At 73.2% G+C, this 54,872-nt stretch carries 52 protein-coding genes and 1 pseudogene (1 of these 53 running past the window's edge); 23 read left to right on the forward strand and 30 right to left on the reverse strand.

What is annotated here, in order from left to right:
* Positions 1–313: 313 nt before the first annotated feature.
* Both ACZ4XD_RS21595 and ACZ4XD_RS21600 read right to left on the reverse strand, forming a co-directional pair.
* Positions 314–3,850, reverse strand: a complete 3,537-nt coding sequence (locus tag ACZ4XD_RS21595) for an ATP-dependent helicase (protein ID WP_468044355.1) — start codon at positions 3,848–3,850, stop codon at positions 314–316.
* A gap of 225 nt (positions 3,851–4,075) precedes the next feature.
* Positions 4,076–4,468 carry an MGMT family protein gene (locus ACZ4XD_RS21600; RefSeq protein ID WP_468044357.1) on the reverse strand — a complete coding sequence of 131 codons (393 nt, stop codon included), beginning with the start codon at positions 4,466–4,468 and terminating at the stop codon, positions 4,076–4,078.
* Between the two features lie 188 nt (positions 4,469–4,656).
* Between ACZ4XD_RS21600 and ACZ4XD_RS21605 the strand changes: the two genes are divergently transcribed.
* Positions 4,657–7,677 carry a lysylphosphatidylglycerol synthase transmembrane domain-containing protein gene (locus ACZ4XD_RS21605; protein ID WP_468044359.1) on the forward strand — a complete coding sequence of 1,007 codons (3,021 nt, stop codon included), beginning with the start codon at positions 4,657–4,659 and terminating at the stop codon, positions 7,675–7,677.
* A 100-nt stretch (positions 7,678–7,777) separates the two neighbouring features.
* On the opposite strand, the gene moeZ is transcribed toward ACZ4XD_RS21605, so the two are convergent.
* The 7 genes from moeZ to ACZ4XD_RS21640 form a co-directional block, all read right to left on the reverse strand.
* A complete protein-coding gene (gene moeZ, locus ACZ4XD_RS21610) occupies positions 7,778–8,956 on the reverse strand; it encodes an adenylyltransferase/sulfurtransferase MoeZ (RefSeq protein ID WP_042148345.1) in 1,179 nt (392 codons plus the stop codon).
* A gap of 391 nt (positions 8,957–9,347) precedes the next feature.
* Positions 9,348–10,307 carry an NAD-dependent epimerase/dehydratase family protein gene (locus ACZ4XD_RS21615; RefSeq protein ID WP_042148342.1) on the reverse strand — a complete coding sequence of 320 codons (960 nt, stop codon included), beginning with the start codon at positions 10,305–10,307 and terminating at the stop codon, positions 9,348–9,350.
* A gap of 253 nt (positions 10,308–10,560) precedes the next feature.
* On the reverse strand, positions 10,561–11,793 hold the full coding sequence (locus tag ACZ4XD_RS21620) for a hypothetical protein (RefSeq protein WP_468044362.1): 1,233 nt from the start codon (positions 11,791–11,793) through the stop codon (positions 10,561–10,563).
* On the reverse strand, positions 11,790–12,014 hold the full coding sequence (locus ACZ4XD_RS21625; protein ID WP_468044364.1) for a hypothetical protein: 225 nt from the start codon (positions 12,012–12,014) through the stop codon (positions 11,790–11,792). Before ACZ4XD_RS21625 ends, ACZ4XD_RS21620 begins: the two co-directional genes overlap by 4 nt.
* The gene (locus ACZ4XD_RS21630; RefSeq protein ID WP_468044366.1) at positions 12,008–13,930 is read right to left on the reverse strand and encodes a DUF3492 domain-containing protein; all 1,923 of its coding nucleotides are present in this window, start codon (positions 13,928–13,930) and stop codon (positions 12,008–12,010) included. The genes ACZ4XD_RS21625 and ACZ4XD_RS21630 overlap by 7 nt, the downstream gene beginning before the upstream one ends.
* Before the next feature lie 211 nt (positions 13,931–14,141).
* Positions 14,142–15,446: a DUF3152 domain-containing protein gene (locus tag ACZ4XD_RS21635; protein WP_468044472.1), complete on the reverse strand. Its 1,305-nt coding sequence runs from the start codon at positions 15,444–15,446 to the stop codon at positions 14,142–14,144.
* Between the two features lie 152 nt (positions 15,447–15,598).
* Positions 15,599–16,621 (reverse strand): alpha/beta fold hydrolase, encoded by a 1,023-nt coding sequence (locus ACZ4XD_RS21640; protein ID WP_468044368.1) that lies wholly within the window; start codon positions 16,619–16,621, stop codon positions 15,599–15,601.
* 170 nt (positions 16,622–16,791) lie between these two features.
* On the opposite strand from ACZ4XD_RS21640, the gene ACZ4XD_RS21645 reads away from it, so the two are divergent.
* The 4 genes from ACZ4XD_RS21645 to ACZ4XD_RS21660 all read left to right on the forward strand — a co-directional run bounded on the left by ACZ4XD_RS21645 (position 16,792) and on the right by ACZ4XD_RS21660 (position 18,895).
* On the forward strand, positions 16,792–17,010 hold the full coding sequence (locus tag ACZ4XD_RS21645; RefSeq protein WP_042148325.1) for a hypothetical protein: 219 nt from the start codon (positions 16,792–16,794) through the stop codon (positions 17,008–17,010).
* Between the two features lie 148 nt (positions 17,011–17,158).
* On the forward strand, positions 17,159–17,800 hold the full coding sequence (locus ACZ4XD_RS21650) for a TetR/AcrR family transcriptional regulator (RefSeq protein ID WP_042148322.1): 642 nt from the start codon (positions 17,159–17,161) through the stop codon (positions 17,798–17,800).
* Positions 17,801–17,974: 174 nt separating this feature from the next.
* Positions 17,975–18,202: a DUF3107 domain-containing protein gene (locus ACZ4XD_RS21655; RefSeq protein ID WP_018089430.1), complete on the forward strand. Its 228-nt coding sequence runs from the start codon at positions 17,975–17,977 to the stop codon at positions 18,200–18,202.
* A gap of 402 nt (positions 18,203–18,604) precedes the next feature.
* Complete coding sequence (locus ACZ4XD_RS21660) at positions 18,605–18,895, forward strand: hypothetical protein (protein ID WP_468044371.1); 291 nt, start codon at positions 18,605–18,607, stop codon at positions 18,893–18,895.
* 24 nt (positions 18,896–18,919) lie between these two features.
* Here ACZ4XD_RS21660 and ACZ4XD_RS21665 read toward each other — a convergent pair whose 3' ends face one another.
* Positions 18,920–19,657 (reverse strand): ferritin-like fold-containing protein, encoded by a 738-nt coding sequence (locus tag ACZ4XD_RS21665; protein ID WP_042148315.1) that lies wholly within the window; start codon positions 19,655–19,657, stop codon positions 18,920–18,922.
* A 311-nt stretch (positions 19,658–19,968) separates the two neighbouring features.
* Here ACZ4XD_RS21665 and ACZ4XD_RS21670 point away from each other — a divergent pair, with 311 nt between their 5' ends.
* The 3 genes from ACZ4XD_RS21670 to ACZ4XD_RS21680 all read left to right on the forward strand — a co-directional run bounded on the left by ACZ4XD_RS21670 (position 19,969) and on the right by ACZ4XD_RS21680 (position 24,010).
* Positions 19,969–22,419, forward strand: coding sequence for a DEAD/DEAH box helicase (locus ACZ4XD_RS21670; RefSeq protein WP_468044373.1), 2,451 nt, complete (start codon positions 19,969–19,971; stop codon positions 22,417–22,419).
* Between the two features lie 98 nt (positions 22,420–22,517).
* Positions 22,518–23,384: an alpha/beta fold hydrolase gene (locus ACZ4XD_RS21675; RefSeq protein WP_468044375.1), complete on the forward strand. Its 867-nt coding sequence runs from the start codon at positions 22,518–22,520 to the stop codon at positions 23,382–23,384.
* Positions 23,385–23,530: 146 nt separating this feature from the next.
* A complete protein-coding gene (locus ACZ4XD_RS21680; protein WP_468044377.1) occupies positions 23,531–24,010 on the forward strand; it encodes an SRPBCC family protein in 480 nt (159 codons plus the stop codon).
* Positions 24,011–24,060: 50 nt separating this feature from the next.
* Here ACZ4XD_RS21680 and ACZ4XD_RS21685 read toward each other — a convergent pair whose 3' ends face one another.
* The gene (locus tag ACZ4XD_RS21685; RefSeq protein ID WP_468044379.1) at positions 24,061–24,987 is read right to left on the reverse strand and encodes an NYN domain-containing protein; all 927 of its coding nucleotides are present in this window, start codon (positions 24,985–24,987) and stop codon (positions 24,061–24,063) included.
* Positions 24,988–25,191: 204 nt separating this feature from the next.
* On the opposite strand from ACZ4XD_RS21685, the gene ACZ4XD_RS21690 reads away from it, so the two are divergent.
* Positions 25,192–25,344 carry a hypothetical protein gene (locus ACZ4XD_RS21690; protein ID WP_085925097.1) on the forward strand — a complete coding sequence of 51 codons (153 nt, stop codon included), beginning with the start codon at positions 25,192–25,194 and terminating at the stop codon, positions 25,342–25,344.
* A gap of 126 nt (positions 25,345–25,470) precedes the next feature.
* Here the strand turns inward: ACZ4XD_RS21690 and ACZ4XD_RS21695 are convergent, their stop codons facing one another.
* The 3 genes from ACZ4XD_RS21695 to ACZ4XD_RS21705 form a co-directional block, all read right to left on the reverse strand.
* Entirely contained in the window at positions 25,471–26,079 is a 609-nt protein-coding gene (locus tag ACZ4XD_RS21695) for a MarC family protein (RefSeq protein ID WP_468044381.1), read from the reverse strand.
* Positions 26,080–26,265: 186 nt separating this feature from the next.
* The gene (locus tag ACZ4XD_RS21700; RefSeq protein WP_468044383.1) at positions 26,266–27,120 is read right to left on the reverse strand and encodes a PHP domain-containing protein; all 855 of its coding nucleotides are present in this window, start codon (positions 27,118–27,120) and stop codon (positions 26,266–26,268) included.
* 234 nt (positions 27,121–27,354) lie between these two features.
* Complete coding sequence (locus tag ACZ4XD_RS21705) at positions 27,355–27,993, reverse strand: DUF6758 family protein (RefSeq protein ID WP_235468533.1); 639 nt, start codon at positions 27,991–27,993, stop codon at positions 27,355–27,357.
* 252 nt (positions 27,994–28,245) lie between these two features.
* Here ACZ4XD_RS21705 and ACZ4XD_RS21710 point away from each other — a divergent pair.
* Both ACZ4XD_RS21710 and ACZ4XD_RS21715 read left to right on the forward strand, forming a co-directional pair.
* Positions 28,246–28,443: pseudogene (locus tag ACZ4XD_RS21710) on the forward strand (MFS transporter); the annotation flags it as partial.
* On the forward strand, positions 28,421–28,591 hold the full coding sequence (locus ACZ4XD_RS21715) for a hypothetical protein (protein ID WP_468044385.1): 171 nt from the start codon (positions 28,421–28,423) through the stop codon (positions 28,589–28,591). The pseudogene ACZ4XD_RS21710 and the gene ACZ4XD_RS21715, both read left to right, overlap by 23 nt.
* Positions 28,592–28,699: 108 nt before the next feature.
* Here ACZ4XD_RS21715 and ACZ4XD_RS21720 read toward each other — a convergent pair whose 3' ends face one another.
* Positions 28,700–29,284: a suppressor of fused domain protein gene (locus ACZ4XD_RS21720; RefSeq protein ID WP_468044387.1), complete on the reverse strand. Its 585-nt coding sequence runs from the start codon at positions 29,282–29,284 to the stop codon at positions 28,700–28,702.
* A 502-nt stretch (positions 29,285–29,786) separates the two neighbouring features.
* Between ACZ4XD_RS21720 and ACZ4XD_RS21725 the strand changes: the two genes are divergently transcribed.
* Positions 29,787–30,896, forward strand: a complete 1,110-nt coding sequence (locus tag ACZ4XD_RS21725) for a magnesium and cobalt transport protein CorA (protein WP_468044389.1) — start codon at positions 29,787–29,789, stop codon at positions 30,894–30,896.
* Positions 30,897–30,998: 102 nt separating this feature from the next.
* A complete protein-coding gene (locus ACZ4XD_RS21730) occupies positions 30,999–31,538 on the forward strand; it encodes a hypothetical protein (RefSeq protein ID WP_468044391.1) in 540 nt (179 codons plus the stop codon).
* Between the two features lie 105 nt (positions 31,539–31,643).
* On the opposite strand, the gene ACZ4XD_RS21735 is transcribed toward ACZ4XD_RS21730, so the two are convergent.
* The gene (locus tag ACZ4XD_RS21735; RefSeq protein ID WP_468044393.1) at positions 31,644–32,432 is read right to left on the reverse strand and encodes a hypothetical protein; all 789 of its coding nucleotides are present in this window, start codon (positions 32,430–32,432) and stop codon (positions 31,644–31,646) included.
* Positions 32,433–32,627: 195 nt separating this feature from the next.
* Between ACZ4XD_RS21735 and ACZ4XD_RS21740 the strand changes: the two genes are divergently transcribed.
* From ACZ4XD_RS21740 to ACZ4XD_RS21750, 3 genes are read left to right on the forward strand one after another with little or no spacing between them, the layout of a single operon-like run.
* Complete coding sequence (locus ACZ4XD_RS21740) at positions 32,628–33,935, forward strand: magnesium transporter MgtE N-terminal domain-containing protein (protein WP_327224703.1); 1,308 nt, start codon at positions 32,628–32,630, stop codon at positions 33,933–33,935.
* Complete coding sequence (locus ACZ4XD_RS21745) at positions 33,925–34,506, forward strand: DUF1003 domain-containing protein (protein WP_468044395.1); 582 nt, start codon at positions 33,925–33,927, stop codon at positions 34,504–34,506. The genes ACZ4XD_RS21740 and ACZ4XD_RS21745 overlap by 11 nt, the downstream gene beginning before the upstream one ends.
* A gap of 42 nt (positions 34,507–34,548) precedes the next feature.
* The gene (locus ACZ4XD_RS21750) at positions 34,549–35,709 is read left to right on the forward strand and encodes an Mrp/NBP35 family ATP-binding protein (RefSeq protein WP_042148270.1); all 1,161 of its coding nucleotides are present in this window, start codon (positions 34,549–34,551) and stop codon (positions 35,707–35,709) included.
* Positions 35,710–35,856: 147 nt separating this feature from the next.
* Here ACZ4XD_RS21750 and ACZ4XD_RS21755 read toward each other — a convergent pair whose 3' ends face one another.
* The 5 genes from ACZ4XD_RS21755 to sigE all read right to left on the reverse strand — a co-directional run bounded on the left by ACZ4XD_RS21755 (position 35,857) and on the right by sigE (position 41,597).
* On the reverse strand, positions 35,857–36,501 hold the full coding sequence (locus ACZ4XD_RS21755) for a hypothetical protein (RefSeq protein WP_468044397.1): 645 nt from the start codon (positions 36,499–36,501) through the stop codon (positions 35,857–35,859).
* A 119-nt stretch (positions 36,502–36,620) separates the two neighbouring features.
* The gene (locus tag ACZ4XD_RS21760) at positions 36,621–37,100 is read right to left on the reverse strand and encodes a sec-independent translocase (RefSeq protein ID WP_042148263.1); all 480 of its coding nucleotides are present in this window, start codon (positions 37,098–37,100) and stop codon (positions 36,621–36,623) included.
* A gap of 116 nt (positions 37,101–37,216) precedes the next feature.
* Positions 37,217–38,974: a S1C family serine protease gene (locus ACZ4XD_RS21765; RefSeq protein WP_468044474.1), complete on the reverse strand. Its 1,758-nt coding sequence runs from the start codon at positions 38,972–38,974 to the stop codon at positions 37,217–37,219.
* Between the two features lie 977 nt (positions 38,975–39,951).
* Positions 39,952–40,908: an anti-sigma factor family protein gene (locus ACZ4XD_RS21770; RefSeq protein WP_468044399.1), complete on the reverse strand. Its 957-nt coding sequence runs from the start codon at positions 40,906–40,908 to the stop codon at positions 39,952–39,954.
* The gene (gene sigE / locus ACZ4XD_RS21775; protein ID WP_042149877.1) at positions 40,905–41,597 is read right to left on the reverse strand and encodes an RNA polymerase sigma factor SigE; all 693 of its coding nucleotides are present in this window, start codon (positions 41,595–41,597) and stop codon (positions 40,905–40,907) included. The genes ACZ4XD_RS21770 and sigE overlap by 4 nt, the downstream gene beginning before the upstream one ends.
* Positions 41,598–41,882: 285 nt before the next feature.
* Between sigE and ACZ4XD_RS21780 the strand changes: the two genes are divergently transcribed.
* Positions 41,883–42,566, forward strand: a complete 684-nt coding sequence (locus ACZ4XD_RS21780; RefSeq protein WP_468044402.1) for an O-methyltransferase — start codon at positions 41,883–41,885, stop codon at positions 42,564–42,566.
* A gap of 134 nt (positions 42,567–42,700) precedes the next feature.
* Here the strand turns inward: ACZ4XD_RS21780 and ACZ4XD_RS21785 are convergent, their stop codons facing one another.
* Complete coding sequence (locus ACZ4XD_RS21785) at positions 42,701–42,868, reverse strand: DUF3117 domain-containing protein (protein WP_006603288.1); 168 nt, start codon at positions 42,866–42,868, stop codon at positions 42,701–42,703.
* Between the two features lie 323 nt (positions 42,869–43,191).
* Here ACZ4XD_RS21785 and chcB point away from each other — a divergent pair, with 323 nt between their 5' ends.
* Positions 43,192–43,992: a 2-cyclohexenylcarbonyl CoA isomerase gene (chcB, locus tag ACZ4XD_RS21790; RefSeq protein WP_468044404.1), complete on the forward strand. Its 801-nt coding sequence runs from the start codon at positions 43,192–43,194 to the stop codon at positions 43,990–43,992.
* A 43-nt stretch (positions 43,993–44,035) separates the two neighbouring features.
* On the opposite strand, the gene ACZ4XD_RS21795 is transcribed toward chcB, so the two are convergent.
* Together ACZ4XD_RS21795 and ACZ4XD_RS21800 are read right to left on the reverse strand one after the other, a co-directional pair.
* Positions 44,036–44,641, reverse strand: coding sequence for a DNA-3-methyladenine glycosylase I (locus ACZ4XD_RS21795; RefSeq protein WP_042148248.1), 606 nt, complete (start codon positions 44,639–44,641; stop codon positions 44,036–44,038).
* Entirely contained in the window at positions 44,638–45,075 is a 438-nt protein-coding gene (locus tag ACZ4XD_RS21800; protein WP_468044407.1) for a DivIVA domain-containing protein, read from the reverse strand. Before ACZ4XD_RS21800 ends, ACZ4XD_RS21795 begins: the two co-directional genes overlap by 4 nt.
* A gap of 92 nt (positions 45,076–45,167) precedes the next feature.
* Here ACZ4XD_RS21800 and folP point away from each other — a divergent pair, with 92 nt between their 5' ends.
* The gene (folP, locus tag ACZ4XD_RS21805) at positions 45,168–46,028 is read left to right on the forward strand and encodes a dihydropteroate synthase (RefSeq protein WP_468044409.1); all 861 of its coding nucleotides are present in this window, start codon (positions 45,168–45,170) and stop codon (positions 46,026–46,028) included.
* Between the two features lie 12 nt (positions 46,029–46,040).
* Here the strand turns inward: folP and ACZ4XD_RS21810 are convergent, their stop codons facing one another.
* Positions 46,041–46,790, reverse strand: a complete 750-nt coding sequence (locus ACZ4XD_RS21810; RefSeq protein ID WP_042148240.1) for an LOG family protein — start codon at positions 46,788–46,790, stop codon at positions 46,041–46,043.
* 112 nt (positions 46,791–46,902) lie between these two features.
* The gene (gene dapE / locus ACZ4XD_RS21815) at positions 46,903–47,994 is read right to left on the reverse strand and encodes a succinyl-diaminopimelate desuccinylase (protein ID WP_468044412.1); all 1,092 of its coding nucleotides are present in this window, start codon (positions 47,992–47,994) and stop codon (positions 46,903–46,905) included.
* A gap of 40 nt (positions 47,995–48,034) precedes the next feature.
* Here dapE and ACZ4XD_RS21820 point away from each other — a divergent pair, with 40 nt between their 5' ends.
* The gene (locus ACZ4XD_RS21820) at positions 48,035–48,958 is read left to right on the forward strand and encodes a VldE C-terminal domain-containing protein (protein ID WP_468044414.1); all 924 of its coding nucleotides are present in this window, start codon (positions 48,035–48,037) and stop codon (positions 48,956–48,958) included.
* A gap of 302 nt (positions 48,959–49,260) precedes the next feature.
* Complete coding sequence (locus tag ACZ4XD_RS21825; protein WP_468044416.1) at positions 49,261–49,719, forward strand: ATP-binding protein; 459 nt, start codon at positions 49,261–49,263, stop codon at positions 49,717–49,719.
* A 78-nt stretch (positions 49,720–49,797) separates the two neighbouring features.
* Here ACZ4XD_RS21825 and dapC read toward each other — a convergent pair whose 3' ends face one another.
* Positions 49,798–50,931: a succinyldiaminopimelate transaminase gene (gene dapC / locus ACZ4XD_RS21830; RefSeq protein ID WP_468044418.1), complete on the reverse strand. Its 1,134-nt coding sequence runs from the start codon at positions 50,929–50,931 to the stop codon at positions 49,798–49,800.
* Between the two features lie 178 nt (positions 50,932–51,109).
* Entirely contained in the window at positions 51,110–51,430 is a 321-nt protein-coding gene (fdxA, locus tag ACZ4XD_RS21835; protein WP_018089397.1) for a ferredoxin, read from the reverse strand.
* A gap of 140 nt (positions 51,431–51,570) precedes the next feature.
* On the opposite strand from fdxA, the gene ACZ4XD_RS21840 reads away from it, so the two are divergent.
* The gene (locus ACZ4XD_RS21840; protein WP_468044420.1) at positions 51,571–52,644 is read left to right on the forward strand and encodes a GNAT family N-acetyltransferase; all 1,074 of its coding nucleotides are present in this window, start codon (positions 51,571–51,573) and stop codon (positions 52,642–52,644) included.
* A gap of 14 nt (positions 52,645–52,658) precedes the next feature.
* Entirely contained in the window at positions 52,659–53,519 is an 861-nt protein-coding gene (locus ACZ4XD_RS21845; RefSeq protein WP_468044422.1) for a transglutaminase family protein, read from the forward strand.
* On the opposite strand, the gene ACZ4XD_RS21850 is transcribed toward ACZ4XD_RS21845, so the two are convergent.
* Together ACZ4XD_RS21850 and ACZ4XD_RS21855 are read right to left on the reverse strand one after the other, a co-directional pair.
* Positions 53,486–54,613, reverse strand: a complete 1,128-nt coding sequence (locus ACZ4XD_RS21850) for a PP2C family protein-serine/threonine phosphatase (protein WP_468044424.1) — start codon at positions 54,611–54,613, stop codon at positions 53,486–53,488. The genes ACZ4XD_RS21845 and ACZ4XD_RS21850 overlap by 34 nt on opposite strands.
* Before the next feature lie 85 nt (positions 54,614–54,698).
* On the reverse strand, positions 54,699–54,872 hold the 3' portion of the coding sequence (locus ACZ4XD_RS21855) for a response regulator transcription factor (RefSeq protein ID WP_468044426.1). It continues 432 nt past the right edge of the window; only the last 174 of its 606 coding nucleotides appear in the window; its start codon lies beyond the right edge, outside the window; the stop codon is at positions 54,699–54,701.

Here is a 54,872-nt window from a genome sequence, read left to right on the forward strand (position 1 = left end):
GTGGGGGGACGGGAGCGACCCCGAGGGTCAGTGGTGGGGCCCTTCTTCTCTCCCCCCCCCACCCCCCCCCCCCTCCGGCCCGTCCCCTCCCGTGGGGGGAGAGGTGAAGGCCGGCGGGGGTGCGGGTAAACGATCACGTGCACCCCCACCCAGGTTCTTCCACCCACACACGGGAGGGGCCGCGCCGCAGGACGAAGTCCGGAGGAGCGGCACCGCACCCGACAACACCACGCCCGCCGCAGGCGCAACGGCGACAAACCCCCACGGCGGGAAAGCCGACAACGTGGGAGGGCCACCCAAGCGCAGCGGAAGGTCACTCAACGACGTGCCGGCCCTCCGGCTGGGCGCTGCACGAGGCACGGAAGGTGCAGTGGGTGCAGTGGGTGCCGGTGGTGGGCGTGAACCGCTCCTCCAGCACCCGGCCGGCGGCGGTGGCCAGGAGCTCCCCGATCCATTCGCCGTCCGGGGGCGGCTGCGCCTGGACGGCGGGCATCGCGTCGCCGCCTTCCTTCTGGGGGGCGCCCAGCCGCAGATGGACCAGTTCGGCGCCGCCCGGTTCGGGGGTGCGGCCGTCGAAGACCTCGTCGACGGCGCCTTCGCGCACCGCGAGCTGGTAGACGGCGAGCTGGGGGTGGCGGGCGACCTCGGGGCCGGTCGGCTTCTGTTTGCCGGTCTTGAAGTCGACGACATAGGCCCGGCCCTGCGCGTCCTGGGAGACGTGGTCCATGCTGCCGCGGATACGGACCTCGTGGGCGCCGGCCCGGAGGGTGAGGTCGAAGCCGTGCTCGGTGGCGACGGTGTCCCGGCCGCGGGTCTCGCGTTCCATGACGTGCCAGCGCAGAAAGCGTTCCAGGGCGGCCCGCGCCTGGTCCTTTTCCTGGCGTGACTTCCAGGGGGCGTCGAAGGCGAGGGCGTCCCATACGGAGTCCAGGCGCGCCATGAGGACGGTCAGATCGGCGGGGGTGCGGCCGGAGGCGACCTCGTCGGCGAGCACATGGACGACGTTGCCGAAGCCCTGGGCGGCGGTGGCGGGGGTGTCCGCCTTGACCTCGCGGCCCAGGAACCACTGGAGGGAACAGGTGTTGGCGAGCTGGTCGAGGGCGCTGCCGGAGAGGACCACGGGGCGGTCGCGGTCGCGCAGCGGGACGCTGCTGTGGGTGGGCTCGTGCAGGCCCCACCAGTTGTCCGGGTGGGCGGCCGGCACCAGGGGGTGGTGGTCGTCGTCGTGCAGCGCCGCCAGTTTGGCCAGCCGCTGGGCGGCGGCCTCGCGCAGCGCGGGGGTGGCGGCGGGGTCGACGGTGGTGGCGCGCAGTTCGGCGACCAGTGCGGCCACCGAGAGGGGGCGGCGGGGGCGGCCGGTGACGTCCTGGGGGGTGACGCCCAGCTCGGTCAGGAAACGGGACGGCTGGTCGCCGTCGTCGGCCGCGGCCTTCACGGCGGTGACGACCAGGCGGTCACGGGCGCGGGTGGTGGCCACGTAGAACAGCCGGCGTTCCTCGGCGAGCAGGGCGCCCGGGGTGAGCGGTTCGGCCAGGCCGTCGCGGCCGATCCGGTCGGCTTCCAGGAGCGAGCCGCGGCGGCGCAGGTCGGGCCAGAGACCTTCCTGGACGCCGGCGACGACGACGAGCCGCCATTCCAGGCCCTTGGCGCGGTGGGCGGTCATCAGCCGGACGGCGTCGGGGCGGACCGCGCGGCGGGTGAGGGTGTCGGCGGCGATGTCCTGGGCGTCGAGTTCCTCCAGGAAGTTGAGGGCGCCGCGGCCGCCGGTGCGTTCCTCGGCGCGGGCCGCGGTCTCGAACAGGGCGACGACGGCGTCCAGGTCCCGGTCGGCGTTGCGGCCGGCCGCGCCGCCGCGGTGGGCGGCCCGTTCCAGGCGCTGCGGCCAGGGGGTGCCGTCCCACAGCTCCCACAGCGCCTGCTCGGCGGTGCCGCCGCCGGCGAGCAGTTCGCGGGCCTTGCGCAGCAGCAGGCCCAGCCGCTGGGCGCCGCGCGCGTAGGCGGGGTCGTGGGCCACCAGGCGCTGGGGTTCGGCGAGCGCCCGGGCGATCAGCTCGTCGGAGGGCCGCGGCAGTGGTTGTCCGGCGGCCCGTTCCTCCTCCCGCAGGGCACGGCCCAGGCGGCGCAGGTCGGCGGAGTCCATCCCGCCCAGAGGGGAGGCCAGCAGATCGAGCGCGGTTTCGGCGTCGAGCCAGCGGGGGGCGGCGGGGGCCGGGGCGGCCTGGGTGGAGGCGTCGGCGGCGGGATCCTCCGGGCCGGGCTCGTCCTCCTCGGGTGCGGCGGCGGGATCCTCGGGTGCGGCCTCAGGGGACGCGTTCACGTCCCCGCCGGGCTCACCGTCACCGGCCCCGCCGTCGTCCGGCTCCTGGCGGAGCGCCGCCCGGGCCGCCGCCCGGAGGGCCGTCAACAGGGGGGCGACCGCGGGTTCGTGGCGCAGCGGCAGATCGTCGCCGTCGATGTCGAGCGGTACCCCGGCGGAGGTGAGCGCACGGCGCACGGCGGGGAGCGAGCGCCCGCCGGCACGGACGAGGACGGCCATCTCGTGCCAGGGCACCCCGTCCTCCAGGTGGGCGCGCCGCAGGATGTCGGCGATGTTGTCGAGTTCGGCGCCGGGTGTCGGGTACGTGTACACCTCGGCGCGGCCGCCGTCCCGTACGGGCGCGGGCTCGCGGTGAGCGCGGACCTTCTGGGCGGGCAGGCGGGTGAGCGGCATCCGGCGGGTGACCAGCCGGGTGGCCGCGAGCAGGGCGGCGCCGGAGCGCCGGGAGGTGCGGAGTACGGCCACCGGGGCGGGGGTGCCGTCGCCGCGCCGGAAGGTCTCGGGGAAGTCGAGGATGCCGTTGACGTCGGCGCCCCGGAAGGCGTAGATCGACTGGTCGGGGTCGCCGAAGGCGACGAGGGTGCGGCCCGGGGAGCCGGGGGTGCCGGTGGCTCCGTGGTGGCCGGCGAGCGCGCGCAGCAGCCGTACCTGGGCGACGTCGGTGTCCTGGTACTCGTCGACGTAGACCGCGTCATAGGCGCCGGCCAGCTGCGCCGCGACCTCGGGTTGTCCGGCGAGCAGCACGGCGCGGTGCACCAGCTCGGCGTAGTCCAGGACGCCCTGGCCGTCCAACACGTCGAGGTATTCGGCGAGGAAGGCGGCCGCGGCGCTCCAGTCGGGGCGGCCGGTGCGCCGGGCGAAGGCGCCGAGGGCCTCGGGGCCCAGGCCCAGTTCGCGGCTGCGGGCGAGCACCGCGCGGACCTCGTCGGCGAAGCCGCGGGTGGTCAGGCAGGCCCGCAGTTCGTCCGGCCAGCTCACCTGGGCGCGGCCGGAACCGGCCAGCTCCGCCTGCCCTTCGAGGAGCTCCCGGACGACGAGGTCCTGCTCGGGTCCGGACAGCAGCCGCACGGGGTCGGCGAAGAGGTCGGCGTCCTGGTGGGCGCGGACCAGGGCGTAGCAGAAGGAGTGGAAGGTCGTCGCCTGCGGGATGCCCGACCGGCGGGCGCCGCCGGCCGTAGCGGGCGCCCCGTCGGGCTGTGCCTCCAGAACGGCCAGCCGGGCCGCGAGCCGGTCGCGGAGTTCGACGGCGGCCTTGCGGCTGAAGGTGAGGACGAGGATGCGCTCGGGGTCGGCGCCGGCCCGTACCCGGCGGGCCACCGACTCCACCAGGGTGGTGGTTTTGCCGGTGCCCGGACCGGCCAGTACCAGCAGCGGCCCGTGCCGGTGGTCAACCACGGCGCGCTGGGCTGCGTCCAAAGCAGGAGGAGCCACCCGCCCCGGCGGGGTGCGCACCAGTCGGTACGCGCCGGCGGCAGCCCGCCGCGCCGCCCGGTGGGGCTGCGTCGGCGGGGCGGCCGAGAAGGAGGAACTCACGTGGATCGCCGGTCCTGAGGAGGTGCTCGTGGTGCATGGGTGGTGCGAGGGGGTCCCCCCGGGCGGGCTCCGGGGGAGCGCCGCGCGGCGGGCCGCCGGCTCGGGGGACGGTCCGGCCGCGGGGTGCGCGGCGGGGCCGTCGTCGTGACGGCAGTGCCCGACGCTACGCCAGTCGGCGCCCGGGCCGCAGCGCGTCCCCTGAGCCGTCGCGCACCGCCGCCGGTGCTAGTCGATCCGTTGCCCGTCCCAGCGGGCGCGCCGCATGTCGAGCCGCGGTATGTGGTCGTCGGCCTCCTGCGCGGCGGTGCGCAGAGGGGTGCCTTCCTCCCGGTAGTGGGCCAGTGCGCGCAGTTCGCTGCCGGGCAGCAGTCGGCCGTCCGCGCGCACCACCCGCCACCAGGGCACCGCGCCGCCGTAGAGCGCCATCACCCGCCCCACTTGGCGGGGCCCGCCGGCGCCCGTATCGGGGAGCCCGGCGGGCGGTTCCTCGTCCCGGAGCCACTCCGCGACGTCCCCGTACGTCATCACCCGGCCCGCCGGGATCAGCTCGGCGACGGCGAGGACCCGCTCCGCGTAGGGCGGCAGCTCACCCGCCCTGGTATCTCCGGTCCCACTCATTCGGTCCATCCTGCCGCACGGCACCGACAATGGGAGCGGACACCGGGTCCCGTGCCCCGGGGAGGTCGGCGGCAAGGCGTCGTCAGCCGTGCTGCGGGGGAGGATGTTCCGCTTCCCGCACCCCCGAAATGCACCCTGATGCCCTCCTCCACCGGTCGGTCATGCCACCATCTTCCGGACGGTGACTGGTGATACGAGATCAAGAAGAGACGGCCGAGCAGCAGGGTGCAGCGCCTCCACGGGAGGCGGGCGCCCCTGAGGCGCTGGCCGTCGACGCCGCCCGCACCGCGCCCGGACCGTCCGCTGCGACCGAGCGGACCGAGCGGCAGCAGGTGGCACCACAGGGGAAGCACCAACGGAAGCCGGCCACGGCTTCCGCTACCGAAAAGGCGAGCACGATCGAGAAGGCCGAACGACCGGGGGCGTCCCAGAGGCCGGAAGGGCCCAGGGAGCCCGAGCCCACCGAGGGGCAGGAGGAGGAGGAGCGCGAGCGCACGCAGCCAGTGGAGGAGCACGTCCGGCACGACCAGGGCGAGGAGCAGCCGTCCGGCGCGGCCCGGAGCAAGCCCCGTACGGGCTCGCACCGTGCCGATCTGAGCGCCGACGAGTACGGCGAGTTCCATGTCGACCGGGTCTCCGGCGACGAGCCGCTGCTGCCCGCGCGGGTGCACCGGCCCTCCGACCTGATGCGGCTGCTGCTCGGCATCGCCGGGATCGCGCTCGTCCTCGGGCTCGCCACGTTCGCCCACGGCACCACCCAGGGCCTGGAGAACGACATCGGCAGCGGCGCGAAGGCGGCGCCCCCGCTGCTGATCAATCTGGCGGGGCTGACCTCCAGCGTCGCGGTGCTGATCGTGCCGGTGGCGTTCGCCGTCGAGCGGCTGATCAAGCGGGACGGGCTGCGGATCGCGGACGGGGTACTCGCCGCCGTCCTCGCCCACGGGGTGTCGCTGGCCACCGATCTGTGGGTGGCCGAGGCCGCCCCGCCCTCCATCCGGGACGCACTGACCCAGACCCTGGACAACGGCGCGCTCTCCGCTCCGGTGCACAGCTATCTGGCGCCCGTGATCGCCTATATGACGGCGGTGGGCATGGCCCGGCGGCCCCGGTGGCGGGTCGCGATGTGGTGCGTGCTGCTGCTGGACTCGTTCGCGGTGCTGGTCGGGCGGTACACCACCCCGTTCGCGATCGTCACGACCGTGCTGATCGGCTGGACCGTCGCCTACGGCACCCTCTACGCCGTCGGCTCCCCCAACGTCCGTCCCACCGGCCAGAACCTCCTCGCGGGGCTGCGCCGGGTCGGTTTCCACCCGGTTTCCGCGCTGCGCGCGGAGGACTCGGCCGGCGCGGAGCAGTCCGAGCACGCCGACCGCGGGCGCCGTTACCTCGTCACCCTGGAGGACGGCCCGCCGATCGATGTCACCGTCGTCGACCGCGAGCAGCAGGCGCAGGGCTTCTTCTACCGCGTGTGGCGGCGGCTGTCGCTGCGCGGCATCAATCAGCGCCGCAGTCTCCAGTCGCTGCGCCAGGCGCTGGAGCAGGAGGCGCTGCTGGCGTACGCGGCCATCGCGGCCGGCGCCCACGCCCCCAAGCTGATCGCCACCTCCGAACTCGGCCCGGACGCGGTGATGCTGGTCTACGAGCACATCGGGGGCCGCAGTTTCGATTCGCTGGCCGACGAGGAGATCACCGACGCGCTGATGCACAGCGCCTGGCGGCAGGTCGAGGCGCTGCAGTCCCGGCGGATCGCGCACCGGCGGCTGGTCGGGGACGCGCTGCTGGTGGACCGGGCCGGCGACATCGTGCTGACCGAACTGCGCGGCGGCGAGATCGCGGCCGGTGATCTGGTGCTGCGGATGGACATCGCCCAGCTGCTGGCCACCTGCGGGCTGCGGGTCGGCGCCGAGCGTGCGGTGGCCGCGGCCGTCGAGGTGCTGGGCCCGGACGCGGTCGCCGACAGTCTGCCGCTGCTCCAGCCGATCGCGCTGAGCCGCACCACCCGCGCGACGCTGCGCCAGCTGGCCCGGGAGCGGGGCAAGCGGGAGCGGGAGGCGGTGCTGGAGGCGTCGCAGGCCGCCAAGGAGGCGCGGGAGGCCCGGGACGCGGCGGGCCCGAAGGACCGCAAGACGCTCCGGGCCGAGCGGCACGCGGAGAAGAACGCCGAGAAGCGGGCCCTGGACGAGGCGACCGAGGAGGCCCGCGAGGAGGATCTGCTGGCGCAGATCCGCCGGCAGGTGCTGCTGATCCGCCCGGCCGCGGTGATCGAGCCGGCGAAGCTGGAGCGGCTCAGCCCGCGGATCCTGATCAGCTGGATCGCCGGCGCGTTCGCGGTCTATCTGCTGCTGTCCCAGCTGACCCACTTCAACTTCAGCGATCTGATCAGCAAGGCCCAGTGGATGTGGGTGCTGGTCGCGGTGGGCTTCTCGGCGCTGACGTACATCGCAGCGGCGATGAGCCTGCTGGGGTTCGTCACGGAGAAGGTGTCGTTCGTCAGGACGGTCATCGCGCAGATCGCGGGCAACTTCGTGAAGCTGGTGGCGCCCGCGGCGATCGGCGGGGTGGCGCTGAACACCCGCTTCCTTCAGCGCGCCGGGGTCCGACCCGGCCTGGCGGTGGCGAGCGTCGGCGCCTCCCAGCTGTTCGGGCTGGGCAGCCACATCCTGCTGCTGCTGATCTTCGGCTATCTGACGGGCACCGAACGGACCCCGACCATCTCCCCGTCCCGTACGGTCATCGCCGGGCTGCTGACGGTGGCGGTGCTGGTGCTGATCGTCACGGCGGTGCCGGCGCTGCGGAAGTTCGTCTCGACGCGGGTCCGGTCGCTGTTCGCGGGCGTGGTCCCCCGGATGCTGGACATTCTCCAGCGGCCCGGAAAACTGGCCACCGGTATCGGCGGGATGCTGCTGCTGACGGCGGCGAACGTGATGTGCCTGGACGCCTCGATCCGGGCCTTCGGCGGCGGCGACACGATCAGCTACGCGAGCATCGCGGTGGCCTTCCTGGCGGGTAACGCGCTGGGGTCGGCAGCGCCGACGCCGGGCGGTGTGGGCGCCGTCGAGGGCGCGCTGTTCGGTGCGCTGACCGTCGCCGGGCTCGCCGGTGACGTGGCGTTCCCTGCGGTGCTGCTGTTCCGGCTGATGGTGTTCTGGCTGCCGGTGCTGCCGGGCTGGCTGGCCCTCACGTATCTGACGCGCAAGGGCGAGATCTGAGCGCGGGCGCCCGGCGGGGGCCGGCCTCACCTCCCGTACACAGCGAAAGGCGCCGGTCCGCGGAACACGGACCGGCGCCTTTCGGGTGGTGCGGGAAAGCTCAGTAGACCGGCTTCTCCGGCTCGACGGTGTTGACCCAGCCGATGACGCCGCCGCCCACGTGCACGGCGTCGGCGAAGCCCGCGGACTTCAGGACGGCCAGGACCTCCGCGGAGCGGACGCCCGTCTTGCAGTGCAGGACGATCTTCTTGTCCTGGGGGAGGTCCTGGAGGGCGGTGCCCATCAGGAACTCGTTCTTCGGGATCAGCCGGGCGCCGGGGATCGAGACGATCTCGAACTCGTTCGGCTCGCGGACGTCGATGATCTCGATCTTCTCGTCGCCGTCGATCCACTCCTTGAGCTGCTTGGGAGTGATCGTCGAGCCGGCCGCGGCCTCCTGGGCCTCCTCGGACACGACGCCGCAGAAGGCCTCGTAGTCGATGAGCTCGGTGACGGTCGGGTTCTCGCCGCAGACCGCGCAGTCCGGGTCCTTGCGGACCTTGACCTGACGGTACGTCATCTCCAGTGCGTCGTAGATCATCAGTCGGCCGACGAGCGGGTCGCCGATCCCGGCGAGCAGCTTGATGGCCTCGTTGACCTGGATGGAGCCGATGGAGGCGCAGAGCACACCCAGGACGCCGCCCTCGGCACAGGAGGGCACCATGCCGGGCGGCGGGGGCTCCGGGTAGAGGCAGCGGTAGCAGGGGCCGTGCTCGCTCCAGAAGACCGACGCCTGGCCGTCGAAGCGGTAGATCGAACCCCAGACGTACGGCTTGTTCAGCAGCACACAGGCGTCGTTGACCAGGTAGCGGGTGGCGAAGTTGTCGGTGCCGTCCACGATCAGGTCGTACTGCGCGAAGAGCTCCATGACGTTCGTGGAGTCCAGGCGCTCTTCGTGCAGGTTCACCGTGACGTACGGGTTGATGCCCAGCACCGTGTCCTTGGCGGACGCGGCCTTGGAGCGGCCGATGTCCGCCTGGCTGTGGATGATCTGGCGCTGGAGGTTCGACTCGTCGACCTCGTCGAACTCCACGATGCCGAGGGTGCCGACACCGGCCGCGGCCAGGTACATCAGCGCGGGCGAGCCCAGGCCACCGGCGCCCACGCAGAGCACCTTGGCGTTCTTCAGCCGCTTCTGCCCGTCCATCCCGACATCGGGGATGATCAGGTGGCGGGAGTACCTGCGGACCTCATCGACGGTGAGCTCGGAAGCGGGCTCGACCAGGGGTGGCAGCGACACGGGGACTCCGTTGGTCGGTCTTGATGGGGTTCCCCCGCCCGAGCCGAGCCGGGAGTGGGGGAGCTTGCACTCCCGTAACACTGCCACGCCCTTCTTCATTCCGAGACACCTGTTCCGATGCGCGAGACGAATTCGTCCCAGTAGCCGGGCAGTGCCGCCCCGGCCGCTCCGCGCCGGTCACGACGGCCGATGACGTGCGCCGTGCCCGCCCCTGCCGGCGGGCGCTCCGCAGCGCCTCGACGGGAGGGGGCCGCCGCACACCGTCAACGAGGTGACGAAATCACTCCGGAGGGTGGCCGGCGGTCCTCACTCCGGCCCCTCGGAGCGCGGCTCGCCGACCGGGCGCCCGCTGCCGCCTCTGCCCCCGCGTCCCACCAGGCGGACACCGGTCTCAGATACGACACGCGGCCTCCATCCAGATGTCGGCGAGGGACTCCTCCAGCTGGATCCGGGGGCGCCAGCCGAGCCGGTCGCGGGCGGTGCGCACATCGGCCTGCTGCCAGGTGCCGCAGCCGTCCGGGTACGGGTAGGTGGCGGGCGGCGAGCCGGCCCCCGGGTGCTCCGGGGACGGGCCCGGGATGACCAGCCGGGCGGGCGGGGAGTCGAGTTCGTGCAGGGCGCCGCCGAAGCCCGCGACCCGGGCGAGCACCGACGCGGCCTCCCGCAGCCGGACGGCCCGGCCGGTCCCGATGTTGACGACGCCCTGCGCGGCCGACAGCGAGGCGGCGTGCACCGCCCGCGCCACATCGCGCACATCGACGAAGTCCCGCTGCACCCCGAGCCCGCCGAGCTTGAGTTCGCTGTCACCGGACTGCATGGCACGGCGCATCGCCTCGGCGAGCCGGCCGAGCGGCGAGCCCGCGGGGGTGCCGGGGCCGACCGGCGAGAAGATCCGCAGCACCACGGCGTCGAGCCCGGAGCCCAGGACCAGTTCGGTGGCGGCGAGTTTGCTGACGCCGTACGGGCCGCCGGGGCGCGGGACCGCGTCCTCGGCGGTGGAGGAGCCGGGCTGGGAGGGCCCGTACTCGGAGGCGCAGCCCAGGTGGACGAGCCGGGCGCCGCAGCTGCTGCGCCGCAGCGATTCGCAGATGGTGGCGACCGCGACGGTGTTGTGCCGGGTCAGCTCGCGGGCGCCGCCCCGGGTGGCCCCGGCGCAGTTGACGACGACACCGGGGTGGACCGCGTCGAGGAAGCGGGTGAGCGCCCCGGGGCTTCCGGTGGCCAGGTCGAAGCGGACGTCGGCGTCGTCGCCCCGCCCGAGGGCGGTGAGCTGGACGGCGGGGTCGGCGAGCAGGCGGTCGGCGACATAGCGGCCCAGGTAGCCGTTGGCGCCGATGAGCAGCACCCTCATCGTGCGACCCCCCGGTCCGCGTGGCGTGTGGTCGGCTGGACGTTCATCTCTCGTGCTCCTAAGGCGGATTGAGGGAAGCGGGTCGGCTTCGGCCGCGGGGTCGGCGTCCGCCCTGGGGGCGGGGGCCACGTGGGGGGTGCGGTCCGCGGTGCGGCCGGAGCGGCCGTTTCGGGGTGCCGCTCCGTGGGGTGGTGCGTGGTGGGGTGCCCGTGTGGGGGTGCGGGGTATCGGGGGCCGGTGGTCGTCCGGAGGGTCACGGCCGGTGCGCCTCCGCCGGTCCGGAGGGGGCGGGCCAGTGGGCGCAGGCGCCGGTGAGCGCCCGCAGGCCGTGGACGAGGAGGCCGAGGGCGGCGGCGGTGCAGGCCACGGCGGGTACCGCGGCCGGTCCGACCGTGGTGGCCAGCGCCGCGACCGGGGCGTCGACCGGGGGCACGCCGGGGAGCCGGGCGATCAGCACCAGGGCCGGGGCGACGGCTTCCAGGGCGGCGGCCGAGGCCAGGCCGGCCGCGGCGGCTTCGGGGAAGCCGTGGACGGCGAGCAGCCGGGCGAGGAAGAGCAGCACCCCCAGCGCGCCCGCCGCCCCCAGGGTGAGCGGGTCGCCGCCGCCGAGCACCGCTTCCGCGCCGAGGAGCAGCGTGATGAGCGCGCCCAGGAAGAGCAGGGTGACGGCGAGCAGCAACGGCCGTACCCGGGCGGCGAGTTCTCCGAGTCCGCGGCTGGCGGCCAGGACACGTCGTCCGCGCACGGTGAACCAGTGGGCGCAGCCGGCCGCGGGGGCGAGGGCGAAGGCGAGTGCCACGGCGGGGGCGACGGCGGCCCGGGGCGCGGTGGGGGGCAGGTCGGGGCCGCCGGCCAGCAGCTGTCCGAGCAGCCAGTCGCCGTAGACCGCGTACCCGGCCGTCCAGGCGGCCCACAGGCCGGCGGTGCGCGGCCCGGTGCCATGGCGCAGCCGCAGTGGCCCGGACCGTACGCCCAGCCGGACGGCGAGGGCGAGCAGTACGAGGCCGGAGGCGCCGACGGCGGTGCGTACGGCGGGAGTCGCCGTGGTCACCGAGGCGAGGGCGGCGGCGGCCGCGACACAGACAGCGCCGGGGAGCAGGTGCAGGGCGACGCACACCGTGCGGGAGCGCCGGGCGGGTGCGGTCGCGTGCGGGGGCGGCCCGGCCCCGGGGACGGCGGCCGGGTCGGCGCGCGGCACGCGGGCGTAGAGCTCCTCGGCCAGCGAGAAGACGTCCCGGTGCCGGAAGCGTGCGGCCGTACGGTCGGTGACACCGTGCGCCTCCAGGCCGGCGGCGATCTCCAGCGCGTCGACGGCGTGCGCGCACAGATCCTGGTGCCGGTGCATCAGCATCCGTACGGGGTCGGCGGGGCCGCGGCGCGCGGGGCGGGCGGCGGCCTCCTTGCGCGGGGGCGCGGCCCGGTCGGCGCGGGCCTCCCCCGGAGTCTCCACGGCACCGGGGGCGGCGCCGCCTTCGGGTGTGGTCATGACCCGTTCCCCCTCTCCCACGTCCACGCGCAGCCGTCCTGGCCGGGGCGGCGGTACCCGTGACGGCGGCGGGGCGGGCGGCCGGAGCGGCCCGGGGAGGTCCGGCGGACGCGGACGGGGACGGCGGAGCGGCCGCTGTGCGCCACATCCGCCATGCCCGTCACCAGCGCCACACCCACGACACCCATCGCACACATCACGTCCAGCACACCGGTCACCATTGCTCTCTCCCTCGCACCGGCCCCGCCTGGTGGTTCGCCGAGTCGTCCCGTCTCACGGCCTGTTCCCTTTCCCGGACAGCGCCCTCTCCCCCGGCCTCGCCCGGGGCGGCGGACGGCACCGCGGCGGGCGGCCCGGTCCCGGAGGCCGCCCAGCTCGGCGTCCGGCCGGCCGGCGCGGTGACCGCCCTGGTGGCCGTGCCGGTCGCGGCCCAGCGGCCGGGGACATGGGACTCCGCGGGGCGGGCGAAGGGCCGCGGGACCCCGTGCGCGTCCCGGGTGCGGCAGGCGGCCGCCCGGTCCGGGGCGTGGGAGATCAGCTCCAGGTAGATGCCACGAAATGCCGCGATGTTCTGCTCGACGGTGAACAGCTCCAGCGCCCGGGCGCGGGCCGCCGCGCCCAGCCGGGCCCTGCGGTCGGGGTCGGCGAGCAGCGCCGTGCAGGCCGCGGCCAGCGCGCGGGGGTTGCGCGGCGGGACGACCAGACCGGTGCCGCCGATGACTTCACAGACGGCGCCGGTGTCGGTCGACACCGTGGCGCGGCCGCAGAACATCGCCTCCACCAGGGAGCGGGGAAAGCCCTCGATGACGCTGGAGAGCACCACCACCGCACTGGAGGCATAGGCGTCCGCCAGGTCCGGCACGTCGGGGCTGCCGATCTCCTCGAAGCTGACCGGGTTCTCGCCGACGGTGCGGGCGTCGGCCGCCTCGTCGGGGAAGAGCTGGGCGGCCAGCACCCGGCAGTGCGCGAGGTATCCGGGCGCCCGGGGGTCGCGGCCGGGCCCGCCGATGATCCGCAGCGTCGCCGCGGGCTCGGCCTTGCGGATCTCGGCGAAGGCGTGCAGCAGCGCGATGAGGTCCTTCGCGGGCTCCACCGTGCCGACCCACACCAGCGTCTTGGAGTCGTCCGGGGCGGCGTCCGCGACCGCGGCGAACGGGGTGGCGTCCATGCCCGGGTAGACCGTGCGCAGCCGGGCACGGTCGGCGCCGCAGCGCTCCTGCCAGCGCCGGGCGTGGGTGTTGCCGGGGGTGATCAGCGCGGCCTGGGCGTAGGTCTCGGCGGCCAGCGCGCCGTGGAAGGCGGCGAGCAGCGCGCGTACCGGCACGCTCAGCGGTGCGGCGGCGCGGGCCAGGTAGTGCTCGCGCAGCCGGACGCCGTACTCGGTGACCAGGAGCGGAGTGCCGAAGAAGCGCTTGGCCAGCAGTCCCGGGAGGGCGGCCGCGCCGCCGGAGGTGGCATGGCAGAGGTCCACTCCGCCGAGGCCGGGGGTGTGCCGGTCGCCGTACCAGTCCAGGGACAGCGGCCGGAGCGCGCGTTCGAGCCGGTCGGTGACCGCCAGCAGATCGTTGACCTGCGCGCCCTGGGCGGCGGGCAGCGCGCGGGGGCCGTGGCAGACGGCTTCCAGGACGCGTACGGCGCTCTCGGAGTGCAGCAGCGCGGGCAGTCCGCCCTGCTCCCTGGCGAGTTCGGCGAGCCCGTAGAGGCCGGTGGCGAAACGGTCCGCCTTCCAGGTCACGGATGTATCGGGGGCACTCGGCGGACCGCCGGCCGGTGCGTCCCCGTACGGTGCGCCGCGGGCCGGCCCGCTCCCGTCCGGCACCGTGGCGAAGGACGTCACGAGATCGCCGAACCGCTCGGCGAAGCGGCGCCGTTCGCGGCGGCCGGGGCTGCGGCCCTTGCGCTCCCCGGCGGCCCGGCGGTGCCCGGCGGGGAAGTCGCCCCACAGGGGGGCGCGGCGTACCAGGCGTACATGGTCCGGCAGCGCGGTCCGGGGCCGCGCTTCCTGGCGGGCGTCGGTGCTCAGGGCGTAGACCTCGAAGTCATGGCCGGTGAGCCCGCGTACGAGCCGGTCGCACCACGCGTGCGACTCACCGGTCGCGTCCGGGTAGCCACCCTCGGTGAGCAGTCCGATACGCATGAGTGCACCCCCGTCCTCCCCTGTCGGCGTCCTGGTGTGCCGGGCGGCACGGCCGCCACCGGCAGGAAGAAGCTATGCAAAGGGGCCGGTGGCGCGATGGACGGTTGTCCATCGCGCCACCGGAAGGGGTGAAAGCACGTAACTTTCCGCCCCTAAGGGCGTTTCTTCGCGCTATGTGAGGGCGGGAACCCTCCCCGGCGCCGGGGTCCGGTCACCGCTGGGTGGGGAACGGCCAGGAGTTGGGCCGGCAGGTCGCCCCGTCCGTCGTCAGGAACTTGGTCTGCTGCATCATCACCGGGGCCGGCGCGCCCTGCCGGGAGCAGAACTCGTGGTTGTGCCCGAGGCGGTGGCCGACCTCGTGGTTGATCAGCATCTGCCGGTAGGCGTACATCTTGTCGTGGCCATAGGTCCGGGCGCCCTGTGCCCACCGGTAGGCATTGATCATGACCCGCTCGGTCGCCGCGGAGTCACAGGAGACATTGCCCTCGCGGGTGTCGAGGTCGGACTTGGCGCACCACTCCGCGGTGGTCCCCGGACTCGCCAGCGTGATCACGAAATCGGCGTCGCCGGACCCCACCCGCTGGAAGGCCATCTTCCCGCCGTGGGCCCAACTGCGGCTGTCGTTGAGGGTCTTGTGCACCGCCTCGGCGAACAGCTCGCCGTCCAGCGACAGCCCCTCCTCGACATCGACGCGGTAGCGCAGCACCTTGCCCTGGCCGGGCGCCCTGGCGTCACCGCCGACCGGCTTGAAGCGGCCGGTGGCCGTCAGCCTCGCGTCCAGCGGGAAGACCTGGCTCATCTTCTCGTCGTAACTGGCGGGCTTGGCGTCCTGGGTGGGCCTGGCATGCGACCGGGAGGCCTCGTCACCGACCCCGTCGGTACGGTCGTTCCCGCTGCGCGGCTGCGGGTCGGCGCCCTCCTTGTGCTGCTCGGTGACCTGGCCCGCGATGACCACGGCGAGCACGGTGGTCACGGCCGCGGCCGCCGCGCCGGTGAAGGTCCGGCCCTTGCCGCCCTTCACGACGCCGTGCCGCGACTCCTCCGCGTCGAATTCCCCTTCCCCGTCCAGGTCCTGGTCCCCGGCGCCGCCCGGCGCCGTGCCGTCCGCGCCGAAACCGGCCGGCCGGCCGGGCTCGCCGTCCGCCTCCCGGTCGAAGACGACCGAGCGGCCGGTGTACCGGCCGCCTGGGACCGCCCCGTCCGCGCCGGGCCCGTATGCCCCGGCCCGTGGAGCCGCCTTCCGGGGCGCGCCGGCCCGGAACACATCGTCGTCCGGGTCGCTCGCGGCTCCCGGCCCGCCCGGGAACGTCCGGGCGTCGAAGGCCTCGACATACTCGCGCTTCGGTCCGGGCCCGCTGCCCGGCGCGGCGACCGCCGGTCCGCCGGGCATCTCCGCCCGCGGCCGGGGAATCCGCGGCGCGCCCCGGCCGGGCGCGGCCGGGGAGGCCGGCGCCCCGGGGAACTCGCCCCAGCCGCCGCCCGGTTCCCGCTGTTCGGGGTGCCCGCCGCGCACCACATTGCCCTCGAGCGGCTCGCGTCTGCGGCGCCCGGGGCCCGGTCCTGACGAGGTGCCCCCCGAGGGGCCGTTGCCGGGTGGACCGGCCGTCTCCGGGGTGTCCGTTGCGGCTTCCGGCCGGCCTCGGCGGCTATGGCGTCCCACGGGGTGCGTCAGCTCCTGCTCGGATCGGCGGTCACATCGGTCAGGTCACTGTCGAGCAGTTCGCGGACGGCCCGCGCCACTGTCTCCGGGTACTCCATCATCGCCACATGACCCGCCTCCGGCAGCGTCAGCAGTCGCGAACCGCGGAACGCCGCGGCCGCCCGCCGCGCCATCCGGAAGGAGACCAGGCGGTCGCGCCCACCGTAGACGAGAAGGGTGGGGGCGAGCACTCTCTCTGCCTGACGCCACAAATTATGTTGGCCGCCCAGTGTGTAGGCGTTCACCAGACCGCGTGCCGAGCGTTCCATGACCTCCCAGAAGTAGGGAAGTTCGAGCCGGCGCGCGTATTCGTCGACCGCGGCGTTGAACCCTTCGGGGCTGACCCGGCCGGGGTCGCCGTAGCAGAGCGCCAGCACCTCGCGGGTACGGCGCTCGGGCGTCCAGTCCTGGGTGAGCCGGCCGAAGAGCCCGGTGATGCCGGGCACCGCGAGCAGCGCCGTGGGGACCGCCGTCAGCTGCGGGCGCAGCTCGGGCAGCGCCGGGGAGATCAGCGTCAGGGTGCGGACGAGATCGGGGCGCACGGCCGCGACGCGGGTGGCGGCGGCACCGCCCATGGAGTTGCCGATGAGGTGGACGGGGCCGCGCCCGGCCGCGTCGAGGTAGCGGATGACCGCGCGGGCCTGCGCGGAGACGGAGTAGTTGCCGTCGTCCGGCGGCGGGGAGTGCCCGAAGCCGGGCAGGTCGATCGCCTCGCCGTCCACCCGGTCGGCGAGCAGCGGCATCAGGTCCGACCAGTTCTGTGAGGAGCCGCCGAGGCCATGCACGTAGAGCGCGGACTCGCGGCCCCGTCCGGTGTCGGTCGCTGCGCCGCCGTCCTGGGGCGCGGGCGATCCGACGGGTGCCCGTACGGTCAGCGTCAGGCCCGGCAGGGTCACGGTGTGCACCGTCTCCGCCGCGCCGTGCCGGCCGGGGCCGGCCGGGGGCACCGGGAGGGCGGCGGTCGCGGTGTCCGGCGACTCGGTCGAAGACATGGGTCGATGTTACGAGACGATCACGCCCCCGATCGTGTGTCCGCGGTCACACACCGCATCGCGCTGCCGCGGCCACTCTCCTACGCTCGTAGGCGAGGGCAGCCGCCCCGGCCCCTGTTGTCATGCCAGGCACCAGCCGTCGAAGCGAGCACGCGAGAAAGGGAGCCACCATGCGCGTCGACCCGACAGACCCGGACACTTTCGAGGACGAGAGCGACGCCACCGAGTTCGATGTCGAGGCACCGGAAGCGGACGCGGCGGAGCAGTACGCCGACGTCACTCCGCACCGCGATGAGCCGCCGGTCACCGTCGACCCGGACTCCGCGAACGAGGCGGATCGCGCCGAACAGGCCCGCATCGTGGAACTCAACGAAGACGAATACCGATGACCTGGGGCGTTATGTCGGCTTCCGGCGCCGGGGTCAGGCATAAATTCTCAGCCCGGACCGCGCACAGCCGGGTTACCCAAAAGTACGATGGCGGGCGCGGTGCACCATCTTGTACAGGCCGCATACGGAACGATTTCTGGGAGGCAGCGTGAGCGCCATCGAGCAGACCGAGGCGACGCGCCCGCGGGGCACACGCCTGCCACGTCGAGCCCGGCGCAACCAGCTTCTGGGCGCCGCCCAGGAAGTCTTTGTCGCGCAGGGCTACCACGCGGCCGCGATGGACGACATCGCCGAGCGGGCGGGCGTCAGCAAGCCGGTGCTCTACCAGCACTTCCCGGGCAAGCTGGAGCTCTACCTCGCCCTGCTCGACCAGCACTGCGAGTCCCTGCTCCAGTCGGTGCGCGCGGCGCTGGCGTCGACGACCGACAACAAGCAGCGGGTCGCGGCGACGATGGACGCCTACTTCGCGTATGTGGAGGACCCGGGCGGCGCCTTCCGGCTGGTGTTCGAGTCGGACCTCACCAATGACCCGGCGGTCCGTGAGCGGGTGGACAAGGTGTCGCTGGAGTGCGCCGAGGCCATAAGCGCGGTGATCGCCGAGGACACCGGGCTGTCGCAGGACGAGTCGATGCTGCTGGCCGTCGGCCTGGGCGGGGTTTCCCAGGTGGTGGCGCGCTACTGGCTGTCCTCGGAGAGCAAGGTCCCGCGGGACACCGCGGTGCAGCTGCTGACGTCGCTCGCGTGGAAGGGCATCGCCGGCTTCCCGCTCCAGGGCAGCGAGCCGCACTGACCCTGTGCCCGCACGGGCACCGTGCACGCGCCGGCCCTGTTCGCTGCGGGCGTGGCCCATGGCGTCCTGTGCGTCCCCGTACCGGGCTAATGTGTGCTGCGTACGGCGCGGATCATCGCGCATCCTCCCCCAGCTGACGCTGGGGACCCCCAGACCGTCGGAGGGACAAAAGCCGTGGAGGTCAAGATCGGCGTGCAGCACGCGCCCCGCGAGATCATTCTGGAGAGCGGGCAGTCTGCCGAAGAGGTCGAGAGCGCCGTGTCCGACGCGCTGGGCGGCAAGTCACAGCTGCTGAGCCTGGTGGACGACCACGGTCGCAAGGTCCTGGTCCCGGCGGACCGGCTGGCCTATGTGGAGATCGGCGAGCCCACCGCCCGCAAGGTCGGTTTCGGCGCGCTCTGAGCACGGGGCGCCGGCCGCGGCGCCCACAAGGTGACAAGGGCGGCGGCCCGGAGGATTCCCCCTCCGGGCCGCCGCTTTTTCCGTGTCGCTTCCGGGCTCGGCCGCGGCTCCCCCGCTTCCGGGTTCGGCCGCGGCTCCCCCCACCCCCGAACCCACCCCCCGCCCCCTCCCCCGAAGGGGGAGAGGGGGAGGGGGCGGGGGAGGCCGGAACCGCGGCCTCCGCGGCGCCGCTCCCGGCCCCCGCGCGCCGTATTTGCGCAGATCAGACCGTTCGAGTCGGTTCGGCTGGGCTGATCAGGCAGCGGACCGGGGCGGGGAGGGTTGCTGCCGGTGCCCCCTGGGTACGACCGCCTACGACCGATTTGTTCGTCCGGTCGGCGTCGTCACGCGGGAGGGAACAGCATGATCTGGGAAGCGCTCGGTGCCCTGCTCATCGGCTTTGTCATCGCCCTGTCCGCGACGCGATGGCTGCCCGACCGCTTTCCCGCACGCACCCTCACGCTCGCGACGGGCCCGGTCGCGGCGCTGCTCGGCGCCGTGCTGACCCGCGCGATCCTCGGCCCGGGGTATCCCGTCCAGGTGATGTTCGCGTCGGTCGCCGTGGGGGCGGCACTGCTGTCGGTCCTGGTGCGCCCGCCGCACCGGCGCCTTCGGCGGCCGGCCCCGGCGCTGAAGGGGCACCGGACGGCCTGAACCGCCCGGCGCCCCGACAGAACGTCAGGCCGCGAGGCCCAGCGCCGCCATCCGCTTGGTGTGCGCCTCGGTGATCCGCGAGAACATCCGGCCCACCTCGGCCAGGTCGAAGCCGTCGGCGACCCCGCCCACCAGCATCGTGGAGAGCGCGTCGCGGTCCGCGACCACCCGCTGCGCCTGCGAGAGCGCCTCGCCCATCAGCCGGCGCGCCCACAGGGCCAGCCGACCGCCGACCCGCGGCTCGGCCTCGATGGCCGCGCGCACCTTCTCCACGGCGAACGTGGCATGCCCGGTGTCGTCCAGCACGGCCAGCACCAGGCCACGGGTGTCGGAGTCCAGGCGGGCCGCGACCTCGCGGTAGAAGTCACTGGCGATCGAGTCGCCCACATAGGCCTTGACCAGGCCCTCCAGCCAGTCCGACGGCGCGGTCTGGCGGTGGAACTCGTCCAGCGCGGCGGCGAACGGCTCCATCGCCTCGTTCGGCTCCGCCTCGATCTGTGCCAGCCGCTCCCGCAGCCGCTCGAAGTGGTGGAACTCTGCCGAGGCCATCTTGGCCAGTTCGGCCTTGTCGTCCATCGTCGGCGCGAGCTTGGCGTCCTCCGCCAGGCGCTCGAAGGCGGACAGCTCACCGTAGGCGAGCGCGCCGAGCAGATCGATCACGGCGGCCCGGTACTGCGGGTCGGCGGATGCCTGAGCCCAGTCCTGGGCGGCGATCCCGGTGTGTTCTTGCGCGTCAGCCGCGGCGTTGTCAGGCGTTCCCATGACCGGCACAATAGCCCGCTCGGCGGTTCGGGGAAGGCCCTGGTCAGCCACTGCCGTTCCCTCGTACGAACGACGGTCGTAGCGGACGCTCGGGCGCCGGACCTGGCCGTGATGTATTCCTCACTCATACAAGCCTTCGGATGGGCGCGCCATATCCGGGGTACAGTGGTATTTGGACCTGCCGAGTATCGGTGGGTCGTTCCACGAAGCGGATGCCCGGTCGGTGGCCCGATCGGCTCCAAACCGACCGCCCTCTTTTGCGGCGCGTAGCAGACATACGCACAGCAGGAGGGACACCGCTCGCGGCAGGAGTGCCTGAGCGTTGGCAGTGGTCCCGCCCCACCGGCCGCCTCAGGCCGGCCCGTACGAACCCGTACGAAGGTGCGGTACGACCCCCTTCGCCGCCTCACGCCGCGTCTCACAGAAGAGGCAAGATTCTGTCTACATTTCGAGACCTCGGGATTTTCCCCGAGACGGCCGAGGCGCTGGAAGCCGTCGGCATCATCTCCCCCTTTCCCATCCAGGAGCTGACGCTCCCCGTCGCCCTCTCCGGCAACGACGTCATCGGCCAGGCCAAGACCGGCACGGGTAAGACCCTGGGCTTCGGCCTGCCGCTCCTCGAGCGCGTCACGGTCCCCGCGGACGTCGAGGCGGGCCGCGCACAGCCCGAGCAGCTGACCGAGGCCCCGCAGGCCCTGGTGGTCGTGCCCACCCGCGAGCTGTGCCAGCAGGTCACCAACGATCTGCTCACCGCCGGCAAGGTGCGCAATGTCCGGGTGCTGGCCATTTACGGCGGCCGTGCCTACGAGCCGCAGGTCGAGGCGCTGAAGAAGGGCGTCGACGTGGTCGTCGGCACGCCCGGCCGGCTGCTCGACCTCGCCGGCCAGCGCAAGCTCAACCTCTCCCAGGTCAAGAGCCTGGTGCTGGACGAGGCCGACGAGATGCTCGACCTGGGCTTCCTGCCCGACGTCGAGAAGATCATCCAGCTGCTGCCGGTCAAGCGGCAGACGATGCTGTTCTCCGCGACCATGCCCGGCCAGGTCATCTCCCTGGCCCGCCGCTACATGTCGCAGCCCACGCACATCCGCGCCACCGCGCCGGACGACGAGGGCCAGACCGTCCGCAACACCACCCAGCACGTCTTCCGCGCGCACTCCATGGACAAGCCGGAGATGGTCGCCCGCATCCTCCAGGCCGAGGGCCGGGGCCTGGCGATGGTGTTCTGCCGTACGAAGCGGACCGCCGCCGATATCGCCGACCAGCTCGCGCGCCGCGGCTTCGCCTCCGGCGCGGTGCACGGCGACCTCGGCCAGGGCGCCCGTGAGCAGGCGCTGCGCGCCTTCCGCAACGGCAAGGTCGATGTCCTGGTCTGCACCGACGTCGCCGCCCGCGGCATCGACGTCGAGGGTGTGACCCATGTCATCAACTACCAGTCGCCCGAGGACGAGAAGACCTATCTGCACCGCATCGGCCGTACGGGCCGGGCGGGTGCCAAGGGCACCGCGGTCACCCTCGTCGACTGGGACGACATCCCGCGCTGGAAGCTGATCAACAAGGCGCTGGACCTGGCGTTCGACGAGCCGGAGGAGACCTACTCCACCTCGCCGCATCTCTACGCGCAGCTGAACATCCCCGAGGGCACCAAGGGCGTGCTGCCGCGCGCCGAGCGCACCCGGGCCGGGCTGGCCGCGGAAGAGGTCGAGGACCTGGGCGAGACCGGCGGCCGGGGCCGTGGTCCCCGTAAGGGCGCCGTCGTCGAGGAGGAGCGCCCCGCACGCACCCGTACCCCGCGGCAGCGCCGCCGCACCCGTGGCGGCTCCGCACTGGACGGCCCGGCCGACGCGACGACGCAGGCGACCGGGTCGCCCGCCGCCGAGGGCACCAAGGGCTCCGAGGGCACGGACGCCGCCGGACCGCGGCAGCCGCGCCGGCGTCGCCGTACCCGCTCGGGTCAGTCCGGTGCCGTGACGGCGCCGGTCACCGAGGCCGCGGCCACCGTCGCCGAGGCGGCCGAGCCCGCCCCCGTGGTGACCGAGGCCCCCGCCGTGGCGACCAAGCCCGCCGGCAGGGCGACCAAGTCCGCCGCCAAGGTGGCCGAGGCCGCCGTGGTGACCGAGGCTCCGGCCGAGGCCACCGCGCCGCGCCGCCGCCGTGCCCGGGTCGTCCGCCCGGTGGAGACCGAGAGCTTCCAGACCGTCGAGACCGCCGCCCGGGCGCTCGCCGCGGAGCGCTCGGCGGCCGCCGCGGCCGTCACGGAGCCCGTCGAGGCGCCGGCCAAGCCGCGCCGCCGTACCCGCAGCGCCGCCAAGGCCGCCGTGGAGACGGCACCGGCAGCGGTGACGGAGACCGTGGCCGCGGACACCGTGGTGGACGCGCCGGCCAAGCCGAAGCGGACCCGTAAGACCGCTGCTGCCAAGGCCGCCGAGGCCACGGTGGACGCGGCCGAGGGCGCCGTGGAGGCTCCCGCCAAGCCGAAGCGGACCCGTAAGACCGCTGCTGCCAAGGCCGCCGAGGCCGCGGTGGACACCGCCGAGGGCACCGAGGCCGCACCGGCCAAGCCGAAGCGCACCCGGAAGACCGCCGCCGCGAAGGCCACGGCGGACGCCCCGGCCGCCGAGGACGCCCCGGCCAAGCCGAAGCGGACGCGCAAGAGCGCCGCCGCCAAGCCGGCCGCGGACGCGGCGGAGGCCGCCGAGGCCAAGCCGGTGCGCCGCCGCACCCGCGCCAAGGCCACCGCGGCCGAGGCCACGCCCGAGGGCTGACCCTCCTTCACGCCGACGACCCGGACCCGCCCCGCGCGGGTGCCGGGTCGTCGGCGTCCCGCCCCCGTTTTGCCGCCCGGCCCGGATAACCTCACCTCATGAGCAGGCCGCCCACCCTCACACTGCCCCCGTGCGCCCGTGCGTACCGACTCGACACCGAGCGCGGCTCGTTCGCCGTGCAGGACGCCCGGCCCGAGGCCGCACCGATCGGGACCGCCCTGTTGGTGCCCGGATTCACCGGCAGCAAGGAGGACTTCGTCGCCTTGCTGGAACCCCTCGCAGCGGCCGGGTTCCGGGCGGTCGCGGTGGACGGCCGCGGCCAGCACGAATCCCCCGGGCCGCGCGAGGAACAGGCTTACGCACAACGGGAGTTGGCGCTCGATGTGCTGGCGCAGGCGCGGGCCGTGCGGGAGCCGGACAGCGGGCCGGTCCATCTGCTGGGGCACTCCCTGGGCGGGCTGATCACCCGGGCCGCGGTGCTGCTGGACGCGTCCCCGTTCCGCTCGCTGACCGTGCTCAGCTCCGGGCCCGCGGCCATCGAGGCGTCCCAGCAGGCCCGGGTGCGGATGCTGATCGACGCGCTCGGCCGGCTCGACATGGAGAGCGTCTGGCGGGCGATGCGCGAACTGGATCCCCCGGAGGCGGCGGACGCGGCGACCCCGCCGGAGATCGGCGCGTTCCTGCACCGTCGTTGGCTGAACACCGTGCCCGAGCAGCTGATCGCGACCGGCCGGCAGATGCTGGAGGAGCCCGACCGGGTGGCGGAGCTGGCCCGTACGGGGCTGGCCACCCATGTGGTCTCCGGAGCCGTCGACTATGCCTGGCCGGTGGCGTGGATGGACGCGATGGCCGAGCGGCTGTCCGCCCGGCGCACCGTCATCGAGGGCGCCGAGCACTCCCCCAACGCCGAGCGTCCGGAGAAGACGGCCGAGGCACTGGCGGGGTTCTGGAGCGGGGTGGGCTGAGGGCCGGGCCGCCCGCGCCGCCGCCGGTCCGGGTGGGCCGAGCGGACGGTGTCGCCAGGACAGCGCCCGGTGGTTGGGCGAGCATCGAGGGAGGCGGGCCGGCACCGGCGCCCGGCCCGCACCGGCTTCGTACGAAGGGCTCCCCCATGACCGAGAATCCGGCGACACCGGACGACACCGAAGGCGGCCCGCACGGCATCGCGCTCACCCGGACCTTCGATGCCCGCCGTGAGCTGGTCTTCGAGGCGTGGACCAGGCCGGAGCACTTCGGGTACTGGTTCGGCGGGGAGCTGCCGGTGCCGGCCGACCGGATGACGATGGATCCCCGGCCCGGCGGGATCTGGAGCCTGGTGATGCGGACCCCGGACGGCGGCGAGCTGCCGTTCTCCGGGGTCTACCGCGAGGTCGTCCCGCCGGAGCGGCTGGAGTTCACCCTCAAGGACGCGACCGCGCCGGACGGTATCGAGGGCGAGATCGTCCGGGTCACCCTGACCGACCTCGGGGACCGCACGGAGATGGCCTTCCGTCAGCTCGGGGGCAATCTCACCTCCGAGCAGTACCGCCAGGCGGAGGCGGGCTGGTCGGGCTTCTTCGACCGCCTCGCGGAGCTGCTCGCGCGGGCCTGATCCCGCCCCGCTCCGGCCGGGCACCGCAGGGACGCGCCCCGGAACGTCCGCTAATACTGCCCCTGCACGTGATCCCAGAAGCCGTCGCGCAGCACACGGCGCAGATCGGCATGGCCGCGCAGGGAGTGCCGCAGCAGTGCCTCCGAGGCGGTCAGGAGTTCCTGGTCGACGGCACCGGGCAGATACGGGTGACCGGGGAGCAGTCCGGCCACCCACTCGCGGCCGCGTTCCGACAGCCACTGGGCGGCGACCTGCGCGCCGACGAAGCGCACGTCCTCACGGCTGGGCGCCGGCCCCTCGCCCACCGTCTGGTCGGCGCACTCGACACCGGCCCGCCGGGTGACGTACGGCTTGCAGAACTCCAGGTCGAAGGTGCGGGTGCTGTCGACCTCCCACAGCAGCGGCTCGGCCTGATTGCGGCCGCCGGAGGCTTCGATGCCCCACAGGTGCACCCGCGCGCCGTAGCCCTGGGCCGCCTCGACCGCCGAGACCAGGTCCTCGTCGCCGCCGATCAGCACCGCGTCGCTGATCGCCCGGTGCCGGGCCAGCGACTCCAGGTCCGAACGGATCAGGGAGTCGACGCCCTTCTGCTGATTGTTGGCGTTGAGATTGCCGAGCCGGACCTTCACGTCGGGCAGCTCGGCGATCCGCTGCTGCTCCTGGGTGTGGATCCGGCGGCGGGCACCGTCGTACCAGTACACGCGCAGCAGCCGGCTGTCCGGGAAGATCATCCGGGCCTTGTCAATGAAGGCCTCGATGAGCCCTTCCGCGTCCAGGTCGAAGGCCTTGCGGTCCTCCGTGCCGGCGACCAGCCGTCCCGCGGCGGCGTAGACATAGCCCGCGTCCACGAAGGCCGCGTGGGTGGACGGGGTGGTGGCGACCTCGGCGAGCACCCGGGTGAGCAGCTCATTGGTGCGCTCGATCCCGGCGGCGAGAGCGGTGAGGTCGGTGGGGCCCGTGGGCTGGACGTCATTCATACCGGACCCATTGTCCGGGCCGTCACTCTGCGGGCACAACCGTTCTCCGCCAGGCGTACTTAGACCGTCGAAATTTTTCTTTAGCGTAGGGAATGATTGCACCGGGGAGGATGTTCTCTCTGTATGGAGCGCCCGGCAGCGACGCCGGGCAGCGCCGACTCAAAGGAGTTCTCCGCAGGAGGATCAGACGAAGGGAGAAGCCGTATGCGCTTCGAGATCATGCGCCTGGACGATGTCGACGGCACCGCCGTGGACAGCACCGTCGTGGACGCCGCCTCCGTCAACCGGATCGTGCAGCAGGCCGCCTCAACCGGCCAGCGCATCTATATCCGCCCGGCCGACACCGCCGTCCGTTAACACCTTTTCCGCCGCCCGGTAACGCGCCGGACCGGCAGCCGGCCGCCGATCGGCCGCACCCGCACGAACGCCCCCGTACGCACAGGCCGTACGGGGGCGTCGCGCGTTTCACGGCAGTGCGCGGCGTCAGGCGGCCGCCTGGATCACCTGGAGAACGCCGTTGATGATCTGCTGCACGGCGAGCGCGGAGAGCATCATGCCCGCCAGCCGCGTGACCAGGACCACGCCACCGTCCTTGATCACGCGGATGATCACCAGCGAGAACCGCATCACCAGATACAGCACCACATGGATCGCCGCGATCGCCGCCCAGACGGAGATCTGCGCGGCGGCACCGTGGGCGTGCTGCACCGCGAGGATCACCGACACGATCGCCCCGGGCCCGGCCAGCAGCGGCATCCCCAGCGGCACCAGCGCCACATTGACGTCCTTGGTCTGGGTCGGCTCCTCCGACTTCCCGGTCAGCAGGTCCAGCGCGACCAGCAGGAGCAGCAGACCGCCCGCGATCATCAGCGCGGGCGTGGAGATGTGCAGCCGCCCCAGGATCTGCCGGCCGAAGAGGCCGAAGAGGGCGATGACGCAGAAGGCGACGGCGGCGGCCTGCCAGGCCATCCGGCGCTGCACCTTGGCCGGCCGGCCGGAGGTCAGGGCCAGGAAGATCGGGGTGATCCCCGGCGGATCCATGATCACGAACAGGGTGACGAAGAGAGTACTGAAGACGGCGATGTCGAACACGGTGAAGGCCTTGCGAGAGGTGGTACGGGCGGAACCACGGGCCGGCGCGGTGGGCGCGGGCCCGTAAGGAGGGGGTGGTGGGGCGGCGGGCAGGCAGGGGCGTGCACCTCGCCCGGACGGGAAACGGCCCGGTGGGGACGGTCCGGCGGACCGGGGCACGGGGGTGCGGCAGCGGCCGCGGCGGGGTCAGCCGCCGGTGCCGGGAACGGGGAAGGCGCCGGTCGCGCGGCGCACGATCTCGCCGTAGATCTCGGGGTCGGTGGTGTATTCGCCGAGGCGACAGGTCTTACGGCTGCCGTGGTAGTCACTGGAGCCGGTGGCCAGCAGGCCGAGGTCGGCGGCCATCCCGCGCAGCCGCGCGCGGGTCGGGGTGTCGTGGTCCATGTGGTCGACCTCGATGCCGTCGAGGCCGGCCGCGGCGAGTTCGGCGATCGCGCTCTCCGGTACGCAGCTGCCGCGCTTGACGGCCAGCGGATGCGCGAAGACGGTGACCCCGCCCGCCGCCTTGACCAGCCGGATCGCGTCGAACGGGTCGAGCTCGTGCTTCTCCACGTACGCCCGGCCGTCGTTGGCGAGCCACTCGGAGGTGAAGGCGTCGGAGACGGAGGGCACCACGCCCAGGTCGACGAGGGCGGTGGCGATATGCGGCCGTCCCACGGCGCCGTCCCCGGCGATCCGGGCGACCTGCTCCCAGGTGACCGGCACCCCGAGGTCCCGCAGCTTGGCGACCATGCCCTGGGCCCGCGGCACCCGGTCGTCCCGCACCAGCTCCCGCTCGCGGGCGAGCTCGGGCTCCTCGGGGTCGAAGAGGTAGGCGAGCATATGGAGGCTCACCCCGTCGAGCCGGCAGGAGAGTTCGGCGCCGGTGATCAGCGTCAGTCCCGCGGGCAGCGCCGCCCGCGCCTCGGTGTGGCCGCCGACGGTGTCGTGGTCGGTCAGCGCGACGACGTCCAGCCCGGCCGCCGCGGCGTTGCGCACCAGCTCGGCGGGGGTGTCCGTACCGTCGGAGGCCGTGGAGTGGGTGTGCAGATCGATACGCACGACACGGACTCCAGACTGCTGCGGGACGGACGGGGACGGGGCCCGGCGAAACACCGGGGACAGGTACACCGTAAGGGGACCTCAGAAGGATACCGGGCGGCCGGACGGCACCCGGCCCCGGCGGACGGCGGCAGCGCCCCGCCCGAGAACCCGGCACCCGGCACCCGGCACCCGGCGGTCAGCCGTCAGCCGTCAGCCGTCAGCCGTCAGCCGTCAGCCGTCAGCCGTCAGCCGTCAGCCCAGGATCCGCGGCGAGAGCGCCCCGCACGGCAGCAGATCCACCTCGGCGCCCGCCTCGCGCAGGTCGGTCAGCACCAGCTCGTCGTACATCATCAGCCCCGACTGCTCGGGCCAGGCGATCGCCCACAGCCACAGCCCGCGCGCCTCGCCCGCGAACACCGCACGGTCCGGGGGCGCGTCGTCGAGGTGCCACAGCGGGGTCGGGCGGCCGGCGGCGAGCACCTTGCCGTGCGGGTGCTTGTCGACGCAGAGGTGCGGGCCGGGGTCGGGGCCGTCGATACCGGCGTAGCGCGCGCCGAGTCCGACGCCCAGCTCCTCGGCGATCAGCAGCAGTTCGCCGGGGCCGCCGAGCGGTCCGGGGCCCGTACAGGCCACCGCGGTCGCCCGCCCGCCGCTGCGGTCGTCACCGGCGCAGGCCACCCCGGTGAACAGCCAGCCGACCGGGAGCGGCCAGGGCATCCATACGGGCACCTGGGCGCGGTGCACGACAACGCCGAGCGCCTCGACGCTCGGCGGGACGACCGGCTGGAGCGGATGCACGGTGCCGTGCAGGGCGCACTGCCAGGTGTCGGAGAAGAGACCGGGCGCCCTTACCCGGCCTCCGCACTTCGGGCAACTGGGTTCGCCCCTCATAGGGACCAACGGTCCTCCAGCCCCGCCGCCGCGTCAAGGACGATCACCCCACCGGTGTGCCCCGAATCACTTACGCCGGCGCGCATTTGACCGCATCCCGAGGTCCGTCCGCCCCCGCCGCAGAACTAGTTGCAGCTTGCACTCTTTAGATCGCCTAACTTATTGTGTGTAAACGTCAACGATCTCGGCGGGCCGTACCGGGCCGCCGCGGACCAGGGATGGGCAACCGGCAACAGGAAGGGGAACCGCAGCATGAGCGGCACGAAGAACGGCGGCCACGGCGGCGCGGACGATCCGTTCGAGGAGGGCGGCACCTCCTTGCTCCGCCAGCCGAAGGCCGTCTGGGCCACGGCGGGGGCCTCGGTCGTGGCCTTCATGGGCATCGGCCTCGTCGACCCGATCCTCCCCTCGATCGCCCGCGGCCTGCATGCCACCAACAGCCAGGTCTCCCATCCATCTCCCCTTCGTGGTCGCGGCCGTCGCGGCGGTGCTCGGCGCCGGCATCGTCGCCGTCCGGCGCCGGGCGCTGACCATCGGGGCCGAGGAGCAGGCACCGCGGCACGCGACGGAGGACGGGGTCACCGCCTTCGCCCGGTGAGGCACACCGGGCCGCAGCAACCCGCCCGGACCAACAGGCAAACTGACGCCCCGTCGGCTCTCCCTTCCGGAGGGCCGACGGGGCGTACTGCTGCCGGCAGCGCGCGGATCAGTCGAGCGGGACGCCCGGGCGCAGCGGATCGCGCAGATCCGTGCCGTGCTCCAGCCAGCGCTTCTCCAGGGCCTCGGCGCCGTGCACCCGCTTCCAGGCCGCCTCGTTGGGCGTCATCGGCAGCAGCGGCAGAAAGCGGACCGGCTCCCTCGGCTCGTCCAGTTCGAGATCCTCGACGAGACCACCGGGCGCCGCGACCAGCACCGAGGTGAACGTCGCACCCGGCCACAGCGGATCCCCCACGTCCAGCGAGGCGCCGGGCGCCACGACCACCCCCTCGACCTGCGGGGACGCGGCGAGCACGGCGAGCGGCCGGAGCACCTTGTCGGTGTCGGCGAGACCGCCCCGTACGGACAGCAGGAGTTCGGCCCGCGGACCGCGGAGCGGGTCGGCCACCACGGTCGTGGGGTCGGCCATGGGCTGCGCGGACATCCCGAGCGTGGCGTAACGGACCACCCCGCTGTCCACGAAGCGGAGGACCTCGATACGGTCGGTCCCGAGGAAGGTGACGGCGGCGCGCGCGTCCGGCTCGCCCAGGGCGGTCCGCAACCGGGCTTCGACCAGCTCAAGAACGTCAGACATGGCGCGAGCATACGGCCGGCCACCCGTTCGGCCGTCACCCCTCCATGTGCTGTTGTGCGACGCGCTCGTTCTTCGTATGGAACGGGCAAAGCGGCACCGCAACGCTTCAGGCGGCTGATAGCCTTGCCGTCTGGTCAGGGAATGACGTCGTCCCCCAACGGGGACCGGCCGGAGGAGGTGGGGCTGCGGTGGATCCGAGTCGACCGTGCAGTACCGATAGTTCTCCCGTCATCCCCCTCGCGCAGCGAATCTCCTGATCCGAGAGCTTCCGTACCCCGCCGCTCAGCGGTGAAACCAGGGAAGCACCTTTGCGCCGGAAGTAGATGCCGGAAGAGCGCCTTCGACTCTTTGTTCCGTGTTTTCTGCGAACTGCCGTCAGTGCCCCCGCACGGAGCGCCGCCCGCTTTGCGGACGTACAGCCGATGACGCCTCGTACGTCCACGTTCCGGGCAGCGTTGCCCCCCGCGCCCGCGCTGACGGCCGGCCCGTGAAGGAGCCTGCCATGTCGATGATCCGCGACCTGCGCGCCGCCGTCCGTCCCTCCCGGCGTCGCGACGACCGTCCCTACCCCTATGAGTCCGCCCCGGCCTGCGTGAACAGCGCCATCGTCGACTGCGGTGTCTACCGCGAGGGCCGCCGGGTGAGCGAGCACGTCACCCCGGCCCAGGCCATGGCCAGTGTGCGCAGCGAGGGTGGCTTCGCCTGGATCGGCCTGCATGAGCCGACCGAGGCCGAATTCGCCGGTATCGCCCAGGAGTTCGGGTTGCACCCGCTCGCCGTCGAGGACGCCGTGCACGCCCACCAGCGGCCCAAGCTGGAGCGTTACGACGAGACCCTGTTCACCGTCTTCAAGACGGTCCACTACGTCGAGCACACCGAGCTGACCGCGACCAGCGAGGTCGTGGAGACCGGCGAGGTGATGTGCTTCACCGGCCGGGACTTCATCGTGACCGTGCGGCACGGCGGCCAGGGCTCGCTGCGCGCGCTGCGGCACCGGCTCCAGGACGACCCGGAGCTGCTGGCCAAGGGGCCGTCCGCGGTGCTGCACGCCATCGCCGACCAGGTCGTCGACGGCTATATGGCGGTGGCCGGTGCGGTGCAGGACGACATCGACGAGGTGGAGATCGATGTCTTCAGCTCCGGCACCAACGGCAAGGGCTCCCCGAAGGGCGGCGACGCCGGGCGGATCTACCAACTCAAGCGTGAGGTGCTGGAGTTCAAGCGGGCGGTGTCGCCGCTGCTGCGGCCGATGCAGTTGCTGAGCGAGCGTCCGATGCGGCTGGTGGACTCCGACATCCAGAAGTACTTCCGGGATGTCGCCGACCACTTGGCGCGGGTCAACGAGCAGGTGCTGTCCTTCGACGATCTGCTCAACTCCATCCTTCAGGCCAACCTCGCGCAGGCCGCCGTCGCGCAGAACGAGGACATGCGCAAGATCACGGCATGGGCGGCGATCTTCGCCGTACCGACGATGATCGCCGGGATCTACGGCATGAACTTCGACTACATGCCGGAGACGCACTGGGAGTACGGCTACCCCGCGGTGCTGCTGGTGACGGCCGCGATCTGTGTCGGCATTCACCGCGGGTTCAAGCGCAACGGGTGGCTGTGACCCCGGCGCCGGCCCCGGGCGCCGGTGCGGGCGCGGCGTCCGCGCATCTCAGCGCCTGGGCGGCCCCCGTCGCCCGGGGCAGGGGCGATTAGGCTGAGCCGTATGACGGAGACCGTGTCGCAGGCCCTGCACGATCGGGCGCTCATCGAAGAGGCCACGAAGAAGTCCGGCCTCATCTGGGTACGGGGGACGGCCGGCCCGTCCCGTGCGCTGTGGCATCTGTGGCTCGACGGAGCCGCCTGCCTCATCGGGGACGGCGCCGGCGAGCAGCCGCTGGCCGACCTCGGGCTGGCCGACGGCGGGACGGCGACGGTCACCGTCCGCAGCAAGGACAAGGGCGGCCGGCTGGTCGCCTGGCAGGCCCGGGTCGTCGAACTGGCGCCGGAGAGCGAGCCCTGGCGGGCCGCGGTCGACGAGCTCAAGGGCAAGCGGCTGAACGCGCCGGACGCGGACACCCTCACGGAGCGCTGGGCGCGCGAGTGCCGGGTGCTGCGGCTGGAGCCGACCGGGGAGACCACCCAGCGCCCCGGACAGATGCCGGCGGAGTCGCACGCCGTGCCGCCACTGGCGAGCCCCGCGATCACCCGCCGCCCGGTCCCGGCCGCGCTGCCGAAGCTGCTGCGGCGGGGGCGCAAGGGCTGAAACCCGGGCGGCCGTCAGGGGCCCGTCCCGCCCGCCGGCCGGGCGTGCTCCGGTGCGCCGCGGCGAGAGGCGGGCGGGACCAGGAAGACAGGACGACGACAGGCCCTAGTGGTCCCCGCCGGAGATCCGGGTGCCGTAGTCCACGACCTGGTCCTTGTCCGGGGCCTTGAGGTCCACGCTCTTGCCCCAGTCGGCCATCCGCACGACGCCCGCGTCGCCGGCCCGGTGCAGCCGCAGCGGGTAGGGCGTGCCCTCCAGTGAGACATCGAGGGTGCCGCCGGAGCCCGCGCCGGCGGTGAGCCGGAGGGTGCGGACCCCGTCGAGCTCACCGCGGTTCCCTGCGGTCAGCTTGCCGTGCAGGCCGAGCAGACCGGCGAGCAGGGTGTCCTTGTCGGTGAAGCCGCTGAAGCGCTTGTAGACCGGGTCCTTGGCGGGCACCTTGACGTATTTGCCGCCGAGCTTCTGCGCCGCCGCCTGGTCGGGCGTGCCCGACCTGCCGTTCTTCTCACCGGCCCAGAAGGCCGCGTCGGCCTTCAGATAGAGGGACTCGCCGACCCGCAGCAGTTGGAAGGCGGCCGCCTTGGTGGTCAGCTCGCCCTTGGCGCCGTCCTTCGCCAGGCTCATGTCGAGCTTGTAGGTGCGGCCCTGGCTGACGACATTGCCGGAGAGGTGCACCGTCTCGGCGCGCTGGGCCGCGGCCCGCGCCTTGGCCTCGACCTTCGCGGCCGGCAGCTTTCCCATGCCGTTGGTGCCGGCGTCCGGATCGACCTCCTCGCCGCAGCCGGTCAGCGCCACGGCCAGTGCCGCGCAGGCCGCCCCCACGAGCGCGGCCCGTCCCGTACGACGGGTTCCGGGCAGGGTTCGGGGGCCGGACCCCGGGGGGATTGCGCTCACGTCGGCTCGGCCTCCTGATGCGGGTGATCTCGGCAGCAGTACGGCAGCGTACCTGGGCCGCGCCGGGTCGTCGGCGGGGTGCGTGGCGGTCACCCTACGGCCTCTTTCCCCGGGGCGGCGCGGAGCGGGGCGCGTTAGCCTGAACCCGGATTGATGCCTTATTTCGGGCTGAACGGGAGAAGGGCGGCGCTCTGCATGGCAGTCGTGACGCCTCGGGTCTTCGTCTCCCACCTCGCCGGCAGCGCCGTCTTCGATCCCAACGGCGACCAGGTCGGCCGGCTGCGGGACCTCGTCGCGCTGCTGCGGGTCGGCGACCGTCCGCCGCGGCTGCTCGGTGTGGTCGTCGAGGTGATCAGCCGGCGCCGGATCTTCGTCCCCATGACGCGGGTGACCGGGGTGGACTCCGGCCAGATCGTCATCACCGGTGTGGTCAACATGCGGCGCTTCGAACAGCGGGCCTCCGAGACGCTGGTGCTCGGCGAGCTGCTCGACCGGCGGGTGCGGCTGGTGGAGACCGGTGAGGAGGTCACCGTCCTCGATATCGGCATCACCCAGCTGCCGGCCCGCCGCGACTGGGAGATCGACAAGGTCTTCGTACGGAAGGGGAAAGGCGGGGCGCTGCGCCGCAAGGGAGAGGCGCTGACCGTGGAGTGGTCGGCGGTGACCGGCTTCTCGCTGGAGGAGCACGGACAGGGCGCGGAGAGCCTGCTGGCCACCTTCGAACAGCTGCGGCCCGCCGACCTGGCCGGGGTGCTGCACCATCTCTCCGCCAAGCGGCGCGCCGAGGTCGCCGCGGCACTCGACGACGACCGGCTCGCCGACGTCCTGGAGGAGCTGCCGGAGGACGACCAGGTGGAGATCCTCGGCAAGCTGAAGGACGAGCGGGCCGCCGACGTCCTGGAGGCGATGGACCCGGACGACGCCGCCGATCTGCTCTCCGAGCTGCCGGAGGAGGAGAAGGAACGACTGCTGGCGCTGATGCGGCCGGAGGAGGCCGCGGATGTCCGGCGGCTGATGTCATACGAGGAACGGACCGCGGGCGGGCTGATGACCACCGAGCCGATCGTGCTGCGGCCGGACGCCACCGTCGCGGACGCGCTGGCCCGGGTCCGCGACCCGGACCTGTCCCCCGCCCTGGCCGCCCAGGTCTATGTCTGCCGGCCCCCGGACGAGACCCCCACCGGCAAGTACCTGGGCCTGGTGCACTTCCAACGGTTGCTGCGCGACCCGCCGTTCACCCTGGTCAGCTCGATCGCCGACACCGATCTGCCGGCCCTGCCGCCGGACACCCCGCTGCCGGAGGTGACCAGCTATCTGGCCGCGTACAACATGGTCGCCGCGCCGGTCGTGGACGAGAGCGGGGCCCTGCTGGGCGCGGTCACCGTCGATGACGTGCTGGACCATCTGCTGCCGGACGACTGGCGGGAAGACGGGCTGCACGGCTCGGCGACGGCCGGGCTGACCGGCAACGGTCGCCTCGGGAAGGCCGCGCATGGGCGCTGAGGAGCGGGACGGCGGCCGGGAACGGTCGCGGGCGAACGGCGCCTCCGCGCTGCGCCGGGGCCCCGTGGACCGGCCGCGGGTGCGCCTCGACCAGCCGCGCGCCCCGCGCCGTACGTTCCTGCCCGAGTACGACCCGGAGGCCTTCGGGCGGCTCTCGGAGAAGATCGCCCGCTTCCTGGGGACCGGCCGCTTCATCGTCTGGATGACCTTCACCATCATCGTGTGGGTCATCTGGAACACCACGGCGCCCAGCTGGCTGCGGTTCGACCAGTACCCGTTCATCTTTCTGACGCTGGCGCTGTCGCTCCAGGCGTCGTACGCCGCGCCACTGATCCTGCTGGCGCAGAACCGCCAGGACGACCGCGACCGGGTCACCCACGAGCAGGACCGCAAGCAGAACGAGCGCTCCATCGCCGACACCGAGTATCTGACCCGGGAGATCGCGGCGCTGCGGCTCGGGCTGGGCGAGGTCGCCACCCGCGACTGGATCCGCTCCGAGCTCCAGGACATGCTCAGGGATATGGAGCCGCGGCAGCCGGCTGACGCGGAGAGTGATGAACGCGACCGCTGACGGCCTTTCCGGAGGCCGCCTCATGAGCCGTACCATCGGGACATGGCTACCGACACGCCCCATGGCGCCACCCCGAGCGAGGACGCGGTCCGCGAAGCGCTCGCGACGGTGAACGACCCCGAGATCCACCGCCCCATCACCGAGCTGGGGATGGTCAAATCGGTGGACATCGCGGCGGACGGCGCGGTGGCGGTCGTGGTCTATCTGACCGTCTCCGGCTGCCCGATGCGCGAGACGATCACCAGCAATGTGCGCGAGGCCGTCGAGCGGGTCGAGGGCGTCACCTCCGTCGCCGTCGAGCTGGACGTGATGAGCGACGAGCAGCGCAAGGAACTGGCGGCCTCGCTGCGCGGCGGCACCGCCGAGCGTGAGGTGCCGTTCGCCCAGCCCGGTTCGCTGACCCGGGTCTACGCGGTCGCCTCCGGCAAGGGCGGCGTCGGCAAGTCGTCGGTGACGGTCAACCTCGCCGCGGCGATGGCGGCCGACGGCCTGAAGGTCGGTGTCGTCGACGCCGACATCTACGGCCACTCGGTGCCCCGGATGCTCGGTGCCGACGGCAAGCCCACCCAGGTCGAGAACATGATCATGCCGCCGTCGGCGAACGGCGTGAAGGTCATCTCGATCGGCATGTTCACCCCGGGCAACGCCCCCGTCGTGTGGCGCGGCCCGATGCTGCACCGCGCGCTCCAGCAGTTCCTCGCCGATGTCTACTGGGGCGACCTGGACGTGCTGCTGCTGGACCTGCCCCCGGGCACCGGCGACATCGCCATCTCGGTGGCCCAGCTCGTCCCGAACGCCGAGATCCTCGTCGTCACCACCCCGCAGCAGGCCGCCGCCGAGGTCGCCGAGCGGGCCGGTTCGATCGCCGTGCAGACCCACCAGAAGATCGTCGGCGTGGTCGAGAACATGTCCGGGCTGCCCTGCCCGCACTGCGACGAGATGGTCGATGTCTTCGGCACCGGCGGCGGCGAGCGGGTCGCCGAGGGCCTGACGAAGACGACCGGCACGCAGGTGCCGGTGCTCGGCGCCATCCCGATCGACGTCCGGCTGCGCGAGGGCGGCGACGAGGGCAAGCCGGTCGTGCTGACCGACCCCGACTCCCCCGCCGGTTCGGCGATCCGCACCATCGCGGGCAAGCTGGGCGGCCGCCAGCGGGGCCTGTCCGGTATGTCGCTGGGGATCACCCCGCGCAACAAGTTCTGAGACGGCGGGAGGCGCGGCGGCCGCACGGGACGCCGCGCCTCCCGGCTCCCGGCTGATGTGGGAAGGGGCGGGCCCTGACGGGTCCGCCCCTTTTGCTGTGGCGCGCCCGGCCGTCCGGGCCCGGTTCCGCCCGGTGTGCGCCCCGGCTCAGCCCTCGTACGCGGACAGGTCCTTGATCACCGAGAACCCCAGCCCATACGCGCTCATGCCCCGCCCGTAGGCGCCGATGTGCACGTCCTCGGAGCCCTCGCCGGCCGAGCCGGCCAGCACCCAGCCGTACTCGGACTCGCGGTAGGCGAACGAGGTGGGCACCCCGTCCACCGGCAGCATCAGCTCGCTCCAGCTGCCGCCGCCGAGATCGTCGGCCAGCTCCCAGGCGAGCATCGTCTGCTGGTCCAGCCAGTCCTGGCGCAGCGTCCGGTCCATCTGGGTCGGCCAGGTCTGCGCGAGCAGCCCCGACCCGGCGAGCCAGGCGGCCGTCGAGACCGAGGTCGCCTCCAGGACGCCGGTGCCGTCACCGCTGCGCCGCACGGGGCGGCTGGCGACCGTCACCACGACCGCGAACCGCTCGTCCTGCGGCGGTTCCACCTTGATGGTGGGCTCCGCACCGTGCCCGGTGGCGCCGTGCTCGACGGTGCCGTCCGCGGCCGCGCCGACCTGCATCAGCCAGCGCGGACCGGTGAACGCCTCGTCGAGGCCGTACCACGGGAACGCGGCCAGCAGATAGCCGTCGACCTTCCGGCCGGCGCCGGCGGCCGCCTCTTGTGTCGCTGACGGACTGGTCGTCTCCATCTGCGCGGAGCCTCCTTGTTGCCCTGCGTCGTGGGCGGCCCGCCCCCCTCAGGCGACCGAACCCCGGACACCCGGAGCATAGCCATAGGCTTCCACACAGACAGTCATACCGGTGTGTGTCAGGTGGCGTCGGCGTCGAACGGCGGACGCTCGTCCGGCTGAGCGGTCCTCTTGACCATGTCGGGGCGCCCGGCGGAGGCGGCCGGGGACTCCTTGGACAGGCTCGGACCCGAGCCGTTCGAGGGCGTGGCGGAGGAGGCGCTGTCGTGGCCGTGGACGGCGTCGGTGACCTCGGCCATCTCCTTCTTCAGGTCGAAGCCGTTACGGATCTCCTGAAGGTCCTTGAGGCCGTACTCGTCCTTCTCCAGGACGTGTTTGCGCACGAAGTTCTTGGGCTTGAGGTCCTCGAACTCGAAGTCCTTGAACTCCGGCCCCAGCTCGCTGCGGATGTCTTCCTTGGCGCTGTCCGAGAACGCCCGGACCTTGCGGACGAAGGACATGACGTCCTGGATGACCTTGGGGAGCTTGTCCGGACCGAAGATGAGCACGGCAAGGATCACGAGCGCCACCAGCTCGAGGGGTCCTATGTCGAAGAACACCTTGCAGCTCCTTGGGTTATCCGCGGCCTTCGGTGGCCTAGGGGCCAGGCCGCCTATCACGGTACCTGGCCCCGCACGTCGGGCGGGAGTCGCCCGTACCAACACCGTGCAAACGATCAGCCCGTGCTGGAGGATCCCAGGCTGAGCCGGACGGACCGCTCCTTACCGCCCCTTTGGAGGGTCAGCACCAGCGTGTCGCCGGGCCGGTGGCTGCGGATCTTGACGATCAGCTCCTCGCCGCTGTGCACGGGCGCGCCATCGACCTTGGTGATCACATCGCCGGCCTTGATCCCGGCCTTGGCGCCGGGGCCGCCCGGGAGGACCGGCTGTCGGCCGTCCTTGCTGCGCTCACTGACCCGCGCCCCGTCGCCCGCGTACTCCATCTCCAGCGTGACGCCGATCACCGGGTGTGTCGCCCGGCCGGTGTTGATCAGCTCCTCGGCCACCCGCTTGGCCTGGTTGATGGGTATGGCGAAGCCCAGCCCTATGCTGCCGCCCTGGCCCTGGCTGTCGCCGTCCGGGCCGCCGCCGCTGTCGGCCGCACGGATGGCGCTATTGATGCCGATCACCCGCGCCTTGGCGTCCACCAGCGGACCGCCGGAGTTGCCCGGGTTGATGGGGGCATCGGTCTGCAGGGCGTCCACATACGACACATCGCTGCCGTCGCCCTTCTGGCCGCCCGCGGTGATCGGACGCTGCTTGGCGCTGATGATCCCGGACGTGACGGTGTTGGCGAGGTCGAACGGGGCGCCGATCGCCACCACCGGGTCGCCGACCCGCACCGAGTCGGAGTTGCCGAGGGTGAGCGGGCGCAGCCCCGCGACGCCCTCCACCTGGACGACGGCGAGGTCGTAGCCACCGTCCCGGCCGACGACCTTGGCCTTGGCCGTCTGGCCGCCGCTGAAGGTCACCGAGATCTCGCCGCCGCTGCCGGCCGGTTCGACCACATGGTTGTTGGTGAGGATGTGCCCCTGGTGGTCGAGGACGAAGCCGGTCCCGGTCCCCTGCTCGGCGCTGCCCCGCACGTGGAGGGTGACCACCCCCGGCAGTGCGCGCTGTGCGATCCCGGCGACGCTGTCGGGCTTACGGCCCCCCTCATCGGCCCCGGACTGCGGCAGCTTGATGTCGCTGAGCCCGCCGTAGCGCTCGACATACGCCCCGATGCCACCCCCGACACCCCCCGCGAGCAGGGCGAGCGCCACCGCTCCGGCGACCAGCGGTCCCCGTCGGCGGCGCCGGCCGGCCGGCGCCGCCATGGGCCCGCCCTGCAACGGCGCGCTCCAGGGGTCGTATTGGTGCCAGGCGCCTTGGGGGGCGGGGGGCGCGGGGTGGGAGGTGGGGGCCTGGCCGGGGACGTGGGCGTGGCCGGGGGTGGGGGCCTGGCCGTGGCCACTGGGGCCGGTGGGGCCGGGGTGCGGGCCGGGAGCGTGGGGCGCGGGTGGCGAGGCGGGGTGGGGGCCGCCGGGTCCGGTGGTGCCGGGCTGCGGGCCTGATCCGTAGGGCGCGGTCGCCGAGGCCGGGCGGGGGCCGCCGTCGCCGGGGTGGGGGACGAAGGCGCCGTCCGTGCCGTCCTGCGGCGCGTCGGGTCCGGCGGCCGGCCCGGCCGCGGCAGTCATGGGGGCGCTCTGTGGGCCGGTGGCCCCGGGGTCGGCGGCCTGCCCGGGGGCGGGCTGGGGGGTGCCGGTCTTCTGGAGGCCCGGCCGGTGAGGTGCGGCCGGGTCGGCGGCGGGCCGGGGGTTCGCGGTGTCCGCCGCCCCGGCCGGGTGCGGCTGCTCGGCGCCCGGTGCGAGCGGCGGGCGCTCCTCACCGGTCGTGCCGGACGGCGCGGCGGGCGCGGGTGCCTGCGGCGGGCCCGGGTAGGCCGCGGCGGGCATCGCGGTCTGCGGGGCGGCCGGGGCGCCGTACGGGGGCAGCGGCCCGGCCTGCGGCGGAAGCACCGTGCCCTGTGCGGGGGTCGCCATCGGCCGCTGCACGGGCGGTGCGGGCGCCCAGGGTCCGGGGTCGCCGTAGGGAGGGGTCCCGTACGGGTCCTCGGCGTGCAGGGGCTGCCGGCGCGCGGCGGCCGGGGTCTCGGTCGGTGCGGGTGCCTCGGGCGGTGCGGGTGCCTCGGGCGGTATCGCAGTGGCTTCGGGGGCGGGGGTGGGCGGGGTGGGCGCGGAGGCGGGCGCGGCCGCGATGACCGTCGTGGCCGTCGTGTCCGCGCCGTCCGGGGTCCGGGCAGGTGAAGCCGTTTCGTCCCGTACGTCCTCACGCACCTGTCCCGGCGCCACGGTCGCCGCGGCGGTCCCGGCAGCCGGAGCCGCCTCGTCCCGCGCGTCCTCACGCACCCGCCCGAGCGTCACGGTCCCCGGGTCCGGCCGCGTACCGCCGGCCGGGCGGCCCACGGCCGCGGCGGTCTCCTGATCCGGACCGGCCCCGGCTGTCGCGCCCGACGCCGCCGTCAACTCATCGGCGGGCGCGGCCACTTCGGCCGTCTCGGCAACTTCGGCCGTCTCGGCAGGTCCGGGCGCCACCGCGCCGTTCCGGGGCTCGGGCGGACGCACCACCCAGTCCTCGTCGCTGTGGTGCACGGCGGACGTGCCGGAGCCCTCGGTCCGCGTTCCGTCCGGCGTATTACCGGCGGGCGGCAGCGTCTGCGGGCCGGCCTCGGCGGACGGTTCCGTGCCCGTGCTGCTCCCCGGACGGCTCCACCACTTCAGCTTCGACCCGGCGGCCTTACCGTCGTCCATGCTCTCCCCAGAGTTCGCCCGCGTCGCGCGCGGGCCACCACCACCTCGCGGACGCGCCCGGTCAGGGGTGCGCCGCCCCACAGCGATTCAACCAGTTCCGTGTGGGGCCGCGCAGGGGACGGTCAGTGCGGGGCCGGGGCTCCGCCCTTGGCGGAGGGGCCGACCGCGGCCGCGGAGCCGATCAGCGGATGCTTGGGCTCCAGGGGCGGCAGCGCCGGAGGGTTCTTCCGCACCGGGGAGTTGCCGGTGGCGGCGGCCAGGGGCGCGAGGTGATACGGCGACGCCGGACCGCTCCCGGCTATCAGCGGGGAGAGGCCGAAGCGACCGGCCGGCGCGGAGGGCGGTGCCGGCGCCGACGCATAGGGGGCGGGGGGTGCCGCACCGGGGCCGTAGAGGGCCATGGCGCTGGGGGCCGGGGCCAGGGTCGGACCGCCGGACGGCTGCCGGCCGGCGGAGTTCTTGGCGGCGAACTCCGCGCCGCGCAGCAGGGAACCGCTGTCGGCGGCCGGGCTGACGCTGAGCGGGGTGACGGTCGTGCCGCCGCTGTCGACGCGCCCGCCGGGCAGGTCGACGGCCGCTTCCAGCGGGAGGGCGCCGCCCAGCGCGAAGGCCGCGAGGGAGACCGCGCCGGCCGCCGCGAAGGCGAACCGCCGCCGCTGTGCGGGACGGTCCACCTCATGCACCCGGAAGCCGCGGCCGCGCGAGGGGGTGGGAAGCGCCGCCATGGCATGGCCGGAGTGACCGCCGGAGGGGACATAGCGGAACGCGCCGCCGCCTCTGGCGAAGTCACCGCGTCCGAGGGCGCCGTTGCCGAGCCGGCTGCCGGGACCCTCGGGGTCGCCGCCGGGCAGCTGCTGGAGACGTGCCAGCAGACCCTCGGACGGCCCGGGGGGTGCCGCCTGGGCGAAGACGTTCTTCAGCCGACGCTGGGCGTCGGCCTCCGCCTTGCATTTGCCGCAGGTCGCAAGATGCGCGAGCACCCGCTCGCGCGCGTCATGCCCCAACTCGCCGTCGACCAGGGCCGCAAGGCGGTCGCCGAGATGCTGCTCGGCGGGGGACGGACCGCCGTTGCCGCTCACGCGATTCCGACCTCCTGCGAGGGCACCACGGCCAGCGAGCGCCGCTGCTCGCGCTCTTCGGCGCGAGTGGCCGGGGCCCGGTGCTTGAGGGACTTGCGCAGATGGGAGCGGCCACGGTGGATCCGGCTGCGGACCGTGCCCAGCTTGACGCCGAGGGTCGCGGCGATCTCCTCGTAGGACAGGCCCTCGATGTCGCACAGCACGACCGCGGCGCGGAACTCCGGCGCCAGGGTGTCCAGCGCCTGCTGCACATCGGCGTCGAAATGGGTGTCGTTGAAGTGCTGCTGCGGGGAGGGCTCACGGCTGGGCAGCCGCTCGGCCGCGTCGTCACCGAGCGCGTCGAAGCGAATACGCTGACGGCGCCGGACCATGTCCAGGAAGAGGTTGGTCGTGATGCGGTGCAGCCAGCCCTCGAAGGTGCCGGGGGTGTACGTCGACAGCGAACGGAAGACGCGGACGAACACCTCCTGGGTGAGGTCCTCGGCGTCGTGTTGATTGCCGGTGAGGCGATAGGCGAGGCGGTAGACCCGTGCACTGTGGGTGCTGACGATCTCCTCCCAGCTGGGCGGAGTCCACGCCTGCGCATCCGCGTCTGCGGCAAAGGTCGCGGTGGTCGCGGAGTCGGCGGTGGAGGCCCCTCCCATGCCCTTCGGGCCATGGGGGCGGAAACGGTCAGCGGTGTTTGTCACGGATTTCGGCTCGGCGAACGACCTCTTCAAGCGCCTCAGCACCCCTCGGTCACCCGCCGCAGCCGCACCTCCCCTGGTGGCTCTGGTGGTGTCCAGTAGAGCCCCTACCATATCCACCTCGCCCGTTAGCTCCGGATAAGCAGTTTTGACCTGCATTTGGTCCTGCTTCTCGTCCTGGTTCGCGTCTCGCGCGGTCGTCACCGTGCCTCCCCCCGTCATCCCGCCACCCCTCCTTAACGTCCAGTCCCATCTGCGGGTTCCCGCACGCAGCGGATACAGTCACGGTTGCGTCAACTACGGGGACAGGAGAGGGCCATTACCGGCAACCGGCAGACGAGCTTGGCATTCGCCGAGGCGTACGGCGCCGGGACCATCGACGACAGCGCCGAGGCCGCCCTGCACTGGTCCCGTGACCGCGCACGGGATGCCGGTATCCGCACGGTGACCACCGGCACCGGCTCGGCCCTCCGTCTGCTCGCCGCCGCCGTGGACGCCAAGGCCGTCGCCGAGATCGGCACCGGCACGGGCGTGTCGGGCATCTACCTCCTGCACGGCATGCGGCCCGACGGGGTACTGACCACCGTGGACCTCGAACCCGAGCGGCAGGCGTTCGCCAAGCAGGCGTTTCGTGCGGCCGGCTTCGCCGGGAACCGCGCCCGCTTCATTCCCGGACGGGCCCTGGACGTACTGCCCCGGCTCGCGGACGGCGGATACGACCTCGTGTACTGCGACGGCGACCTGATGGAGTGCTTGGAGTACCTCGCTGAATCGTTGCGGCTGCTGCGCCCCGGCGGGCTGGTCTGCTTCGAGGGCGTCTTCGCGGACGGCCGTACGGTCGATTCGGCGGTACAGCCCGCGGAGGTGCTGCGGCTGCGGGAACTGCTGCGGGCCGTAAGGGAGAGCACGACCCTCGTACCGTCCCTGTTGCCGGTCGGTGACGGACTGCTCTGCGCGGTCAAGCGCGGTTGACCGCACGGCCAAGGAGGTACGAAACGGCCCCGGCACGCGGCGCGCCTTCACTGCGCGCCACGTGCCGGGGCCGGGGTAATTCGGCTGGGGATACCGGGGTCAGCCCCGGGAAACCGCCGGTTGCGCCGCCCTTGTCAGACGGTGACCTTGTCCAGGGCCTCACCCAGGGCCTTGGCTTCGTCGGGGGTCAGCTCGACGACGAGCCGCCCGCCGCCTTCGAGCGGAACACGCATGACGATGCCCCGCCCCTCCTTGGTCACCTCGAGCGGGCCGTCGCCCGTCCGCGGCTTCATGGCCGCCATGCTCGTTCCCCTTCCTGAAACCAGCTCATCTCAGCCGACGGCCCGAATAGGCACGTGTCACCGGCATCGAACACATTGCTTCCAGGCCATTATCCCGCATCGAACGACCCGATGACCAACATCGGGCTGCATCCCTTCGGCAACGCGCTCCCGCAAACCCCCTCAATTCGGAGAGGCGGCTGCAATACTTCTCCACCCGCCGACCCCCGGCGCGCCCGCAATCTTTGATGTACGTCACATGCCGATGCCCGATGATCTCCGGCATCCTGAGCGCTGACTGCCGCTGCCGAGCAGTCCGAGCCGCGACGGAGGGGACTCCCACTATGGCCGACACCGTGCTCTATGACGTGACCGACGGACTCGCGACGATCACGCTCAACCGCCCCGACGCGATGAACGCGCTGAACATCGAGGCGAAGGTCCTGCTGCGGGACACGCTCCAGGAGGCCGCCGCCGATTCCGCCGTGCGGGCCGTGCTGCTGACCGCCACCGGGCGCGCCTTCTGCGTCGGGCAGGACCTCAAGGAGCACATCGGCCTGCTGGCCGAGGACCGGGCCACCGGCTCCGGGAAGACCATGAACACCGTGCGTGAGCACTACAACCCCATCGTGACGGCGCTGACCGAGATGCCCAAGCCCGTGGTGGCGGGCGTCAACGGGGTCGCCGCGGGCGCCGGCGCGGGCTTCGCGATGGCCGCCGACTACCGCGTGGTCGCCGACTCGGCCTCGTTCAACACCTCCTTCGCGGGGGTCGCGCTGACCGCCGACTCCGGGATGTCCTGGACCCTGCCGCGGCTGATCGGCCAGGGCCGGGCCGCCGACCTGCTGCTCTTCCCGCGCAACGTCAGTGCCCAGGAGGCGTACGAGCTGGGGATCGCCAACAAGGTGGTGCCGGCCGAGGAGCTGGCCGGGGAAGCCGCGGCCATCGCCCGCCGGCTGGCCCAGGGCCCGACCGGCGCGTATGCCGCGCTCAAGGAGTCGCTGGCCTACGGGGCGGACCACTCGCTCGCCGAGACCCTCGGCAAGGAGGACGAACTGCAGGGCCGGGCAGGGGCATCGGAGGACCACCGGATCGCGGTCGAGGCGTTCGTGAAGAAGGAGAAGCCGGTCTTCCTGGGCCGCTGACGCCGCTGACCCGCCCTGGTCCCGGCCCCGCCGGCCGGCCGGGTCAGCCGGCCGCCGCCTCCACGGCCGCCCGGACGTGGCACTCCGCCAGATGGTCGTTGACCAGACCGCAGGCCTGCATCATCGCGTAGGCGGTCGTCGGGCCGACGAAGCGGAAGCCGCGCTTCTTGAGGTCCTTGGCGAGCGCCGTGGACTCCGGGGTCGTCGGCTGGAGATCATCGACGGTGCGCGGCACCGGCCGGCCCGCCCGGGCGGGGGCGAAGGACCAGATCAGGTCGTCGAGCTCGCCGGGGGCCAGCTCGGCGGCCACCTTGGCGTTGTTGATCGTCGCGGCGATCTTGGCGCGGTTGCGGATGATGCCGGGGTCGGTGAGCAGCCGCTCGGCATCCGCGTCCGTGAACCGCGCGACCTTCGCGATGCGGAAGCCGGCGAACGCGGCGCGGAAACCGGGGCGGCGGCGCAGGATCGTGATCCAGGACAGCCCGGACTGGAACGCCTCCAGGCTCATCCGCTCGAAGAGGGCGTCGTCGCCATGGACCGGCAGGCCCCATTCGGTGTCGTGGTAGGCGCGGTAGTCGGCCATCTGCGCCGACTCCAGCCCCCACGGGCAGCGCGGGATGCCGTCCGGTTCCCTCACCACGCCGCTCATGCCCGCTCCTCGCCGTCCGGCCGCCGTCCGGGCGCTTCGGGGGCGTCCGCGGATTTCTGGTCGCCGGGCCCCGCCTCCGGCACCGGCCCGAGCACCGGCGGGCCGTCCTGTATCAGCCCCGGGCCGCCCATGGCGGAGGCATGCGCCCCGGCCAGCGCGGCCTCCAACTCGGCGATCCGGGCGTCCCGCTCGGCGAGTTCGGCGCCCAGCCGGTCCAGGACGTCGTCGACGTCGGTCATCCGATAGCCACGGACAGTGACCGGAAGGCGGACGGCGTCCACATCGGCGCGGGCCACCGGGCGGTCCTCCGGCAGCGGGTCGTGCAGCCGGTCCGGCTCGGCATCCCGCAGCCCACCGCCGTCACCGCCACCGACGACCACGAGCGTGACCGCGGCCACCACCACGACCATCGCGATCAGCAAGAACCAGAACACGACCAACTCCCCGGACTATGTGCCTGCACTGATCGTGCCATGCGGGTGTGACAGTTAGGGTCGCTCCCGGACCACGGAGAGGGAGTCAGGGAATGCTGCGGCTGGGGAATCGCGAGTTCGGCGCGCACGAGCCGGTGATCATGGCGATCGTCAACAGGACGCCGGACTCGTTCTACGACCAGGGCGCCACGTTCCGTGACGAGCCCGCGCTGGCCCGGGTGGAACAGGCGGTGGCCGACGGTGCCGCGATCATCGACATCGGCGGCGTCAAGGCCGGTCCCGGCGAGGAAGTGAGCGCCGAGGAGGAGGCCCGTCGCACGGTCGGGTTCGTCGCCGAGGTCCGCAAGCGCTTCCCCGATGTGGTGATCAGCGTCGACACCTGGCGGCACGAGGTCGGCGAGGCGGTGTGCGAGGCCGGCGCGGATCTGCTCAACGACGCCTGGGGCGGCGTCGATCCGCGGCTCGCCGAGGTTGCCGCGCGCTATGACGTCGGCCTGGTGTGCACCCACGCGGGCGGCGCCGAGCCGCGGACCCGGCCGCACCGGGTGACCTACGACGACGTGATGGCGGACATCCTGCGGGTGACGCTCGGACTGGCCGAGCGGGCCGTGGAGTTGGGCGTCCGGCGGGACGCGATCATGATCGATCCGGGGCACGACTTCGGCAAGAACACCCGGCACAGCCTGGAGGCGACCCGGCGGCTGGGCGAGATGAGGGACACGGGCTGGCCGGTGCTGGTCTCGCTGTCCAACAAGGACTTCGTCGGCGAGACGCTCGACAGGCCGGTCAAGGACCGGGTCCTCGGCACCCTCGCGACCACCGCCGTCTCGGCCTGGCTGGGCGCCCAGGTCTACCGCGTCCACGAAGTCGCCGAGACCCGGCAGGTGCTGGACATGGTGGCCTCGATCGCCGGCCACCGGCCCCCGGCGGTCGCCCGCCGGGGACTGGCCTGAGGGAGGCGTCCCCTAGATCCCGACCTCCTTGGTCACCAGGGCGATTGCCTCGTCCACGTCGTCGCTGAGGTGGAAGAGCTCCAGATCGTGCATCGACGCCTTGCCCTGGGCGATGAGGGTGTCGCGCAGCCAGTCGACCAGACCGCTCCAGTACGCCGTGCCGAAGAGCACGATCGGGAAGCGGGTGACCTTACGGGTCTGGACGAGGGTGAGCGCCTCGAAGAGCTCGTCGAGGGTGCCGAGGCCGCCGGGGAGCACCACGAATCCCCGGGCGTACTTCACAAAACACGTCTTTCGGACGAAGAAGTAGCGGAAGTCCACGCCGAGGTTCACGTACTCGTTCATGCCCTGCTCGAAGGGCAGCTCGATGCCCAGCCCGACGGAGGTGCCCCCGGCCTCGTTGGCGCCCTTGTTGGCGGCCTCCATGGCGCCGGGGCCGCCGCCCGTGATCACCGCGAAACCGGCGTCGACCAGGGCCCGGCCGATCCGTACACCGGCGTCGTACTCCTTGGAGTCACGCGGCGTACGGGCCGAGCCGAAGACGCTGACGGCCGGACCCAGCTCGGCCAGCGCGCCGAAGCCCTCCACGAATTCCGACTGGATGCGCATCACGCGCCAGGGGTCGGTGTGCACCCACTCGGAGGGGCCTTCGGAGTCCAGCAGCCGCTGGTCGGTGGTGCCGGTCTGCACCTGCTCCTGGCGGCGCAGTACGGGACCCAGCCGCTGCTCCTCCGGGACCGGTGCTCCCTCGGGACTGGCCATGTCGTGCTCCCTCCGCTGGCAGATCGTTTGCCTGTTCAGCGTAGATCCGCCGACATGAAGAGCAGGGGAATTCGGTGGGGAGGCGAGCGGTCGGCGGTGGACCCGGGGGGCGTCAGGCCGTCAGCCAGGCGCGCAGCCGTTCCTCGCAGTGCAGGATGCGGTCGATTTCTACCCGCTCGTCCTTCTTGTGCGCGAGCAGGGAGTAGCCGGGGCCGTAGTTGACGGCCGGGACGCCCAGGGAGCTGAAGCGGGAGACATCGGTCCAGCCGAACTTGGGCATCGCGGTGCCGCCGACGGACTCCATGAACGCCCGGGCCGCCGGGTGGGACAGTCCGGGCAGCGCGCCCGGGGAGTGGTCGTCGACGATGAACTCGTCCACCGGGCAGTCCGCGAAGACCTCGCGGACATGGGCCACCGCCTCGTCGGGGGTGCGGTCCGGTGCGTAGCGGAAGTTCACGGTGACCGTGCAGGCGTCCGGGATGACGTTGTTGGCGACGCCGCCCTCGATACGTACGGCGTTGAGGCCCTCGCGGTATTCGAGGCCGTCGATGACCGGGCGGCGCGGCTCGTACGCGGCGAGCTTCGCCAGGATCGGGGCGGCGGCGTGCAGCGCGTTGGCGCCCATCCAGCTGCGGGCGGAGTGGGCGCGCTCGCCGGTGGTGCGCAGCAGGACCCGGAGGGTGCCCTGGCAGCCGCCCTCCACCTGGCCGTCGGAGGGCTCCAGGAGGACGGCGAAGTCACCGGTGAGCCAGTCGGGGTGGGCGTCGGCGACATGGCCGAGGCCGTTGAGGTGCGCGGCGACCTCTTCGTTGTCGTAGAAGACGAAGGTCAGGTCGCGGTTGGGGGCCGGGACGGTGGCGGCCATCCGCAGCTGGACGGCGACGCCGGACTTCATGTCGCAGGTGCCGCAGCCCCACAGGACGCCGTTCTCGTCCAGCCGGGAGGGGACGTTGTCGGCGATCGGCACGGTGTCGAGGTGCCCGGCGAGCACCACCCGCTCGGCGCGGCCCAGGTTCGTGCGGGCCACGACGTTGTTGCCGTAGCGGTCGACGGTGAGGTGCGGGAGCGCGCGCAGCGCGTGCTCGACGGCGTCGGCGAGGTCCTTCTCGTTGCCGCTCTCGGAGGGGAAGTCGACGAGCTGCGCGGTGAGCGCGGCGGCGTCGAGCGACAGGTCGAGGGCGGGGTGGTCTGTGGAGCGCTCCATGGATCCGACCCTATCGGCAGCACTCCAGTACGGTGGGCCCGTGTCCGCACAGCCCTCAGCTCCCCACCGCCGCGCCCGTCTGTGGCGTGCCGCCGCAGCCGTCGCCGTACTGATCGGACTGGCCGGCTATCTCGCGATCCAGTACGTGACCGGTGGCCCGGGTGCACCGCGGTGCACGGTGCGCGCCGAAGGGGACGCGAAGGAGTACGAGCTGTCCCCGGAGCAGGCCGCGAACGCCGCGACGATCTCGGCGGTGGCGTCCTCGCGCGGGCTGTCGGAGCGGGCGGTGACCATCGCGCTGGCGACCGCGATGCAGGAGTCGGGGCTGCGCAACATCGACTTCGGTGACCGGGATTCAGTCGGGCTCTTCCAGCAGCGGCCGTCGCAGGACTGGGGCACCGTGCAGCAGATCATGGACCCGGTCTATTCGGCCGGGGAGTTCTACCGGCATCTGGCGAAGGTGCCCGGCTACTCCCGGCTGCCGCTGACCGTCGCCGCGCAGAAGGTGCAGCGCAGCGGCTATCCGCAGGCCTACGCGAAGCACGAGGCGAACGCCGCGCGGCTGACCGGTGCCTTCTCGGGCCGGGACCGGGACGCGATGACCTGCACGGAGAGCCGCCCGGTGGACGGGGAGACGGGTGGCGCAGCGGCGGTGCGGGAGCGGCTGGTGCGGGAGTTCGGCGCCGGGGTGCTGCCGCGGACGGGCGACGGCAAGGGCCGTGCCACGGGCGGCGGGAGCGGCGTGACGATACCGGTGCGGCAGTCCGGTGCGGTGGGCGATGCCGAGCGGCGCGGCTGGGAGCTGGCCATGTGGGCGATGGCGCACTCCGCCGAGCTGCGCATCGAACAGATCTCTTACGCCGGCCGGATGTGGCAGGCGGACGATGCGGGGAAGGGCTGGCAGCGGAAGCCGGCTGATTCCGCGGTGTCCGCGCGGCATGTACGGATCGTCACCGCGCAATAGTTTGCCCGGTCACCCGGAAGGGGCGCCGTCAGCAATTCCCTTTTACCGCAGGCCAGTTGACCGTATCCCGCCCGAGTTCTCGGTCAATTCCCTTGTACGCAAAGGGCTGTGACGTTTCCGCGGCGCCGCTGTCCGTGCACATATTGCCCGTCTTTATCCAGGGCCGATTATGTGACGCGTTACCAACTCTTTACCGGAGTTCACCGCAACCTTCGGGGTTCTGACGCGGTAGTCAGTGCGTCCGCCAGGCGGACATGGCACATCTGTCAGAAGAACGAGTCCTTCTCCGTAAAAGGAGCACCATGTCCCTCCCCGTTACGCGTCGGATCGCCCGAGCCGCCCTGCTCGTTGCAGCGGGTGCCGCTCCCGTGGTCGCTGCGGCCGGCTCCGCGAGCGCTGCGGAGCTGCCCACCAAGGCACTCGGCGGACTGACGGCGCCCCTGGACTCCCGGAACACCAGCGAGACCCTGGACCACACCGCGCGCGACGGCGTCGGCCTGGTGAACGCGGCCGGCAGCAAGGCCGCCACGAAGCTCGCCCCGGCGCTCGTCGAGACCGCCGGCCCGGTCGTGAAGAAGGCCATGCCGCTCACCCAGGCCGCCGTGGACAAGGCGGAGAGCGTGGCCCGCCCGATCGCCAAGAAGGGCGTCTCGACCAGCTCGCTGCCGCTCGACGCGGCCAAGGGGCTCGTCGGCTCGCCCAAGGGCCTGCTCGCGCCCGCCACCGGCCTGCTCGGCGGTCTGCCGCTCGGCGGCCGCTGACCGGCGGTCCGCCCGTACGACGCGCAGGGGCCCGGGGAGTTCGCTCTCCCCGGGCCCCTGCGCGTGGTCAGCCGCGGCTCACTCCGCCAGCCGGCGCACCGCCGCGTCCACCCGCTCGTCGGTGGCGGTGAAGGCGATCCGTACGAACCGCTCCCCCGCCGGGCCGTAGAACTCGCCGGGGGCGACGAGGATGCCGCGCTTGGCGAGGTCGCCGACGGTGTCCCAGCAGGGTTCGTCGCGGGTCGCCCAGAGGTAGAGCGCGGCCTCGCTGTGCTCGATGCGGAAGCCGGCGGCCTCGAAGGCACCGCGCAGCGCGGCGCGGCGGCGGGCGTAGCGCGCACGCTGTTCGGCGACATGGGCGGTGTCGCCCAGCGCCGCGACCGTGGCGGCCTGCACGGGCGCGGCGATCATCATGCCGCCGTGCTTGCGGATCTGGAGCAGGTCGCCGAGGACCGCGGCGTCACCGACGAGGAACGCGGAGCGGTAGCCGGCGAGGTTGGAGCGCTTGGAGAGCGAGTGGACGGCGACGAGGCCGTCGTGGGAGCCGCCGCAGATGTCCGGGTGCAGCACGGAGACCGGGTCGGCCTCCCAGCCCAGCTCCAGGTAGCACTCGTCGCTGAAGACCAGCACCCCGTGCTCGCGCGCCCAGGCGACGGTGCGGCGCAGCTCGTCGGCGCTCAGCACCCGGCCGGTGGGGTTGGACGGCGAGTTCAGCCAGAGCAGCTTCAGACCGCTGGGGTCCAGCTCCGTGGGGTCGTCGTAGACGACCGGCTCGGCGCCGGCCAGCCGGGCGCCGACCTCGTAGGTCGGGTAGGCCAGCCGGGGGTAGCCGACCTTGTCGCCGGGGCCGAGGCCCAGCTGGGTGGGCAGCCAGGCCACCAGCTCCTTGGAGCCGACGACCGGCAGCACATTGGTGTGCTCCAGTCCCCGGGCACCGAGCCGCTCGGCGGCCCAGCCGGTGAGCGCGTCCCGCAGCTCGGCGGTGCCCCACACCGTGGGGTAGCCGGGGCTGTCGGCCGCGTCGGTCAGCGCCTGGCGCACCAGCGCGGGGACCGGGTCCACCGGGGTGCCGACGGACAGGTCCACGATGCCGTCGGTGTGCGCGGCGGCGGTGGCCTTGTACGGCTCCAGGCGGTCCCAGGGGAAGACCGGCAGGCGGTCGCGGAGCGACGCGCGCGGGGATTCGGGCCGGGGAGACGATGCTGCGCCCACGGTGCTCTCTTTCTCGGGTGGTGCGGGGCCCTCGGCGGAAATGCTGCGGTCCCGTACGGCGGCAGGCCGTACGGGACCGGGGCGGCGCCGTGCGACCTCCCGTGGCTGACACAGGGAGGTGCCCCCGACGACACGGGAGCAAGAGGGAGCGGGCAGGCTCCCTCTTGATCCTCGGTCGTTACTGGTTCTGCGGCGGCAGGGCCGCGATGAAGGGGTGGTCCCGCTCGATCAGACCGAGCTTGCTGGCGCCACCGGGCGAACCGAGCTCGTCGAAGAACTCCACATTCGCCTTGTAGTAGTCCTTCCACTCCTCCGGGGTGTCGTCCTCGTAGAAGATCGCCTCGACCGGGCAGACCGGTTCACAGGCACCACAGTCGACGCATTCGTCCGGGTGGATGTACAAGGACCGGGAGCCCTCGTAGATGCAGTCGACCGGGCACTCCTCGATGCACGCCTTGTCCTTGACGTCGACACAAGGCTGCGCGATGACGTAGGTCACGCTGTCGTTCCTCCTCGGTAGGGCCGGCGGACCGATTGGCAGTACCGCCGCTGGGCGCGCGGGAGCGCGGCGTCGTCGATGCCCGCCATCTAGTATCTCCGTTCCCGGGCGCGAGACGAACAAGAGGGGCGGTTTGAGCGATGGAATTCCTGGCCGGCGGACGCGCGGAGGTCCGGATCACCCGTGCTGACGTGGGCAAAAGGGTATCCGTCCGGCGCCTGACCGGGGGCGGTGCGGGGGTTCCCGCGTTCACCGACGCGGTCGGCGTTCTCACATCCTGGGACCAAGGTGTGCTGAGCATCACACGGCGCAGCGGCGAGACCGTCCGGATCGAGGAGTCCTCGCTGGTGGCGGCCAAGGTGGTGCCGGACCGTCCGGCCACCGCCGGGCACGGGGCCGGGCGGCCGTCCTCGGGGGAACCGTCCCGCCGGCGGGGGCCCGCCGCCACCGCCCGTGAGCTCCAGACCGTCGCGGCCCGCGGCTGGCCCGCCGTGGAGACGGCGCATCTCGGGGAGTGGACGCTGCGGGCCTCGGGAGGCTTCACCCGCCGTGCCAATTCCGTGCTGCCGCTCGGCGACCCCGGGGTCCCGCTGGAGGTGGCACTGGAGCGGATCGGCCAGTGGTATGACGCGCGTGGTCTGCCGCCGGTGATCATGGTCGCCACCGGGCAGGCCGACACCGATGAACGGCTGGCCGCGGAGCTGGCGGAGCGCGGCTGGACCGACGAGCGGCACACCACTGTCCGGATCGCGGCGCTGGCGCCACTCGCCGACACCGACGCCGACACCACCCGCGTCACGCTGTCCCGGGAGCCCGGCGCGGACTGGCTGGCCCTGTACAACCGGACGGGCGAGGCCGCCGCGTCGGAGGAGGCCACCCGGATCGCCCGGCAGGTGCTGACCGGCGGGCCGTCGGTGTGGTTCGCGACGGTGCGCGGCGCGGACGGCGGGACGGCGGCGATCGGCCGGCTGGTCGTCGACGGGCGCTGGGCGGGCTTCGCGGCGCTGGAGGTGGCCCCGGCCGCACGGCGGCAGGGACTGGCCACGCTGGTGATGGCGGCACTCGCCGAGCGGGCCCTGGAAGAGGGCGCCTCGGCCGCGTATCTCCAGGTCGAGGCCGACAACGCGGACGCGCTCGGGTTCTACGGCCGGCTGGGCTTCACCGAGCACCACGGCTATCACTACCGGCGTGCCCGGCCCGGCGGCCGGCGCTGAAGGGTCCCACCGACATGCCCCAGGAACCCGAGCCGGAGCGGGACGGCGCCCGCGCCGCACGGCGGCAGCAGTTCGCCGAGGCCGCGCGGGCCGAGCGGCCCGACCTGACGCTGCTGTGTCTGCTGATCGGTGCCGAGGCCGATCCGGCGCTGGACGAGGCGGGCTGTGACGCGGTGCAGATCGAACTGGACCGGCTGGCCGGGCTGCTGCCGTACGCCCCGGCCGGTGGCCCCGGGGCCTGGGCCCGCAACGTCGCCGAGCTGCTCGGCACCCGGTGCGGCTTCGCCGGCTCGCCCGCCGACTACCGGCGGCTGGAGTCCTCGCTGCTGCACGAGGTGCTGCGGCGGCGCCGGGGCCTGCCGATCCTGCTGTCGGTGGTGTGGATGGAGGTCGCCCGGCGGGCCGGGGCCCCGGTGTACGGGGTGGCGCTGCCGGGCCATTTCGTCGTCGGCTTCGGCGATCCCGCCGGCAGCCACGTCCTGGCCGATCCGTTCGCGGGCGGCCGGCCGCTCACCGACGAGGACGCGGAGCTGCTGGTCGCGGGGGCGACCGGGGAGCCGCTGAGCGCGCGGATGATGACGCCCGCCGATCCGCTGGAGATCGTGCTGCGGATGCTCAACAACATCCGGGCCTGGGCGCAGGCCCGCCCGGAGCACAGTGCGGTGCAGCTGTGGGCGCTGGAGCTGTCGCTGCTGCTGCCGAGCCATCCGGCCCGGCTGCGCCATGAGCGTGCCCAACTGCTCGTCCAGCGTGGTGAGTTCCTGACCGGGGCGGCCGAGCTGGAGGAGTACGCCCGGGTGGTGGAGGCCGTCGACGCGGCCGGGGCGCTGGCGATACGGCGTCAGGCCGCGGCGGCCCGGGCCATGCTCAACTGAGTGGCGGCCGGGGTGCGCCGGACGACCAGCGCGGTCGCGTCGTCCTTGAGGTCGCCGCCGGTGAAGCTCTCCAGATCGGCGCGGAGGGTACGGGCCAGCTCCGGGGGCTCCAGGTCCGTCCACCCGGCCAGCCGCTCGGCCAGGGGGTAGAACTCACCGTCCTTGCCGCGCGCCTCGGTCACCCCGTCCGTGCACAGCACGATCCAGTCGTCGGGATCGGGGTGGATCCGGACGCTGTGCCGGGGCCCGCCGCCGAGCATGCCCAGGCCGAGCGGCAGTCCGCCCTCGCCGTCCCGGCGTTCGGTGACCTCACCGTGGCGCACCAGGTAATACGGGATGTGGCCGCAGGACAGCACCCGCCCCTGCCGTGAGCCGGCCGCGGTGCGGATCTCCATCAGCAGCGCCGTGACGAAGCGCTCGTCGGAGCCCTGCTCGACGGAGCGGGCGTTGTGCCGGATCAGCGCCTGCTCCATGCGCTCGGCCACCGACTCCAGCGACTCCTGGTACTGCGCGGCCTCCCGGAACGACGCCAGCACCTCGACGCCCGCGCCGATCGCCGGCATGCCCTTGCCCTGTACGTCGCCGATCATCAGCCGGAGGCCGTGCGGGGTGTCGATGGCCTCGTAGATGTCGCCGCCGACCCTGGCCCCCTCCTGGGCGGAGACGTAGAAGCCGTACGCCTGGACCGCGCCGGCGCTGAGCGGCAGCTCGCGCAGCATCGCCCGCTGCACGGTGTCGGCGACCAGCCGGGTCCGGGCGTGCAGGGCCTCCCGCTGGAGGCGGGTGCGGCACAGCATCAGGGAGAAGACGGCCACCAGGCAGGCGCCGAAGATCCCGACGACCCGGCTGGCCGGGGCCCAGTCGGGCACCGTGAAGAGGTCGATGTAGGTCAGGCACACCACGAAGACGGCCGCCACCAGGAGCGTCCGCCGGAACGAGCAGCGCAGCGCGGCGTAGAGCGGGGCGATGCCCAGGAAGGCCGAGATGTGCAGTTCCGGGCCGGTCGTCGCGTCCAGCACGGCGACCAGGAGGATCGTCAGGATGAGCAGCAAGGGAGCCCAGACGCGGTGGTCGGTGGGCTTGTCGGCAGGCATAACACTTCAAGCCTGCAAGACTCCGCCGAAGACCGCACCGGGACGAAGGTCCCGGCGCGCGCGGGACCGGCTCCCGCCCGTCGGGCTACAGCCAGCCCTTGTCACGGGCCGTGCGGACCGCCTCGGCGCGGTTGCGGGCGCCCGTTTTCTGGATGGCGGTGGAGAGGTAGTTGCGGACCGTGCCCGGGGACAGCTGGAGTGCGGCGGCGATCTCGGCGTTGGTGGCGCCGTCGGCGGCCGTCAGCAGCACCTCGCGCTC

The organism is Streptomyces sp. NPDC029466 (genome assembly GCF_055574515.1).

What these genes read in the sequence shown, in the direction of transcription:
- ACZ4XD_RS21600 (WP_468044357.1), bottom strand. Translation starts at nt 4,468, where the DNA reads ATGAGTGGGACCGGAGATACCAGGGCGGGTGAGCTGCCGCCCTACGCG.
- ACZ4XD_RS21615 (WP_042148342.1), bottom strand. Translation starts at nt 10,307, where the DNA reads ATGAGGGTGCTGCTCATCGGCGCCAACGGCTACCTGGGCCGCTATGTC.
- ACZ4XD_RS21620 (WP_468044362.1), bottom strand. Translation starts at nt 11,793, where the DNA reads ATGACCACACCCGAAGGCGGCGCCGCCCCCGGTGCCGTGGAGACTCCG.
- ACZ4XD_RS21625 (WP_468044364.1), bottom strand. Translation starts at nt 12,014, where the DNA reads ATGGTGACCGGTGTGCTGGACGTGATGTGTGCGATGGGTGTCGTGGGT.
- ACZ4XD_RS21630 (WP_468044366.1), bottom strand. Translation starts at nt 13,930, where the DNA reads ATGCGTATCGGACTGCTCACCGAGGGTGGCTACCCGGACGCGACCGGT.
- ACZ4XD_RS21640 (WP_468044368.1), bottom strand. Translation starts at nt 16,621, where the DNA reads ATGTCTTCGACCGAGTCGCCGGACACCGCGACCGCCGCCCTCCCGGTG.
- ACZ4XD_RS21645 (WP_042148325.1), top strand. Translation starts at nt 16,792, where the DNA reads ATGCGCGTCGACCCGACAGACCCGGACACTTTCGAGGACGAGAGCGAC.
- ACZ4XD_RS21660 (WP_468044371.1), top strand. Translation starts at nt 18,605, where the DNA reads ATGATCTGGGAAGCGCTCGGTGCCCTGCTCATCGGCTTTGTCATCGCC.
- ACZ4XD_RS21665 (WP_042148315.1), bottom strand. Translation starts at nt 19,657, where the DNA reads ATGGGAACGCCTGACAACGCCGCGGCTGACGCGCAAGAACACACCGGG.
- ACZ4XD_RS21675 (WP_468044375.1), top strand. Translation starts at nt 22,518, where the DNA reads ATGAGCAGGCCGCCCACCCTCACACTGCCCCCGTGCGCCCGTGCGTAC.
- ACZ4XD_RS21680 (WP_468044377.1), top strand. Translation starts at nt 23,531, where the DNA reads ATGACCGAGAATCCGGCGACACCGGACGACACCGAAGGCGGCCCGCAC.
- ACZ4XD_RS21685 (WP_468044379.1), bottom strand. Translation starts at nt 24,987, where the DNA reads ATGAATGACGTCCAGCCCACGGGCCCCACCGACCTCACCGCTCTCGCC.
- ACZ4XD_RS21690 (WP_085925097.1), top strand. Translation starts at nt 25,192, where the DNA reads ATGCGCTTCGAGATCATGCGCCTGGACGATGTCGACGGCACCGCCGTG.
- ACZ4XD_RS21705 (WP_235468533.1), bottom strand. Translation starts at nt 27,993, where the DNA reads ATGAGGGGCGAACCCAGTTGCCCGAAGTGCGGAGGCCGGGTAAGGGCG.
- ACZ4XD_RS21715 (WP_468044385.1), top strand. Translation starts at nt 28,421, where the DNA reads ATGCCACCAACAGCCAGGTCTCCCATCCATCTCCCCTTCGTGGTCGCG.
- ACZ4XD_RS21720 (WP_468044387.1), bottom strand. Translation starts at nt 29,284, where the DNA reads ATGTCTGACGTTCTTGAGCTGGTCGAAGCCCGGTTGCGGACCGCCCTG.
- ACZ4XD_RS21725 (WP_468044389.1), top strand. Translation starts at nt 29,787, where the DNA reads ATGTCGATGATCCGCGACCTGCGCGCCGCCGTCCGTCCCTCCCGGCGT.
- ACZ4XD_RS21730 (WP_468044391.1), top strand. Translation starts at nt 30,999, where the DNA reads ATGACGGAGACCGTGTCGCAGGCCCTGCACGATCGGGCGCTCATCGAA.
- ACZ4XD_RS21740 (WP_327224703.1), top strand. Translation starts at nt 32,628, where the DNA reads ATGGCAGTCGTGACGCCTCGGGTCTTCGTCTCCCACCTCGCCGGCAGC.
- ACZ4XD_RS21745 (WP_468044395.1), top strand. Translation starts at nt 33,925, where the DNA reads ATGGGCGCTGAGGAGCGGGACGGCGGCCGGGAACGGTCGCGGGCGAAC.
- ACZ4XD_RS21750 (WP_042148270.1), top strand. Translation starts at nt 34,549, where the DNA reads ATGGCTACCGACACGCCCCATGGCGCCACCCCGAGCGAGGACGCGGTC.
- ACZ4XD_RS21755 (WP_468044397.1), bottom strand. Translation starts at nt 36,501, where the DNA reads ATGGAGACGACCAGTCCGTCAGCGACACAAGAGGCGGCCGCCGGCGCC.
- ACZ4XD_RS21765 (WP_468044474.1), bottom strand. Translation starts at nt 38,974, where the DNA reads ATGCCCGCCGCGGCCTACCCGGGCCCGCCGCAGGCACCCGCGCCCGCC.
- ACZ4XD_RS21785 (WP_006603288.1), bottom strand. Translation starts at nt 42,868, where the DNA reads ATGGCGGCCATGAAGCCGCGGACGGGCGACGGCCCGCTCGAGGTGACC.
- chcB (WP_468044404.1), top strand. Translation starts at nt 43,192, where the DNA reads ATGGCCGACACCGTGCTCTATGACGTGACCGACGGACTCGCGACGATC.
- ACZ4XD_RS21795 (WP_042148248.1), bottom strand. Translation starts at nt 44,641, where the DNA reads ATGAGCGGCGTGGTGAGGGAACCGGACGGCATCCCGCGCTGCCCGTGG.
- folP (WP_468044409.1), top strand. Translation starts at nt 45,168, where the DNA reads ATGCTGCGGCTGGGGAATCGCGAGTTCGGCGCGCACGAGCCGGTGATC.
- ACZ4XD_RS21810 (WP_042148240.1), bottom strand. Translation starts at nt 46,790, where the DNA reads ATGGCCAGTCCCGAGGGAGCACCGGTCCCGGAGGAGCAGCGGCTGGGT.
- dapE (WP_468044412.1), bottom strand. Translation starts at nt 47,994, where the DNA reads ATGGAGCGCTCCACAGACCACCCCGCCCTCGACCTGTCGCTCGACGCC.
- ACZ4XD_RS21825 (WP_468044416.1), top strand. Translation starts at nt 49,261, where the DNA reads ATGTCCCTCCCCGTTACGCGTCGGATCGCCCGAGCCGCCCTGCTCGTT.
- ACZ4XD_RS21840 (WP_468044420.1), top strand. Translation starts at nt 51,571, where the DNA reads ATGGAATTCCTGGCCGGCGGACGCGCGGAGGTCCGGATCACCCGTGCT.
- ACZ4XD_RS21845 (WP_468044422.1), top strand. Translation starts at nt 52,659, where the DNA reads ATGCCCCAGGAACCCGAGCCGGAGCGGGACGGCGCCCGCGCCGCACGG.
- ACZ4XD_RS21850 (WP_468044424.1), bottom strand. Translation starts at nt 54,613, where the DNA reads ATGCCTGCCGACAAGCCCACCGACCACCGCGTCTGGGCTCCCTTGCTG.